Below are 56,393 nucleotides of genomic sequence, written 5' to 3'. Positions count from 1 at the left end.
GTCGGCGGCGGAGAGAAGCGGCGCGGATCGCCCGCTTATCGCGGCCACCACCGTCGTTGCCAGATGAGCGGCGAGCGCGCCCTGATCCGTCGTCACCGTCGTCAACGGCGGTACGGCCAAACGCGCCGCCGGAATGTCATCGACTCCGATCACGGCCAGATCCCGCGGCGCGGTGAGCCCCAGTCTGCGGGCCCCGGCAAGCACGGCCAGCGCGACCTCATCGTTGTACGCGCAGATCCCGGTCACACCCTCGGCGCACCACCGGTCCACAGCCACCGCGGCCGCCACCGGGTCGAGCGGAACCGTCCGCACCACCGGCTCCCCGCCCGCAGCCGCCCGCACGCCGGCGAGCCGGGGATCGGCAAAGATCCGCAACCGCGGATCGTCCGGGTACGCGTACCCAAGGCTCCGGTGCCCCGTCCCGGTCAGATGCTCGGCCTGGCGCCGACCGGTCAGCTGTTGCGGCAGCTCCAGCTCCAGCGCGTGCCGGCCGGCCCGGCCGAGCAGGGCGACGACCAGCGCGACCCCGGCCGCCTGCATGGCCTCGGTCTCGCCGTCGGAGAAGTCGGTGAAGGAGAGCACGGCGGCCGGGGTGATCGCCTTCCAGATCTCCGCGATCGGCCGGTCCTCACGGCTACCCGGGTGCGCGACGAAGGTGAGCCCCTCACGGGCCAGCGCGGTCGACAGGTTGCCCAGGAGATTGCCCACCTCGTTGCCGATCGGCCAGTCCGGGAGCAGGCAGAGCACCACGTCGGAGCGCCCGGTGCGCAGGGTGCGGGCGGCGGCGGACGGCGCGTAGCCGAGACCGGAGGCCGCCTCGAGGACCCGGTCCCGGGTGGCCGGGGAGATGCTCTGGCCGGGTGTGGCGTTCAGGACGTAGCTGACCGTGGCGCGGGAGACCCCGGCCCGGCGGGCGACATCGGCGCTGGTGATCCGGCGGAGCTCGGGCATGGGGTGACTTTACTACTTACACGTGTCAGTATGCGTTAAATACACTCGCCCGAGCCATCGAAGGACGGTATGGCATGTGTGCCACGCCACGTCCGGAGAATGGGAGCGTGCCCCCGATGCACAATGGCTGATCGCTCCCGGCCCGAGCGACAACAGAGCCATCCTGTGACCGGGCGGGGCGGCGCTGTGAGGCAACCGTCCTGCTTCACGGCGCCGCCCGCCCGATGACCGCCCCACCTCCCGGGCGCCGCCCGATGCTGCAGACCGGCCCCACCTCCCGGGCGCCGCCCGACGCCTCGGACCGCCCCGTCTCCGGGACCCGTCCGACGCCTTCAGCCGGGGGCGTTCCAGGTGGTCAGCACCGGCTCGACCGCATGCTCGAACCCGAGCACCGACAGCGTCGCGGTATCGAGCTTGAGCAGCCCGCCGCCGCTCGGCGGCAGCCCGATCCAGCGGGCGCCGGCCACCCGCAGGCTGTGCCCATGCCCGACCAGTGCCACGTCGCCGTCCGCGACCAGTTCCCGAGCCCGGGCCAGAACCCGGTCCAACCGGGACCCGACCTGCTCCGGCGCCTCGCCGCCCGGGCAGCCGTCCGCCCACAGCGACCAGTCCGGCCGATCCACCCGGATCTGTTTCGTGGTGAGCCCCTCGTACTCCCCGTAGTTCCACTCGGCCAGGTCGTCGACCACCTCGGTGACCGCCAGCCCGGCCAGCTCCGCGGTCCTGCGCGCCCGCCGCCGCGGGCTCGAGAGGACCGCGGCGAAGGTCCGTCCGCCGAGACGTTGCCCAGCTCGGCGCGCCTGCGCCTCACCCTCCGGGGTCAATTCCAGATCCGTGTACGACGTGTGCCGCCGGTTGGCGCTCCACTCCGTCTGCCCGTGTCGGATCACCACGATCTCCGCCATGCCCCACCCTTTCGTCGCCGGGATCAACCCTGCCATCCCGGGACGTTTCCCGCAGCCGACGTGGGGCGCGGGTGCTCAGGGGCGATAGTCCGGCGGGACCGACATCGGGTGACGTCGCTCGTCCCGGGCGGCGATCCGCTCCAGGGCGCGCACATACTGCCGCCGGGAGATCTCGCCACCCATGAGCTGGACGGTGAGCACACCCTCCAGACTGTCCGGCATCTTCTCCGGAACCACCGGCTCCGGGCGGCCGGCCTGCTCGGGCACCGCGGCGCGCCCTACCGCGGGCGCGCGGCCGGGCCACGGCCAGAACGCCAGGCCGAGCGCGACCACCAGGCCGATCAACGCAACAAACACGATCATCATCAGCGGCACCCCCGCGCCTCACGACAAGGTATCGGACATCTTCACCGAGGCACCGTGCGTGACTTCCGCCAATCTTCCGACACCAACCGTGTGACCTGCCAACACGATCCGTACCGAGCCATGCCCGTATATTCATATGAAGTAAATACGAAAGTTTCCCCCAAATCCACAACAACCATTCATTTTGGGTAGTCGCCTCGCTGCCGGAATCTGTCAGGCGGCGGGGGCGCGGCCGGTGCTCTCGCGCTGGCGGACGCTGATCAGCGGGCCCGGGTGCTCGCGGACGGGCTCACCGTCGACCAGGTCGAGAACGGCGCGCCCCAGGATCAGCCCGTGCTCGTGGACGTCGGTACTCAACGCCGACAGCGGCGGCACCGCAAGCTCGCACAACGGCGAATCGTCGCAGGCCAGCAGGCTGATCTGAGCCGGCACCGACACCCCGGAGCGGATCAGCTCCTGCTCGGCGGCGACCGCCATCACGTCGTTGTCGAAGACGATCGCGGTCGGCGCGGGCCGGCACGCCAGCAGCTCACGCAGGCCACGGACCCCGCTCTCCGCGCTGTAGTCGCCTTCCACTATCTCCACCCCGACGCCGCGCCGGGCGGCGGCCGTCCGCATCGCGGTGGTGCGCTCGGCGGTGTGCACCAGGTCGGCGGGGCCGCTGACCCGCCCGATCACCCGGTGACCCAGCCCGCTCAGGGCCTCGATCGCCGTGGTCATCGCCGCGGCGTCAGCCGTCACCACCTTGGCGAACGGTCCGGGATGCCGGCCGGCGAGGACCGCGGGCAGGCCGAGTCCGGCCACGTGCGCCGGGCGTACGTCGTCGTGGACCAGGTTGACCACCACCACCGCCGCCACGGTGTGATCGCCGGCCCACCGCCGATAGGTGGCCAGCTCGGCGGCGAGGTCCGGCACCACCAGCAGCAGCACCGTCGCCCCGGCCGGGGCGAGCGCCTCCTCCATGCCCGCGATCAGCTCCATGAAGAACGGCTCCACCCCGACCCGGGCGGCGCTGCCGGTCAGCACCAGCCCGATCAGCCCGCCGGCCACCGCACTCAGTCCTCAGCCGCGTCAGCGAGGCCCTCAGCGGCGAGATCCTCGGCGGCGAGCGTGTTCGCCGAACACACCACCCCCGGCTCCAGGAACCCTCCGGAATCGGTCCACACGGTACGGACGTGGAACGTGTGGCTCTCCCCCGCCAGCAGATCGACGAGCATGTCGTCGACCACGGCCGAAGGATCGATCTTGTCGGCCAGCACGGCGACGTCGCGAACGAACGAGGTGGCGGTCACGGTGATGGAGTATCCGCCCTCGGCGGGGCTGATGTCCGCACTGAGCGCGTCCGGATCGTACGCGAGATCGAAATCCTCGGCGAAGAGCCGAGTGGCCCGCAGCCCGTCCGCATCCGCGACCAGCACCTCCCGGGTCCCGTCCGCGGGTGTGGTCAGCTCCGCGGCCAGCGCCGAGATCCGCACCGACCGGGCCGGAACGTCCAGCTCCACCTCGGACGAGGCCAGCACCGCGCCGTCGAATCCGGCCCGGCGCAGCCGGACGGTCCCGCGCCACGCGGCGGCGGTGTCGTTGACCGCGACCAGCCCGCCGTCCCGGAAGGACAGCAGGCGCGGCGCATACGACCTGCGCAGCGCGTACCACGCCGGCTTGCGCCGCCCGGCGCCGTCGACGACGGCCCAGGAGGTGACCGGCCAGCAGTCGTTGAGCTGCCAGAGGATGCTGCCCATGGTGCGCGGCGCGTGGCCGCGCAGATGCTCGATCGCGTACGACGTCGCCCGCACCTGGTTGAGCTGCGCCGCCCAGTGCCACGCCTGGAACTCCACGGGCACCGGCAGGTGGCGGGCGATCCCCCGGTTCAGCTTGTCGTTGCCGCCCGCCGCCTTCTGGTGCAGCAGGAAAGCGGGCGACTCCTGGTCGAAGTCCTCCGGGGCGAGCGACTCCCGCAGCGTCGACCAGGTCGGCGGCGCCTGCCAGCCGAACTCGGAGCAGAACCGGGGCAGGAAGTTCGCGTGGTACGTGTAGTCCTGCCGGTTCCACGCCTCCCACTCGTGCCGGGTGCCGTACCGGTCGTCGTTGGGGTGGATCACCTCGGGGTCGTGTCCCGGGCTGGACGGGCTGCCCGGGTGGTACGGCCGGGTCGGGTCGAGCTCGGCGAGCAGCGCCGGGAAGTCCTCGTAGTAGTACCGCGCGCCCCAGCTCAGCCCGTTGAGCGCGGGTTTCCAGTCCCAGTCCTCGTGTCCCCAGATGTTCTCGTTGCCGCCGTTCCAGAGGGCGAGCGACGGGTGCGGGGTGAGCCGGGCGACGTTCTCCCGCGCCTCGGCGAGGATCTCCGAGCGGAGCGGCTCCTCCTCCGCGTAGGCCGCGCAGGCGAGCGGGAAGTCCTGCCAGACCAGGATGCCGCGCTCGTCGCAGACGTCGTAGAAGTCGTCGCTCTCGTAGATGCCGCCGCCCCAGATCCGCAGCAGGTTCGCGCCGGCTTCGACGGCGCGCTCGATCGCGGCCCGGTAGGTCTCCCGGTTCAGGCGGGTGAGCAGGTGGTCCTCGGGGATCCAGTTGAGCCCCAGGACGAAGATCGGCTGCCCGTTGACGACGAACGTGAAGGGGCTCCCGATCTCGTCGGGGGTCTCGTCCACGGTGATCGTCCGGAAGCCGACCCGGCCGGCCCAGGCATCGAGCTGCTCCGCTTCATCCCACAGCGTCACCTGCACCTCGACCAGCGGCTGGTCGCCGTAGCCGACCGGCCACCACACCGGAGCGTCCGGGACCGCGATCCCGGTCGTGCCGGACGTCTCACCGGCCCGCAGCGGGATCCGCGCGACGTGGGAGCCCACCCGGACCTCCGCGACGACCGGACGATCCGCGCCGAGCCCGGCGTGCTCGACGTCGACGTGGACGGTGAGCCGGCCCGTGCCGTCCGGGTCCAGGATCGCGAGGGGCCGGACCGAGGCGAGCCGCGCCGTCCTCCACCGTTCCAGCCGCACCGGCTTCCAGATCCCCGCGGTCTGCAGATCGGGACCCCAGTCCCACCCGAAAGAGCAAGCCATCTTGCGTACGGCGTTGAACGGGTGCGGATACGGCCGGGGGCGCTCCCCGATCACCTTCTGCAACTGCTCCGCGTACTCCAGCGCCGAGTCGAACCGCACCGACAGCTCGGCTTCCCCGCCCCGCAACCGGTCACGGACGTCGAACCGGTAGCTCCGGTGCATGTTCGCGGTCCGGCCCACCTCGTCACCGTCGAGCGTGATCGTGGCGACCGTGTCGAGCCCCTCGAAGACCAGGTCGACCCGCTCGTCCCCGGCGGGCGGCCCCGCCTCGAACCGGGTGGAGTAGAGCCACGCCGCCCGGTGGAACCAGGCCAGCCGTGTCTCGTTCTCCCCCAGGTACGGGTCCGGGATCAGTTCGGCGTCGAGCAGGTCGGTGTGCACCGTGCCGGGCACGGTCGCGGCCACCGTCTCGGCGGCGATGTCCTCGGGCACCGGCCCGCCGGCGGCACGCACGGTCCAGCCCGAGTGCAGCTCGCTTCTGATCATCGAAGTTGGCTCCTGTCGTAGTGCCGCCGCAGGCGGGGCGGCTAACATTCTTAAGCAACTGAATGAAGTCCGTCAACGCTGGTGGGGAGTCGCCGATGGGGCCCGATCTGCTGCACCTGAGCGCCGCCGGGGTGAGCCTGGTGCTCGACTGCCGGGGCCCGGGCCTGCCGTCGGTGGCGCACTGGGGAGCCGTCCTCGACGACGCCGAGCTCAGCGCCGGCCTGTCGCCGGCCACCGACCCGCAGCCGATCGGCTTCTCGGTGGACGGCACGGTCCGCCCGTCGCTGATCCCGGAGCAGTCGTCGGGCTGGCTCGGCACCCCGGGGCTCGCCGGTCACCGCGACGGCCGGGCGTGGGCGACGGCGTTCCGGGTCACCGCGATCGACCGGGCGGACGACGCCGTACACATCAGGGCAAGCGATGCCGCCGCCGGCCTGGACCTCGCCATCGACCTGGAGTTGCATCCCGCCGGGGTGCTCCGGGCCCGCGCCGCGGTGACCTCCACCGCGCCCGGCACCTACTGGCTGGAGCACCTCACCCTCTTCCTCCCGGTCCCCGAGCGCACCGCCGAGCTGCTCGACTTCACCGGCCACCACCTGCGCGAACGCCACCCGCAGCGGACCGCCTTCACGCACGGCCTGCGGGTCCGGGAGAACCGCACCGGCCGCACCGGCTACGACTCCGCCTACCTGCTCTGCGCCGGCACCGAGGGGTTCGGCAACCGTACCGGCGAGGTCTGGGCGCTGCACACCGCGTTCTCCGGCGGCGCCCGCTCGATCGCCGAGCGCACCTACCACGGCTGGTCCGCGCTGGGCGGCGGCGAGCTGCTGCTGCCCGGCGAGGTCAGCCTCGCCTCCGGCGAGACCTATCAGACCCCTTGGGTGTACGCCGTGCACAGCCTGGACGGCCTCGACGGCGTCTCGTCGCGTTTCCATCGGCACCTCCGCGGCCGCCCCCACCACCCGTCGAAGCCACGCCCGGTCGTGGTGAACACCTGGGAAGCCGTCTACTTCGACCATGATCTTGCCCGGTTGAGCGAGTTGGCGAAGGCGGCCGCCGCGATCGGCGCGGAGCGTTTCGTGCTGGACGACGGCTGGTTCGGCTCCCGCCGCGACGACACCTCCGGGCTCGGTGACTGGTTCGTCTCGCCGGAGGTCTGGCCGGACGGCCTCGGCCCTCTGGTCGACCTGGTGCGCGGCCTGGGCCTGGAGTTCGGCCTCTGGGTCGAGCCGGAGATGATCAGCCCGGACTCGGACCTGGCCCGCGCCCACCCCGACTGGATCATGTCGACCGGCGACCGGCTCCCCCGCCCGGCCCGGCACCAGCAGGTCCTCGACCTGGCCAACCCCGCCGCCTTCGAGCACGTGCTCGGCCGTCTGGACGCGCTGCTGACCGAATATGACATCGCCTACCTGAAGTGGGACCACAACCGGGATCTCGTCGAGGCCGGTCACCCCGGCACCGGGCGCGCCGGCGTGCACGACCAGACCCACGCGCTCTACCGCCTGCTCGACGAGCTGCGCGCACGGCACCCCGGGGTGGAGATCGAGTCCTGCTCGTCCGGCGGCGGCCGGGTCGACCTGGAGATCCTGGAGCGCACCGACCGGGTGTGGGCGTCGGACTGCATCGACGCGCACGAGCGGGTCGCCATCCAGCGGTGGACCAGCCTGCTGCTCCCGCTGGAGCTGATCGGGTCGCACATCGGGGCGCCGGAGAGCCACACGACGCGCCGTTCGCTGCCGCTCGCCACGCGGGCCGGCACGGCCGTCTTCGGTCACCTGGGGATCGAGTGGGACCTGACCTCGGCTCCCCTGCCGGAGCTGGCGGAGTGGGTCGCGCTCTACAAGGAGCTGCGCGAGCTGCTGCACACCGGGACGCTGGTGCACGCGGATCTGACCGATCCCGCCTACTCGGTGACCGGCGTGGTCGCCGCCGACCGTTCGGACGCCCTGTTCGCGCTGATCGCCACCGCCACGAGCGCGTCCTATCCGCCCGGCACCGTCGGGCTGCCCGGGCTCGCGGAGGATCGGACCTATCACGTACGGCCGCAGCCGCCCGGTCACGTCGCCGACGGCAACGCCGCGGCCTGGGGCGCTGCGTTACCCTGGTGCACGCCCCAGGGGGTACGCCTGAACGGCCGCACGCTCGGCACCGTCGGACTCCGGCTCCCGGTGCTCTATCCGGATCGCGTCCTGCTCGTACGCGCCTCGGCCGATTCCGCCCCGGGGAGGGTGACCGAGTGAGAGAAGCGGTCGGCGCGCCCGCGCCTGCGGGCCGGCCGGGCCGGGGCCGTCGTCCCGGCGCCCGGGAGAGCATCCTCGACGCGATCCGCGCCGCCGAGCCGCTGAGCCGGGTCGAGCTCGCCAAGATCACCGGGCTCACCGAGGCCGCCGTGTCGATGACCGTGCGCCGCCTGCTGGAGGAGGGCCTGGTCGTCGAGACCGGGCGCACCCCGACCGGCGGCAAGCCCCGCACCCTGCTGCAGCTCGACCCGATCGCCCGCCTCGCGGTCGGCGTGCACCTGGACGAGGACGCCACGACGTACGTACTGACCGGCCAGACCGGCGGCGTCATCGCCCGGCTGGCCCGGCCCGCCTCGCTCGGCGACGACCGGGATTCGATCCTGCGCGCCCTCGCCGCCGACATCGACACCCTGCTCGCCGGCTCCGGCATCGACCCGGCCCGCTGCCTCGGCGTCGGCATCGTCTGGCCCGGCCCGCACAGCGGCGGCACCCCCGCCGACGACACCCTCCCGCACCTGCGCGGCCTGCGCGGCGAGGAGCTCGGCCGGCAGCTCTCCGAGACCACCGGCTGGCCGGTCCTGGTCGAGAACGACGCGACCGCGGCCGCGGTCGGCGAGTACTGGGTGGCCCGGGTCGGCCCGGACCAGACGTTCGCGGCGCTCTACATGGGCGGCGGGATCGGCGCCGGGATCGTCGTCGAGGGCCGGGCGATGCGCGGCGGCCACGCAAGCGCCGGCGAGTTCGGCCACCTCTGCCTGGAGGTCTTCGGCCCGGAATGCTGGTGCGGCAGCCGCGGTTGCCTGGAGATCCTGGCCGGCCCGCGCACGGTGGTCACCGCCGCCCGCGAGGACCGGATCGCCGCCGCCGAGGCCGGCCTCGACCCGGCCCAGCCGAGCCGCACCGTGACCGCGGACTTCGGCGCGATCGCCCGGGCCGCCCGGGCCGGCGCACCGCACTGCCGCGCCCTGCTGGAGTCCTCGGCACGGTACGTCGCGGCCGCCGCCGAGACGGTCGTCAACCTCCTCGACATCGACCTGGTCGTTCTGACCGGCCCCGGTTTCGCGGCCGCCTCGGCGATCTACGGGCCGGCCATCATGCGGCGCCTCGCCCCCGCCGACGCCAAGACCTGGCACCGCAACGTCACCGTCACCGTCTCCCTGGCCGCCGCGACGGCCTCGGCGACCGGCGCCGCGGCCCTGGTCCTGCAGTCCCACCTGCGCGCCTGACCCCACCGGCCGGTTTCTCGCCCCCGTCTCACACCGCCGCTCCGTCCATTACAGGCACCGCCCGCCGCCCGGCCCCTTCACACATCGCCCACCTCCCGGCCGTCACGTAAAACGCTCAGCTACCGCCGGGCACACCGGTAGCAAGTACCTCCCGGACGTGCTCCTGGAACGCCGCCGAGTCGTTGAGCCGCGGAAACGGCTCCGCCGGCACCGGATGACCGAGGAATTCGCAGAGCGGCTCCCACCCCTCGACCACGCGGTACTCGAGCAACCGCCCGGCCGCCACCGCCGCACGCACCGCGGCGCTGTGCCGGCGGAAGACCTCGATCGCGTACGCCCGGTCCCCGAACCGCCCGTCGAACGTCCCCATCCAGATCGCCGCGTCGCCAAGTTCACGAAAGGCCTCCATCCCCGGCACCGGCGGTAACCGCGTGGCCGCCCAGATGGTGCGTTCCACGCTCGCATACCACTCCTGCGGGTCGCGCACGGTCAGGATCACCTTGGCGTCCGGGTACCGCGCGATCAGGTGCCGCCAGAAGTGGACACCCGGCCAATCCGTCGTGGCCCGGTACCCGTCGAACGCCCTGTCCAGGCAGTTCAGCTCGCCGGCCGCGGCCCGGAGGAAAAGGCGGCACCGCTCGTCGTCACCGAGCAGCAGCCGCATGTGCGCGCACGGTCCCTCGCCGATCCGTTCGAGCGCGGCCTTGAGGCTGTATGTTCCGGTCCGGCCAAAGCCCACGCCTATGACGTTCATACGGCCCGCATACCCTTACCTCCCGGATCGAAGCCGCAAGGTTCAGCCGAGTTCGGCGGCCATTCCCATCAGGCGCTCGAGGATCCGGGCACCGGCCGCCCGCAGGCCGTCGTGCTGGTGGTCGGACGCCCAACCGGATCCAAAACAAACAGCCCGCACCCCGCCACCCAAACGGCAAACCCCTACAAGAAGACCACAACATCAGCAAAGGGGTAAAACACAGGTCCATAGGCCGTACCAATAAGGAATGGGTCTTGGCTCTATTTTCGGTCGTTATTGGACAGTGCTGTCGACGACTGCAGGCAGAGTGCTTGGAACGGTGTGAATCGATGCACTTCCTCTTGCTCGATGCGCGAGCCGCCGGGTTGGGTCGGCTCATGGCTCTGATCGCGTACGACCAGGCGGATGCGGCGGCGTTCCAGGCGACCCGGCACTTGCGCGACGACGAGCTGGCCACCTGGCGTGCCGCGATCGGCCGCTACTTCGAGCCTCGGCCGGGGATGCGCCTGCTCGACCTCGGATCCGGCACCGGCAGCTGGGCGCGGGCGTTCCGCACGTGGTGGCCCCGGCTCGAGGTGGTGGCGGTGGAGCCCGCCGCGGCGATGCGCGAACGTTCGGTGTTCCAGCCCGTCCTGGCCGGAGCCGCCGACGACATCCCGTGCGCGGACGCCGCCCTCGACGGGGTCTGGCTCTCCACCGTCATCCATCACGTCCCCGACCTCATCACGGCCGCCCGCGAACTCCGGCGGGTGCTGAAGCCGGGTGCGCCGGTGCTGATCCGCTCCGCGTTCGCCGGGCGGCACGAGGCGATCAGCCTGTTCCGCTGGTTCCCGGAGGCTGTCGCCGTGCTCGACGGTTACCCGAGCATCGCCGACGTCGAGGCGGCGTTCGCCACCGCCGGGTTCACGACCGCGGGATGCGAGCCGGTCCCGCAGGTGACCGCCGCCTCGCTCGCCGAGGCCGCCGCCGGACTCCGCCGGGCGGCGCACACCCCGCTGCAGCTGATCAGCGACGAGGCGTACGCGGCCGGCGTCGCCCGCCTCGACGAGGCCGCACGCACCCGGTCCGGCCCGGTCGTCGACGCCCTCGATCTGCTGGTCCTCCGATGAAACATAACGCGCTTGTATAAGTACGTGATATAAAACGGCCATGCCCACGGCCACCGACGTCAGCGTCGAGGGTGCCCTCGTCGCCTCCACATTCGAGCGGCTTTACGAGGCCCTGCGCCGCCTCACCCCGCGAGACGGCCTGAGCCTCACCGCCGCGTCGACGCTGCGCCGCCTGCAGCGACACGGCCCGCACCGGCTCTGCGCCCTGCACCTCGCCGAAGGGGTGACCCAGCCCGCGATGACGCAGCTCGTCACCCGGCTGGAGCGCGACGGACTCGCCACCCGGGGCCCCGACCCGGTCGACCGCCGGGTGGTGGTCGTGACGATCACCGAGGCGGGCCGGGCCCTGGTCGAGCAGCGCCGGGCCCGCTACACCACCGCGCTCGCGGACGTACTGGACGGCCTGGCCGCCCCCGATCGAGCGGCGATCATGGCCGCGCTGCAAGCGATGGAGCGACTGGCCGAGGTGATCACGGAGTGACGAGACCCCGACGGACCGGCGGCCGAGGCGTGCTCGCCGCGGACGATCCGCACTACAAGTGGGTCGCGCTGTCGAACACGACGCTCGGCACGCTGCTCGCCACGATCAACTCGTCCATCGTGCTGATCTCGCTCCCGGCGATCTTCAAGGGCGTCGAGCTCGATCCGCTGCAACCCGGCAACGTCTCCTACCTGCTGTGGATGCTCATGGGCTACATGCTCGTGACCGCTGTCCTCGTCGTCACCCTCGGTCGCCTCGGCGACATGTACGGCCGGGTGAAGATGTACAACGCCGGGTTCGCCGTGTTCACGCTGACCTCGATCGTGCTGGCGGTGGACCCGTTCACCGGCGGCGGGGGCGCACTGTGGCTGATCGGCTGGCGGGTGGTGCAGGCCGTCGGCGGCGCCCTGCTGATGGCCAACTCGGCGGCGATCATCACGGACGCGTTCGACGTCCGGCAGCGGGGCATGGCGCTGGGTGTCAACATCGTCTCCGCGCTCGCCGGTTCGTTCATCGGCCTGGTGGCGGGTGGTGTGCTCGCCGAGTGGGACTGGCGTTCGGTGTTCTGGGTCAACATCCCGCTCGGCGCGCTCGGCACGGTGTGGGCGTACCGCTCGCTGCACGACACCGAGACGCGGCGTGACGCGCGCATCGACTGGTGGGGCAACGCGACGTTCGCGGTCGGTCTGACCGCGGTGCTGGCCGCGATCACCTACGGCATCCAGCCGTACGGCGGTCACACCATGGGATGGACCAACCCGTGGGTGGTGGCCGGGCTCGCGGGCGGCGCGGTGGTGCTCATCGCCTTCGGGGTCATCGAGTCGCGGGTGGCCGAGCCGATGTTCCCCTTGGCGCTGTTCCGCAACACGGCGTTCACCAGCGGCAACGCCGCCGGCCTGTTGGCCGCGATCGCCCGCGGCGGTCTGCAGTTCATGCTCATCATCTGGCTGCAGGGCATCTGGCTGCCCCTGCACGGATACTCGTACGAGTCGACGCCGCTGTGGGCCGGCATCTACCTGCTGCCGATGACGGTCGGGTTCCTGCTGGCCGGACCGCTCTCCGGATACCTCTCCGACCGGTTCGGGCCACGTCCCTTCGCCGCGGGCGGCCTGCTGGTGATGGCGGGGTCCTTCGTGGGCCTGCTGCTGCTTCCCGGCGACTTCGACTACCGCGTCTTCGCCGTGCTGATCTTCGTGAACGGGCTGGGCGGCGGGCTGTTCTCCGCGCCGAACACCGCGCTGATCATGTCCAGCGTGCCCGCGGCCCTGCGCGGCGCCGCCTCCGGGATGCGGGCCACGTTCGTGAACGCGGGCCAGGTGCTCTCCATCGGGGTCTTCTTCTCGCTCATGGTCGCGGGCCTGGCGGACTCCCTGCCGGGCACGCTGGGCTCGGGTCTCACCGCCCAGGGCGTACCCGCCGTGACCGCGGACCGGGTCGCCCAGTTGCCCCCGGTGGGCACGCTGTTCGCGGCGTTCCTCGGCTACAACCCGATCGCGGAGTTGCTCGGTCCGCAGGTCCTCGGCGCCCTGCCGCCGGCGAACGCGGCCACCCTCACCGGCCTCACGTTCTTTCCGCGACTCATCGCGACACCGTTCCACCACGGCCTGCTGATCGTGTTCTGGCTGGCCGCCGGGATGTCGGCGGTCGGCGCGCTCGCCTCCCTCGCGCGCGGCCGGCGAAGTCGCGGGCGACCGGCCGAGGTCACGGGCGAGGACCGGAACCCGCTGGGATCAGGTCACTCGTCGGGGCAGTCGTACCCGCCGACGAAGTAGACGCATTCGGTCCGGTGGTTGCGGCGTTCTTCCTGGAGACGGTTGACGCCCGCACGGACCGTCGTCATCACCGGAAGCATGATCGCCAAGGTGAACAAACGAGGAGACGGGCGGTCCCGCTGGCTCCTTCGGCGCTCGAATGCCTTCCTCAGGCCACGTGACGGGCCGGACGCAGCAGGGTGAGCGCGCGCAGGGCCTCCGCCCGGGAGATCGGTTGATCGTCCTCGGCCTGGACGGCCAGTGCCATCTCGATCGCCTGCCGGATCCAGGTGGTCTTGGGCACCTCGGCGGATCTGGCGGCGGTCGCGACGGCCTGATCGAGTTCGAGCGGGAGTCGCAGCGAGCGGACGACCATGACGGCCGAGCCGGCCGGCGGCAACGAGTCCAGCAGCGCCGCCTCCTCCTGCGGGGTGGCCGTGGGCTCGAAGCTGAGCTCGTCCATGAATGCGGCGAGTTCCTCGGGAGTACGTGGCATCTCGGAGTTCCCGCTCATCGTGTCTCCTCCCACCGGCTGAACTCGATCAGCTCATCGTCGTTCATGTCCCGCGCCCCGATGATCTTCCAGGTGAAATCGGTGGCCTGGTAGACCGCGACCACGAGAGGCCGGCCAGTCGACGTACGCCCCCAGACGGTGAGAACGGCGATGCCGGTAGCGCTCATCGCCCGCCTGGGCCAGCGTCGTCTGGCCTCGAGCGTCTGCCGCACCTCATACGCCTCGATTCCGGCGAGGGCGGCCAACGCCCAATCCTCCCACTCGTACGGCACACTCAAAAGCGTACTACGCATGTAGTACGCGGCCCTGGCCCGGACGATTCAGCCGGCGTCGGCTCCGCCGGCGGCCAGCAACTCCCGGACGTGCTCCTGGAAGGTCGCCGAGTCGTTCAGCCGCGGGAACGGCTCCGCCGGCACCGGGTGCCCGAGGAAGTCGCAGAGCGGCCCCCACCCGTCGGCCACGCGGTACTCGAGCAGCCGCCCGGCCGGCACCGCCGCTCGCACGGCGGCGTTGTGACGATCGAAGACCTCGATCGCGTACGCCCGGTCCCCGAACCGCCCGTCGAACGTCCCCGTCCAGACCACCGCCTCGCCCATCCGGCGGAAGACCGCGAACTCCGGCGGGGCCGGCCCGCGCCCGGCCGCCCAGATGGTGCGTTCCACGCTGGCATACCACTCCCGCGGGTCGCGCACGGTCAGGATCACCCTGGCGTCCGGGTGCCGCGCGATCAGGTGCCGCCAGAAGTAGGCGCCCGGCCAGTCCACCGTGGCGCGATACCCGTCGAACGCCCTGTCCAGGCAGTCCAGCTCGCCGGCGGCGGCCCGGATGAACAGCCGGCACCGCTCGTCGTCGCCGATCAGCGGCAGCATGTGGGCGCACGGACCCTCGCCCAGCCGTTCGAGCGCGGTCTTGAGGCTCAAGGTCCCGGTCCGGCCGAATCCCGCGCCGATGATGTTCACGGGACCTTAATACCCGTACTTATCTCATCAAATCCGGACTTAAGCGGAGGCCGGCGACCATCGTCCTCAGGCGTTCGAGGATCCGGTCACCGGCCACCCGCAGGCCGTCGTGCTGGTGGTCGCCGGTGACCCAGGTGTGCTGGTTGCGTGCACCCGGCTCAGCGATAGTGGCCGTGGTGCCGGTAGTGCCCGTGGTGGCGGTAGTGGCCGTGGTACGCCGGCCCGGCGTGGTACTGCGGGCCGTAGTGCGGGTAGCCGGGCTGCTGGTACGCCCCGTAGGGATAGCCGCCGTGCCGGCCGAGCTTCCGGTTCACCTCGCGGAGCAGGTGGTGCACCACCGGGTTGCGGCTGTGGTGTGCCCGGCGTTCGAGCTTCGACGCGACCGCGGACAGGACCATTCGTTTGAAGAAGCCCACCGAAACTCTCCCTACCTGCTGGAACGTTGGAGACAACGGTAGCCCGGCCGGTCCAGCGGTTCACCCGCTCGAGAGCCCGGCGGGGTGGTACCACCCCGCCGTCCCGAGAAGAGTCCGTGCGACGGCCGGGCCGGGCCGCCGCACGGACGCCGATCCCCTACCGCGAGGGGGAGCGCAGCTCGCCGATTCTCCGCTCCGGGTTCGGAGCCGCCTCGGCCAGGGTCTTCGTGTACTCGTGCCGCGGGTTCAGGATGACGTCGTCGGCGGGCCCCCGTTCGACGATCGAGCCCTTGTACATCACCAGGATCTCGTCGGAGAAGTGCCGGGCGGTGGCGAGGTCGTGGGTGATGTAGAGGACGCCGAGATCCTCCTCCCGCTGCAGCGTCGCCAGCAGGTTCAGCACTCCGAGCCGGATCGAGACGTCCAGCATCGACACCGGCTCGTCCGCGATCAGCACGCCGGGCTCGGGCGCCAGCGCGCGGGCGATGGCGACGCGTTGCCGCTGACCACCGGAGAGCTCGTGCGGGCGGCGGCGCGCGACGTTCTCCGCCGGGGTCAGACGGACGCGTTCCAGCAGCTCCAGGACGCGTTTCTGGACCTCCGCGCCGGGCATGCCCGGGTTGTGCAGCCGGATCGGGCGGGCCAGGTGGTGCCCGATCGTGTGATAGGGATTGAGCGACGCGAAAGGATCCTGAAAGACCATCTGGACGGTACGGCGATAGGCCGCCAGCCCCGCGCCCCGCCGCGCCACGGGTTCGCCGTCGAGCCGGATCTCCCCCCGGGTCGGCAGCTCCAACTGCAGCAGCAGCTTGGCCACGGTGGACTTGCCGCTGCCGCTCTGCCCGACCAGCGCCGTGGTCCGGCCGTGCTCGAGGGTGAAGCTGACGTCGTCGACGGCCCGCAGGGTGCTGGTCCGCCACCCGTCCCGCAGCCGGTAGTCCTTGCCCAGCCCGCGCACTTCGAGGGTGGTCACTGTGCCTCCATTGTCACGCTCTCCTGGCCCTCGCCCGCGAGGCCGCGACGCGGTTCCGGTGGCTGCCGCCCGGTGCAGTCGATCATGACGGGGCCTCCACCTCGACCGCGTCCAGCGCCAGCAGCCGGTCGTCCATCGCGCCGCGGACGAACGAGCCTCGATCGCCGGTCAGGCTCGGGAACGAGGCCAGCAGCTGCTTGGTGTACTCGTGCCTGGGGTTGGTGTAGAGCTCGGCCGCATCACCGAGTTCCACGATCTCGCCGCCGCGCATCACCGCGATCCGGTCGCTGATCTCCAGCAGCAGCGGCAGGTCGTGGGTGATGAAGATGACCGCGAAGCCGAGCTCGTCACGCAGCCGGGTGATCTCCCGGAGGATCTCCCGCTGCACCACGACGTCGAGCGCGGTGGTCGGCTCATCCATGATCATGACCGGTGGTTCCAGGGCCATCGCCATCGCGATCATGACGCGCTGGCGCATGCCGCCGGAGAGCTCGTGCGGGTAGGAGCTCAGCCGCCCCGGATCGACGCCGACGCGTTCGAGCAGCTCGGCGCAGCGGTCGCGGCGCTGCTTGCGGCTCATCTTCGGGCGGTGGGTGGCGAAGACGTCCTCGAACTGGTCACGGATGGAGATCACCGGGTTGAGCGAGTTCATCGCGCCCTGGAAGACCATGGAGATCTTCTCCCAGCGGTTGGCGCGCAGCTCCTCCGCGTGCAACTCGTTCCAGTCGATCTCGAGGCCGTCCCGGGAGTGGAACACCGCCCGCCCGGAAGTGATCATCGCCGGCGGTTTCAGGAGCCGGACTATCCCGTACGCGAGAGTGCTCTTGCCGCAGCCGCTCTCCCCCGCCAGGCCCAGCACCTCGCCGCGCCTCAGTTCGAACGAGACGTTCCGGACCGCGTGCACCACGGGCTCGACCAGGTAGTCGACGCTGAGGTTCTCGATGCTCAGCACGGACGGGTTCACAGCGTGGCCTCTTTCGCCTTGGACAGCTGCTCACGCGACATCCGCCAGCCCTTGCGGGCGGCCCGGGTCTGATTGCGCAGCTTCGGGTTGATGATCTCGTCGATCGAGAAGTTGATCAGCGAGAGGGCGGCGCCGAAGAGGGCCAGCATCAGGCCCGGCGGCACGAACCACCACCACGCGCCGAGCCGCAGGGCGAGGCCGTTCTGCGCGTAGTACAGCATGGTGCCCCAGGTGAACGAGCCGCTCGCGCCGAGGCCGAGGTAGGAGAGGCCGGCCTCGCCGAGGATGGCGAAGATGACCGCGAACACGACCTGGGAGGCGAGCAGCGGGATCAGGTTCGGCAGGATCTCCACGGCCAGGATCCGCCGGCGCTTCTCACCGGCCACCCGGGCGGCCAGCACGTAGTCACGGTCGCGCAGGCTGAGCGTGTAGCCGCGCAGCACCCGGGCGGAACCGGCCCAGCTGGTGATCGCCAGGACGATGGAGACCAGCCAGATGTTCTTGTCCGGGACGTAACTGGAGATCACGATCACCAGCGGCAGGCCGGGGATGACCAGCATGACGTTGGTGAAGAGGGAGAACATCTCGTCGAACCAGCCGCCGGCGTAGGCGCCGACGACCCCGAAGAACGTCGACAGGATCAGGGTCAGTACGCCCACGATCGCGCCGACGGCCAGCGAGCCGCGCGTGCCATAGGCGAGCTGGGCCAGGACGTCCTGGCCGGTCTGCGTGGTGCCGAGCCAGTGGTCGGCGCTCGGCGGGGTCAGGCCGATGTCGTTCACCAGGGCCGGGTCCTGGGTGAGCAGGGGGCCGAAGACGCCGAAGAGCACGATCGCGCCGCCGATGATCAGGCCGGCGAGGAGCTTCTTGTTGCGCGCCAATCGCCGTACCTTGATCGTCGATTTTGGATTTTGTCTGCTTGTCGTCCCGGACCGCTCGGTGGTCATGGTCATGATCGCTCCCCGCTCAGGCCCGCGACCGGGTGCGCGGGTCGATGATCGAGTACAGAAGGTCGACCAGCAGGTTCGCGGCGAGCACGGAGAGCGTGATGACCAGGAAGATGCCCTGCATGAGGGCGTAGTCGTTGCCGCTGACGGCCTGTAGCAGCGCGGAACCGATGCCGGGATAGGAGAAGACCGCCTCGGTGACGATCGAGCCGGAGACGACGAAGCCGAGCGAGATCGCGAAGCCGGAGACCGACGGCAGGATCGCGTTGCGAGCCGCGTAACGCCGCATCATCCGGCCCGGGCGCAGACCCTTCGCCTCCGCGGTGACCATGTAGTCCTCGGAGAGGGTCGACACCATCATGTTGCGCATGCCGAGCATCCAGCCGCCGACCGACGACAGGACGATGGTGATCGCCGGCAGCGCGCCGTAGTAGAGGACCGAGCCGATGAACGGGCCGTTCCAGCCCGGGGTCACGTTGTAGACGTCGTATCCGCCGTTCAGCGGAAAGAGCGGCCAGACGCTGCCGAACGCGAAGAGCAGGATCAGAGCCAGCCAGAAGTACGGCACGGACTGGAACATCGTGGTGACCGGGATGAGATTGTCCAGCCAGGAGCCTCGTTTCCAGCCGGCGACGGTGCCGAGGCCGACGCCGGCCAGAAACGAGATGATCGTGGCGAGGCCGATCAGGCCGATCGTCCAGGGCAGGGTCTGTCCGATGATCGAGCTGACCGGCGCGGGGAAGAACGTCACCGAGACGCCCAGGTCCCCGTGTGCCAGGTTCCCCAGATAGTCCAGGTACTGGTGCCACAGCGGCTCGCCGCTCTCCGCACCCAGCAGGGCCTCGACCGAGGCCCGCATCTCCGGGGTGACCGGCCCGCGCTGACCCAGCTTCGCGAGCAGGATCAGAACCGGGTCACCGGGCATCAGGCGCGGGACGAAGAAGTTCACCGTCAGCGCCGCCCAGAGGGCGACCAGGTAGAACCCGAACTTGCGAAGCAGGTAGCGCACGGTCCGTGGATCCTTACTTCGCGGGCTTCAGGTTGGTCAGCACGATGCCGTTGTCCCACTGCTTCCAGGAGGCGGGCAGGGCGTACTTGTTGTCGTTCGACGGCCAGCCGGTGGCGTTGCCGGTGTTGAACTCGGTGAGCATCGAGTTCACGTAGATCGGGATGTACGGCAGGTCCCGCACGATCTCGTCCTGGATGATCGCGTACTGCGCCTTCTGCGCGGCCTCGTCGTTGGTCGCGGCCGCCGCGGCGACCGCCGCGTCCACCTTGCCGTTGGAGTAACGTGCGTAGTTGCCGCTCGGCGGTGCGGCCTCGCCGACCTTGGCGGTGGTGATCGACGAATACTTCAGATAGGTGGCGTACGGGTTGGGCGACGCGCCCAGCCCGATCGAGTCCAGCGAGAGCTGGTACTTGCCCTGCGTCTGGTTGTTGTTCCACTCGTTCCAGGACAGCTGGGTCGGCTTGAGCTCGATGCCGATCTCCTTGAGCTGCTGGGTCATCGCGTCGTTCAGCGAGATGAAGTCGCTCCAGCCGGTCACCGTCTGGATGGTCAGGGACAGCTTCTCGCCGTTCTTGGTACGGATGCCGTCCCCGCCCTTGACCCAGCCGCCCGCGTCCAGGATCTGGTTGGCCTTGGCGACGTCCGGCCCGCCCGGGGTGTTGAGGTTGTTCGGGTTGGCGATCCAGCCCTGATCCCGCTTGGGCAGCAGCAGGGTCGGCGAGGCGGTCTCCGCGAAGCCGCCACCGGCCAGCTTGTTCAGCTGGTCGCGGTTGAGCGCCCAGTAGATCGCCTGGCGGACGGCCCGGTCGGTCTGCGGGCCCTTGCAGCCCAGTTCGGCACCGGAGCACGTGAAGATCGACGCGGTCAGGGCCGGGGTGTTGACGTACGTCAGATTCTTCTGGTTCTTGATCAGCTGTTCCAGGCCGGGCAGGAACGCGCTCATCCAGTCCACCTGGCCGGCGGTCAGCGCGGCACTCGCGGCGTCGGCGGTGGCCAGGGCGATGTAGCGGACATTCTGGATCTGCGGCTTGCCGGGCTGCCAGTAGTTCGCGTTCTTCTCCATCACGTAGCTCTGCGCGGAGAACGTCTTCAGCTTGTACGGCCCGGTGCCGACCGGATTCTGGTTCACGGTCTTCGCCGGGTCGGAGATCTTGCTCCACACGTGCTCGGCGATGATCGGGGTGTTGGCGATGACCGCCGCCTCGTCGGTGAACGACGGCTTCGTGAACGTCAGGACCGCGGTCTTGTCATCCTTGGCCTCGACCGAGGCGAGGCTGATGCCGGTCGAGTTGAGCGCCTTGTTCTTCCGGATCAGCTCGAAGGTGAACGCCACGTCCTTCGCGGAGAACGGCTGCCCGTCCGACCACTTCACCCCCTCGCGGGTGGTGATGGTCAGGACCTTGCCGGCGCCGTCCCAGGCGTACCCGGTGGCCAGCATCGGGGTCGGCTTCGACTCGGCGGCGAAGTTGTACCAGTACAGCGGCTCGTAGATGAGACCGTTGGTGGGCTGCAGGAACGTCGGGGTGAACGGGTTCCAGTTCTCGACGATCGTCCCGGTGGCTCCATTGAAGATGGTGATGGAGCTGTTCGCGGCCCCCTTGTTCGCATCGGTGCCACCACCGCCGCCGTCCGAACAGCCGGCGACGGCCAGGGCTAGCGCGGCGGACGCGGCCACCGCGGCGCCGAGGCGGCGGCCCCGGCGGGTCAGAAGATTCAACATCTGCAGATCCTTCGATCTTCAACGCCGCCGTGTTCCAGGCAGCGGGTTACCGGCCCGGGTCACCCGCGCGCGCCCAGCCCGGCGCGAGATTCACCTTTGACCGGGACATTATTAAGTGGCTTAAGTTTGCAATGTCAAGAGTGGACACCAGGTCGTCGCTCGGTGTGCCATTTCCTGGCGCTTCCGGAAACCTTCATTGATGGAATGGGGTGGTCTGTTCGGATTCCTGGGACCGGGAGCGCTTCCATGGCAGGTGGTTGGGCTGGGTGAATCAGGGTGATTGTCCGGAGTGGCGATTCTTGAACGAGTTCGCCGTCATGATTACTCTCCGTTTGAACTCATCATCCTCGATACTCGTACTCCTGAGCACCAAACCCGGGGGACGGGAAGAGGAAAGACCTGATGAGCGATCGTCCGCGTATCGACCTGGACATCCTTCGCATGATCACTGAGCGGCTACGCCGCGCTAATGAGGCAGCACGCCGTGTCACTACGCCGGAGCTTTCGTTGCCGGCCGTGACCGGGGGCGAGCCCGCAGGACCGCTGGCGCGGCGGATCCGGCGGCCCCGATGAACCTCTCCAGTGGTCGGTGGCCGTTTCCGGCGGCGCCGAGCCTGACGCTCCCGGCGGCCTCGAACCTCACCAACGAACGCCGACCGCTCCCGGTGGCCTCGAACCCCACCAACAAACGCCGACCGCGTTTGGCGGCCCCGAACCCCACCAACAAACTCCCGTTGGCCTCGAACCTCCCCAACGAACGCCGACCGCATCCAGCGGCCCCGAACCCCACCAACGAACGCCGACCGCTTTCGGCGGCCTCGAACTGCTTCGTGGATCGGAACGCGCGATGACCCTCTACTTCGATCTGCCGCGCACCACGCCGGTCTCCGCGGACCCGTCGCCGTGGCGGGACTACCAACCCTCCTCGCGGCTGGTGCACGCGGCCGTCGGTAGCGGCCTGCTGGCCATCCTGGTCCTGGCCGCCGGTGTGTGGTCGGTGATCCTCGGCGACTTCGCCGCCGCGCTGGCCTGCGGCGTCGCCGTGCTGGTTCTCGGCCACCTGTTCGGGCTCCTGCTGAACCTGTGGGTCCGCCCGCACAACACCGGCGACCGGATGCGGATCGCCGGGATCGACGACGGCAGCCCCGGGCTGACCTTCGCCTACTCCCGGCGGCTCTACTACTGGTACGGAAGTTTCCTCACCCTGCTCACCCTGGCCCAGATCGCCCTGGTGTTCAGCACCCCACCGCTGGCCGTGGGCGCCGTCCTCACCGGCGGCGCGCTGTTCCTGCTGCTCCGGCACGCTCCGGGCCGGCTGGCCCTCACCCCGGACGGCATCTACCACCACGGCATCTGGGCCCAGCAGTTCATCCCGTGGGAGGCCATCCGCGAGATCGCCGCCGGCGAACAGGCCCGCATCCCGATCATCGCGGTGCCTGCGGAGTTCGCCCCCCAGACCCGGATCCGGCGCTCCCTGTTCCGCGCCCCGGAATGCGTGATCATCCAGGTCCCGTGGCTGGCGTCAGACCCGGCGCTCGTCCTGCAGGCAATGCGCTGGTACCACGCCAATCCGACGCACCGGTTCGAACTCTCCTACCAGATCGCCGTCGACCGCACCCGCCAGCGCGCCTGGCACCTCCACTGACCCACTGCCCCACCAACACCCCGTCGCCTCGACCGACCGGCCACCCCGTCGGCACGCCCGGCAACCCTCCTGCCCCAGCCAGCAGGCCCAGCCCGCAGGCCCAGCCCGCACGGCCGCCAAGCCCGCACGGCCGCCAGCCAGCACGGCCGCCAAGCCAGCACGGCCACCGCGCGGTGGCTAAACCCGCGCGGTGGCTAAACCCACGCGGTCGCTAAACCCGCGCGGCCGCCCAGGCGGTGGCTAACCGGCGCGGTGACCCAAGCCGGTGCGGTAACCCAAGCCGAACAGCACACACGCCATCAACCGCAGTAGGGCACGCCAAGCTGGCTGCCACAGTCGTATCGAAATCCCCATCACCACAACCAGCACCAACCGGCCAAACCAGGCTGGCCCCCACAGCCGTATGGAAGCCCCCGTAACTACAACCAGCACCCGCCGGACAAGCCGAGCTGGCGGGCACAGCGGCAACACCAGTTCCTTGACCACCGTCAGCATCAGCCGAGGGGCGGGCTTCTATCCGGTATTTGGGAGACTCGCGGCCCGACACGGTGCCTGCAAGCGCAGCCCAGTGCCAGCAAGCGCAGCACAGTGCCAGCAAGCGCAGCACGGCGCCAGCAAGCGCAGCACGGCGCCAGCAAGCGCAGCACGGCGCCAGCAAGCGCAGCGCCGCGACCTGACATGGCTCCGGCGCGTCCAGACCTGTAGATCAACAACCTTGAGGCCGGAGACTGCGGGTCACTTTCCGCGGGCTCTACGTGTGGCGCAGGAGCGCCACCAGGAAGTCGGCGTCCGGGGTGAACGGGCGCAGATCCCAGGTGCTCAACAGTAGGTCGGGGGTCAGCCCGGCAGTGGTCACGTCGCCGAGAAACTCGTCGAACGAATAGTCCCGGCCGGCGCCGAAGCCGATAGCGGCGCGGCCGGTCGGCGCCAGATGGCCGGCGAAGCGGCGCAGGATCTCGACGCGGGTGTCCGGGGCGGCGAAGGTCATCACGTTGCCGGCACAGACAACGGCGTCGAACGGCGGCCCGGACAACGCCAACTCCGACAGGTCGCCGACCAGCCAGTGCGGGCCGGGATGGTCGTCGACGGCAGCGGCGATCAGTTCGGGGTCGATGTCGACGCCGGTCACCTCGTGACCGAGTCTGAACAGGTGCCCCCCGACCCGGCCGGGACCGCAGCCCGCGTCCAGGATTCGCGCGCCGCGCGGAACCATCGTGTCGACCAGCCGAGCCTCACCGACCAGGTCAGCGCCCTCGGCGGCCAGGTCCCGGAACCGCTTGATGTACCACTGCGAGTGCCCCGGGTCCTCGGCAACCCTACGCAGCCACCTGTTGTGTGCCGTCACTTCGCCTCGGCGACTTCCTCGATCCAGCCCACCGCGACCCTCGCGCCGGGAACTCCACGATCACCACCCTCACCGGCCGTGGCGGGCGACGACCCGGCCGTGGCGGGCGACGACCCGGCCGTGGCGGGCGACGACCCGGCCGTGGCGGGCGACGACCCGGCCGTGGCGGGCGACGACCCGGCCGTGGCGGGCGACGACCCGGCCGTGGCGGGCGACGACCCGGCCGTGGCGGGCGACGACCCGGCCGTGGCGGGCGACGACCATACCTTCACCGTACGGCGGATCAGGCTGGCGCGAAGCTGACCTCCGCTGTCTCCACCGTTCCGGCGGTGCGGCCGGGAGCAGCCTGCCAGCCCCAGTACAGGTTGAGGTGGGACACGACCTTGTCGGGGGTGGGCGCACCCCACTGCGACAGATCCTCCGTGGTGTGCGCGTCGCTGACCAGCGTCACGTCGTAGCCCCGGGTGAACCCGCCGTGGATCGTGGCGCGGATGCACGCGTCGGACTGCGCGCCGGTCACCACGAGACGGCCGACGCCCCGCTCGGCGAGACGCTCCTCGAGGTCGGTGGCCTCGAACGAGTCACCGTACTTCTTGTGCACCAGTGGCTCGCCGTCACCGCGGGGCAGCTCGGACACGTACTCCCACTGCGGGCTGTCCAGTGGCAGCTCCTCGGATGAGTGCTGCACCCAGATCACCGGCACGCTCTCGGCGCGAGCCTTACCGACCAGGGTGGCGATGTTCGCGATCACGGCGTCTCGGTTGTACGCCCCGGTCATGACGCCGTTCTGCACGTCGATGACCAGCAGCGCGGTGCCGGACCGGCCGGACAGGGTAGTCACGAGAATCCCCCAACGTCGAAGTCGGACCCCACCTTAGAACCACCCTCTGACATTTTTTGGCCGGGACGACGCCCATCGGAAACCAGGCTGGAGAAACGCCCCTCACGGCGAGCGCATCTCCGTGGCGAGCACAGCGCCGTGGCAAGCGTGGGTGACGGGATGGGCGCAGGAACCGGACCAGCGCGGGGACCGGACCAGCGCGGGGACGGGGTGGGCGGGTGACGGGGTGGGCGGGTGACGGGGTGGGCGGGTGACGGGGTGGGCGGGTGACTCTCGTTGACGGTTTACTGGGCGGATGCGAGAGATCCGGGCGGGGCTGGCCGATGTGGCCCGGCGTGCCGGGGTGTCGCCGGCCACCGCGTCCCGGGTGCTCTCCGGTTCCGGGCCGGCCTCGGCGGCCAGTCGCGCCGCTGTCCTGGCGGCCGCCGGGCAGCTCGGCTACCAGCCGCATCCGGTCGCCCGGCGACTGGCTCGCGGGACCGGGACCCGGGTGGTCTTCGCGGTGCGGGACGATCGGGCGGACATCCTGCTGGATCCGTTCGTGACACGGGCGACGGCGGCCATGGCGGCCGCTCTCGACCCGTACGACATCGGTGTCTCGCTGCGCCGGATCGGCCTCGAGTGCGCCGCTGACCTGGAGGATCTCGCGGCCGATCGCGGCCTGGCCGCAGTGGTCCTGGCCGGGCACGACAGGGCGCTGCTCAGCTGCCTGCCGTCCGGTCTGCGCGGCCGGACGGCCGCGATCGGCGCGGGCGGGGCCGACGTCGACAGCGCGGCGGGCGTGGGAGCACTGCTCACCCACCTCTACGCGGCCGGCCGGCGCCGGATCGCCCTGGTCGCGGGCCCGTCGTGGCTGGCCTCGTCCGCTCCACCGGTCGCGGTCTACACCGAGCTGACCCGTGCGGCGGAAATGCCCACTCGTGTCGTACGCGGGGACTTCACCAGCGACAAGGGCCGCACCGCCGCGCGGGCCATCCTGGATCGCTGGCCGGACACCGACGCGATAGCGTCGGTCAGCGACGCCACCGCCCTCGGCGTCCTGCAGACTCTCGCCGACGCTGGCGTGCGCGTCCCGGACGACGTCGCGGTGACCGGTTTCGACGACATCCCCCTGGCCGGCGCGGCGCATCCGGCCCTCTCCACGGCCACCCACCCGGTCGAGCAGATCGCCGCCGCGGCCGCCCGCGCCGCTCTCGGCGAGGCCGCACCGATCGCACTGTTCCCGAGCACACCGGTCTTCCGCGCGACAGCCTAGCCCGATGAGCGACGTCTGAAGGGGCGAGGCGGGGCTTGCGGTGGAAGCGCTTTCACGGCATAGCGTGCGCGGCGTGCTCGACATCCGCCCCTACCGCACGGCTGATCTCTGCGCCGTCTATGACATCTGTGTCCGTACCGCTGACGCCGGGTCGGACGCCCGTGGGCAGTACTCCACCGACGACCTGATGGGCGATCTGTTCGCCGGGCCGTACGTCCACCTGGAACCGGAACTCGCCTTTGTGCTCGACGACGGTGAGGCGGTCGGCTACGTGGTCGGGACCGCGGACACCGCCGGGTTCGTGAAGCGTTACCGCGACGAGTGGATTCCGCTGCTCGGCGACAAGTATCCGGTGCCGCCACCGCCACCGCGCACGCCGGAGCAGGACATGGTCGCGCTGCACCATCGGCCGGAGCGGATGATCGTGCCGGAGTTGGCGGCTATCCGGCCCACCTGCACATCGACCTGCTCCCGCTCTATCAGGGCCGGGGCTACGGCCGGAAGCTGATCGCCGCGTTCGAGAATGCGGCCGCCGGTGCCGGGGCGCCCGGGGTCCACCTCGGCATGGTCACCGCGAACCTCCGCGCGCGTGGCTTCTACGACCGACTGGGCTTCACCGAGCTGCCCGTCCCCGATCCGGGGCCCCTGACCTATCTCGGAAAGATCCTCTGACCGCCTCGCTCCCGACGCGATCTTGGCAATCTGTGGCTGACATCCGGGCACAGGGCGCCAGGATCGCACGAGGCCACCCGCTTAGCGATCATGCGCGGCCGCAACACCGCGCAGGAAACACGACCGACCGCCGCGACGCCGCGCGTGAGACACGGCCGATAACCGCGCAGCGGGCGTGCGCGGCCGCAACGCCGCGCACGACCCCCGCACGGGACGCGGCCTACGGACGCGACCCGATCCTTCGTACCGGAGAAATTGGTCTTTCTTACCGAGGAATATCGATCTCGACCTCGGGCGTCTCACGCAGATGCCGATTGCTGCGCGGCTCCCGCTTCGTCTTCGAGTCGTTGAGGCGGCGGCGCAGATCATCCCGCACATCCATGATCGCCGCGTGCAGATCCTCCTCCGACGACGTCGTGACGATCTTCTCCCGGCCGCCGATCCAGCACTCCAGGGTGACCTTCTGACCGCGCGCCTCGCGGTCTTTCACCGTGATCTCCATTTCCGTGGCGTCGGCGTGGAACGCGGCGAGCCGGGAGTCGAGCGGGCCGAACTGCTCAGCGATCCAGTTGCGGTCGCCTTGCGTGAAGCCGGTACCCACCCGCAGGCACTCCTCGACGGTGGCCGGGTTGGCGACTGCGCTCATCGGAACCTCCTGCATCCGGTGATGACCTATCAGGATCCATATACCCGGTTGATCAACCTTGAATCCGGTCGAGGAGGCGCAGCCCGGCGTCGACGACGTCGCGGGCGGTCCATTCGAGCGCAGGGGCGTGCACGACGACCTCGGTCATCGCCTGGCCCGGGGTCTCGGTGTCGCGCCAGCCCGCGACGAACCAGATCTTCTCCTGTTCGGCCAGGGCGAGCGCGGCCTCGTTGAGGCGCGCGGCGGGGTGCGGCAGCCAGAGGCGGAACTGGTTGGTGTGCGGCGGCCTCGGGAAGACGACGGCGCCGGGCAGTTCGGCGAGGGCGGCGGCGACGGTCCGGGCGTGGCGGACGTAGTCCGGGATCTTCGGCAGTTGGCGGTCCAGGCCGGTGAGCGCGCTCAGCACCGCGGGCCACTGCTGGTAGAGCTGGCCGCCGTAGCGGTGCCGCCAGTTCCGGGCGTACGCGGCGAGGGCGGTGGTGCCGGCGAGCGCCGCGCCGCTGAGGCCGCCGAGGGTCTTGTAGAAGGAGACGTACGTCGAGTCGGCCAGGCCGGCGATCTCGGCGAGCCCTCTTCCCAGGTACGGCGTGGACTCCCAGAGCCGGGCCCCGTCCAGGTGCGCGCGGGCGCCGACCGCGCGGGCGGCCGTGCACGCGTCGGCCAGTTCCGGCCAGGTGGGGAGCACGAAGCCGGCGTCGCGCAGCGGCAGTTCGAGGACGACGGTGCCGACCGGCTCGGCCAGCGCCATGATCTCGGCGGCGGTCGGGTTGCGCGGGGCGGCGGTCGGGTGGACGGCGCGCAGGCCGGTCAGGTCGGCGTAGGCGCGGCGCTCGTGCACCTCCTGGTGGCCGAGCGGGTGCAGGGCGACCGCGCGCCGGCCGGTGAGCTCGGCACCGTAGCGGATCGCGACCTGCTGGGCCATCGTCCCGGTCGGGAAGAAGACCGCGGCCTCGGTGCCGAGCAGTTCGGCTGTGCGCTTCTCCAGCACGGTGACCGGCCCGTCGCCGTAGACGTCCGGCATCAGGCCGGCGTCGGCGGTCTCGCTCAGCTCGGCCAGTTTCTCCCGCACGGTGACCGGTCGTGCTCCGGAGAGCATCTGGTCACAGCCCAGCATCGCGGCGATCCGCCGCGTCCGCCCATCGTCTGTCACGGCCGGATGATGCCAGATTCTTCACCCTCGCGGAGGCGGTCGGCGATCTTGTACGATTGTACTTGTACATTCGTACAAGATGAGGTGACGCAGTGCCCTACTTCCTCCTCGCCCTCGCCATCGCCGCCGAGCTCCTCGCGACCAGCATGATGAAAGCCACCGACGGCTTCACCCGGCTGTGGCCCACCCTCGCCGTCCTCGCCGGATACGCCATCTCGTTCATCGCCCTCGCCCAAGCCGTCAAGGGCGGCCTCCAGGTCGGCGTCGCCTACGCCATCTGGTCGGCGGTCGGCACCGCCGCCATCGTGGTCATCGCGGCGCTCTTTCTCGATGAACCGGTCACGCTCGCTAAGGTGGGCGGAATCGCCCTGATCATCGCGGGCGTCGTGATGCTCAACCTGACCGGCGCGCAAGCGCACTGACCTGCGGGAAACTCGATGCTCAAGCCGACCGGCGCGGAAACACCTTGACCGAGCGCCGTACCCAGCGCGCCCGTGACCCCGAGGCGCGCCGCGCCGCGCTCGCCGCGGCCACCATGGAGGTCATCGCCGAGGCCGGCGTCGGGCGGACCACGCACCGGGCGGTCGCCGCCCGGTCCGGCCTGCCGCTCGGCGCCACCACGTACTACTTCCCCACCCTGGACGACCTGATCGCGGCCGGGCTGCGCCACGCGACCGATCAGCTGCGCGCCGACCTGGACGAGTGGGCGCGCCGGCTGGCCGCCGCCCCGGACCTGCCGGCCGAGCTGACCGAGCTGACCCGGGAGTACCTGGCCGACCGGCGACAGGTGCGGATCGAGTACGAGCTGTGCATGGCCGCGGCACGCGACGCCGCGCTGCGACCGATCGCGGAGGTCTGGATGAACGAGCTCCCGGAGATCCTCGAACCCACGGTCGGCGCGGAGGCGGCGCGCGACATCTGCGCCCTCCTGGACGGCATCATCCTGCGCGCCCTGGTGATGGAGTCCGACCTGGACGCCCCCGGCCTGACCGCCGCACTACGTCGCCTGATCGCCTGACCGGACGCGCCCGGCCGGTCTAAGCTCATAGATCATGAGCGATCGACCGCCGCTGGCCGAGCGGCTCGGCATGGCGCCGCACCCGGAGGGTGGCTGGTTCCGGGAGACCTGGCGGTCTCCACACGAATTCCAGCCTTCGGGGTACGACGGATCCCGCGCCGCCGCGACCGCGATCTACTTCCTGCTCCACCCCGGCGAGCGATCCGAGTGGCACGTGGTGCGCTCGGACGAGCTGTGGTTCTGGCACTCCGGCGGGCCGCTCACCCTGACCCTCGGAGGCTCCGGCGAGCGGCCGGGCGCCGAGCGACCGCTGCTGCTCGGGCCGGACCTCGCGGCCGGCCAGCAGCCGCAACTGCTGGTCCCGGCCGGGTGCTGGCAGGCGGCCGCCCCGGCCGGCGACGATCCGGTCCTGGTCAGCTGCGTGGTCGCACCCGGCTTCGAGTACGCCGACTGGCGACTGCTCTGACCGCCGCCCTCAGCGCGCCATCCGCAGGTGGCCGGCCTGGTAGACGACCATCCCCGCCCCGTCCAGCTCGAACGTCGCCGCCGGCCAGTCCCCGGTGATCCGCAGCCGCTGCGGGCTGACCAGGTGGTACGTCACGGTCCCGGGCACCACGGCGAGGGACGGCACCTGCACCCGGACGACCGGCACGCTGACCGGCCCGGACTTCACGGTCAGGCCGAGATTGCGGACCGCCCAGGAGATGAAGATCGGCGAGTCGGCCAGGCGCAGCACCGCGCCCGGGTCGATCGCCTCCAACTGCTCGGTGCCCGCGAACGGCAGGTCGCCCGCGTCCCCGGCGTGCTCCGCGCGGCAGGTCCACCCGGTCGCCGCGCGCTCCATCCGCAGTTCCCGGTTCCAGCCGTCGCCCCGGCACGTGACGTGCAGCGACTTCACCTGCGAGGCCGGCGTCAACTCGGCCTGCCAGGTCAGCGAGTACGGCCGGGAACCGGCGACGATCGCCGAACCGCTGGGCCGCGAGCCCCGCGGGAAGACCAGTTCGGTCCCGACCGTGTCGGTCCGCTGCCAGGTCAGCGGGGTCACGGGCAGGTCGGCACGAGACCGTTCCGCCAAGGCCGGTCCCCGTGCGCCGGTCATGGTCATAGCGCCTCCATTGCCGCTGTCCGGTTCCTCATAGTTGCATTGTGCAAACGCCTGCGCCCGCGGTTCCACCGCTCCGGGACAGTCCCGGCACAACCTTCGGTTAACGGACGGTCTCCATCTGGTATGCCCCCGGGACCAGCCCACGCAAACGACACCGACGGTCCGGATCACCCGCTCCCGTCGGTGTGTCGCACACCATACGGCCGCGCTCCAGGGCCGGTTCGGCGGGGGTGACCTTCAAGATCATGTCTGGCCGTCGACCAGTCTGAGCAGCAGAACCGCCGCCTCGCAGCAGAGCAGCGCGAGCAGCACCACCGATGCCAGCACCGCGAGCACCGAGCGGGAGAAGCGCGGCGCGGGCCCCTCCTCCACCTCCGGCTCTCCGAGGGCGGGGCGGGTCCGGGGGATCGCGATCAGGTGGTGCCTCCGGACCGGCCGACCGCGCGGCAGGGCGATGAGATGACGCCGAGCTCCGGACGCGGACGGGCCGGGCGCGGAGGTAGCCACACGATCACCATGAACAACAGAACGCACTGCCGTCGATACCGTACGTATGCCAATCCCGGGCCCGGATGTCCCGGAGCCGCCGAGCCTCGTTGGCGCTGACGTGAAGCATCACCCCGGGCACACCGAGTCGGGTGCCGGACATCGACACCACGCGAACGGGTACTCCCGCTCGACGAGGGGGTGGCGTGAGACTAGTAGGCAGCACCACATCGAGTCGTGAACGTCGCTCAACCCGCGAGAACGGTCGCGATCACCACACCGGGGCAAATCCGCCACAACGTGTTATCGCGCCGCTACGCAGAGGACGGAAAATGGCTGACCGGATCCGTAAACTCATCCCGAGCGGAGTCGCCAAGAGGTTCAGGTCGGGAGGTGTATCGGTGGCAACCGCACACGACGTCGCCGCCTACATCCTGTCCGTACGCGGCCCGATGTCGGCGATGAAGCTGCAGAAGCTGCTGTACTACAGCCAGGCCTGGCATCTCGTCTGGGACGAGCATCCCCTCTTCGCCGAGCCCATCGAGGCGTGGGCGAACGGTCCGGTCGTGCCCGCGGTCTACGCCGAGCACCGCAGCCAGTTCATCGTCGCCGACTGGGCGCACGGCGATCCGGGCAGCCTCACCGCCGCCGAGCAGGAGACGGTCGACGTCGTCCTCGACTTCTACGGCGGTCTCGACGCCCGCAAGTTGAGCCACCTCACCCACGCCGAGGCTCCGTGGCAGGACGCCCGCGCCGGACTGCACCCGACCGAGCGCTCGACCAACGTCATCACGCACGCCGCGATGCACGAGTACTACGGCTCGCTCGACGCCGCCGAGGAGGCCGTCCCGGTGGACCAGCTCACCTGGGACGGATGGGGAGCGCCGGCGACCGCCTGAGACCTCGCGATGTCCCCCAGAAAAGCCCGGACCGGCTCCCCCAAACAGCTCACCTCCGGCGCGAAGGTTCCGAAGGTCGACGAGCGTGTCGTCCACGGCCCGGATGCCGGCGAGCACAAGGTCACCTTCTCGTTCCACTACGCCGACCACGGCTATCAGGGGTCCTGGTCGTGGCCGACGGCAGCCGACGCGGACGAACTGCTGCAGTTCCTCTGCAACGTGAGCCGGTCGAGCTGGCACGAGATCCGGGCGCAGCTCGCCGGCTCGAAGGGTGGAGCCCACCGGAAGCATCACTATCAGGAGGTGGGCACGCTCAGTCAGCCGGCTCAGGAGCGCCTCGCGCAGCTGCGGCTGGTGGAGGTGTTCGGCGGTGACATCTTCCGGTTCCGGGTGGGGAACCGGAAACGGCTGTGGGGCTTCATCGCGGCCGGGGTGTTCTACGTGCTGTGGTGGGACGCCGACCACGCGGTCTACCCACTGGAGGATCGCTCCGCCTGATTTCCGGTGACGATCACCGGACGGTCCTCCAGTCCCCTTTCGGGTGTTCGTGCCATGTCGTCCCGTCGATCGCTGTGCCATCGTGGTCGCACGTTTCGTCGTGTTACCCGGGGGTGGGAATGGCTCGGCTGGTGGTGGCGGTGGATCCGGCGGTCGGCGTGGAGCCGGCCGAGTTGGTGAAGGCATGGGCCGATGACGAGGAGGCCGCCGCGCTGGGCGAAGCCACGCTGCAGCCGTCGGCACCGGGGAGTTTCTTTCCCGGGCTGGCGGAGCTGATCTGGGTTCCGCTGGCGGTGAATCTCGTCAGCAGTGTGCTGTACGACCTGCTGAGGCGCCTGGTGGTGAAACAACGTCCGACGGTGGACGTGACGGAGCTGGAGCTGGCCGAAACCGTCTCTGGTGATGATCGGGTGGTGGTGGTCCGGATCCGGCGGAGCATCAGGTGACCACCGGCGCGGGCCCGGCACAGGCCACTGTGATCGGTGTGTCCGAGCAGTCCTGCGGGCCGGATGGATCGTTCGTCGTACGGGTGTCCTTTCCCGACGCGACGGAATTTGAGGTCACTGTCTCCGACCCGGCGGTTCCGGGTGACGAGGAGCGGCTGGCCTGGTATTTCGAGGAGCATCTGCGCTTCCCGTTCCTCGATCAGGACTGGCACGACGACGCGGTCCAGCGGTTGCGCGCATACGGGCAGCGGCTGTTCGAGCAGGTCTTCGGTGGACAGTCGGCGGGTGATTACCGGTCGCTGGCCCGGCGCGGGTTCGACGGCTGCCGTCTGCAGGTGCGAGGCACGGCGGCCTTCCATCGGTTGCACTGGGAGGCGCTGTTCGATCCGGAGTTGCCGGTGCCGGCGGTGCTGCGGCTGCCGGTGACCCGCCGGGTCGACCTGCCCGCGCGCGGATTCGAGTTGCCGCCTGAACGGCCGACGCTGAACATCCTGGTCGTGACCGCTCGCCCGGGCGGGCGCGCGGACGTCGGTTACCGCACGATCTCCCGGCCGCTGCTGGACGGACTGCGCACGGCGGACCGCCCGGTGGTGGTCGATCTGGTGCGCCCCGGGACCTGGCCGGCGCTCGTGCGGCAGTTGCGGGACACGACGCGGCTGCACGGTTCGGGCTACTACCAGGTGATCCACTTCGATGTGCACGGTGCGGTGGCCGGGTTCGACGAACTGCGGGCCGGCCGCGCCGCCGAGCAGTACCTGTTCGGCTCCAAGCCGGTGGCGTTCGAGGGTGAGCGGGCGTTCCTGTTCTTCGAGACCGCGGTGGAGGGGAAAGCGGAACCGGTGTCGGCGCAGCAGGTCGCCGATCTGCTCGCGGAACATCGGGTGCCGGTCGCGGTGCTGAACGCGTGCCAGTCGGCGAAGGAACCGGCCAGCGAGGCGAGTCTGGCCCAGCGGTTGGTCGCCGCGGGGGTGCCGGTGACGGTCGGTATGGCGTATTCGGTGACGGTGTCGGCGGCACAGCAGGCCATGCCCTTGCTGTACAGCGGGCTGGCCCGGGGAGACGACCCGGTGACGGCGACACAGACCGCGCGGCGATCGCTGTTCGACGACAAGGCTCGGCGGGCGTACTTCGACCAGAGCCTGGATCTGGAGGACTGGGTCCTGCCGGTCGTGTTCGCGCAACGCGACATCCGGCTGAGGTTGTCGGACATGTCGATCGAACAGCAGGCCCGCTACTACGAGCGGGAGGCCCTGGTCGGCGACGAACCACACACGGAGTACGGGTTCGTCGGCCGCGACCTGGACATTCAGGCGATCGAGCGGCGACTGCTGATCGACGAGGACCGCACCATGCTGCTCGTCAAGGGCATGGCGGGCGCCGGGAAATCGACCCTGTTGCAGCATCTGGGCTGGTGGTGGCAGCGCACCGGCCTGGTCGAGATGGTATTCCGGTTCAGCTACGAGGACCGGGCCTGGACCCTCGACCAGATGATCCACGGCATCGCCTCGGTGCTGCTGGACAAAGTGGAGCACGCGAAACTGGAGATGCTGCCCGCCGCGGCCCAGCCGGAACGGCTCGCGCAGCTTCTCCGGGCTCGCAGGTACCTGCTGATCCTGGACAACACCGAGTCGATCACCGCGACCCCGGCGGCGATCCCGCACGCCCTGCCCGAACCGGAACGCGAACGCCTCGCCGGGTTCCTGGCACGTCTACGGGGCGGGAAGACCCTCGTGCTGTTCGGCTCGCGCGAGGACGAACAGTGGATCGGCCCGCGCACCTTCGCCGACAGCGTCTACGACCTGCCCGGCCTGGACGCTCAGGCCGCGTCGACGCTGATCGAGGCGATCCTGACCCGCCACGGCGGCACCCGTCACCTCACGGACTCGGACCAACGCGCGGCACTGGACGAGCTGACCACTCTGCTCGGCGGCTATCCACTTCCGCTCACCGTGGTCCTGCCCGCTCTGCGCACCGCCACCCCGGCGCAGATTCTCGCCGAGCTGCAGCAGGGTGGCAGCGACGCCGACCCGGTCGGGTTGATCAGCCGGGCCATCGAGTACAGCCACGGCAAACTCGACCCCACCACCCAGAACTCCCTGCTGTTGCTGGCCCCGTTCACCGCCAGCATCCCCACCGCCGCCCTCGAGCCCTACCAACAGTTCCTCGCCGAACACCATGCCGTCACCGAGCTCGGTGGGATCGATCTGTCGGCCGCGGTCGCCGAACTGGTCCGGGTCGGCCTGGCCACACCCCACCCCCAGCTCGAAGACTGGGTACAGATCCTCCCGGTGCTGCCGTATTTCCTGCGGACCCGGATCCAGCAGCGGCCCGACCTGCAAACCGCCGCCCAGCAGGCCCACTATCTGCTGTACACCGGTCTCGGGCGGCTGATCGGAACGATGCTCACCTCGAACGAGCCGCAGCAGCGCATGGCGGGTGAGGCCGCGGTCCGTACGGAATACGCGAACCTGACCACGGCCCTCGAACACGGTCTGCAGACCCAGCAACCCATCAGCCCGATCATCAGCACGCTCGAGGAACACCTGGACCAGACGAAACAACAGGACAGCCGCAGGCACCTCCTCGACACGGCGATCGCCGCCGACCGGGCACCGGACCGCAGAGAGCTGCACCATGAACTGGCAGAGCTGCAGCATCTGGCGGGCGTGGCCGCGCAGGATCAGCGACGATTCGCGGAAGCCGAGGCCCACTACCAGCAAGCCCTCAAAAGCTCCCTGGAGTTCGGCGACCGATACAGCGCCGCCAGCACCTACCACCAACTCGGCATGGTCGCGCAGGATCAGCGACGTCTCAAGCAGGCCGAAACCCACTACCAGCAGGCTCTCGAACTCCTCCTGGAGTTCGGCGACCGGCACAGCGCCGCCAGCACCTACCACCAACTCGGCATGGTCGCGCAGCAACAGCAACGGCCCGAACAGGCCGAAGCCCACTACCAGCAGGCTCTCGAGATCAAACTGGAGTTCAAGGACCGGCACAGCTCCGCCAGCACCTACCACCAACTCGGCATGGTCGCGCAGCAACAGCAACGTTTCGAGGAAGCCGAGGCCCACTACCAGCAAGCCCTCAAGATCTTCCTGACGTTCGGCGACCGGCACAGCGCCGCCCTGACCTACCACCAGCTCGGCATGGCCGCGCAGGATCAGCAGCGTTTCGTGGAAGCCGAGGCCCACTGCCGGAAAGCCCTGGAGCTCCTCCTGGACTTCGGCGACCGGTATGGCACCGCTCGCGTCTACCACCAACTCGGCACGGTCGCGCAGCAACAGCACCGTTTCGAGCAGGCCGAGGCCCACTACCAGCAGACCCTCGAAATCTTCCTGGAGTACGGCGACCGGCACAACGCCGCCCTGACCTACCACCAACTCGGCACCAGCGCGCACGGGCACCAGAACTACGACGACGCGGCCACGGCACTGACCCGAGCCGCCGCCCTGTGGCACGAGCTGTACGACGCCTGGCCCATCGAATCGTTGATCGTTCTGCGTGGCGTCCGGCAGAAGCTGAACGTGGCGGACTTCGAGCAGATCCTTCAGGCCAACGTGCGCCCAGATCTCATCGGCGCCCTGAACGCCGCGCTCGACGACAGCGACGAATAGGCGGAGGCCGCTACCTGGCGGGAGCGGCCTCCGTCGTACCGGCGAAAGGGTTCAGAGTCCTTTCAGCATGTCCTCGAAGGACTCGGTGAGAGCGAAGGGGTCGGTGACCGTGGCCGGCTCGCGGCGTTCGATTTCGTGGGCCAGTTCGGCCGCTGCGCGGTCGACGCGACCGCGCAGCGGACCCTCCACCGAGTTGGCGCCCCAGTCGTCGCTGGCCGCGAAGACGGCGGTCGGGACCGGCACCGCGCGCAGGTAGGCGAAGAGCGGGCGCAGCGCGTGCTCCAGCACCAGCGAGTGCCGGGCGGTCCCGGCCGTCGCCGCGAGCAGGATCGGCTTGTCAGCGAGGGTGTCCTGCTCCAGTACGTCGAAGAACGACTTGAAAAGGCCGCTGTAGCTGGCGCTGAAGACGGGCGTCACCACGACGAGCGCGTCGGCGGCCGCGACCGAGTCCTGGGCCTTGCGCAGCGCGGCCGGGGCGAAGCCGGTCAGCATGTGGTCGGTGATCTCGTGGGCCAGGTCGCGCAGTTCGACGACCTCGACGTCGAGGGTGACGCCGAGCTTGCCGGCGGCCGCGCCCACCGCCGCGGAGAGCTGGTCCGCGAGCAGGCGGGTGGACGAGGGCTGACTCAGGCCCGCGCTGATCACGACGAGGTTGCGCTGCTTCATGCCTGGACCTCATCCTTCTTGTCGTTCTCCGCGAGCTTCGCGGCGAGGCGGGCGGCGTGCGTGGGGGCGTCCGGAACGTGCGCCGGCTTCAGGCCGGCGAACTCCTTGCGGAGCACCGGGACGACCTGTTCGCCGAGCAGGTCGAGCTGCTCCAGGACGGTCTTCAGCGGCTGCCCCGCGTGGTCCATCAGGAAGAGCTGACGCTGGTAGTCACCGACGTAGTCGCGGAACGACAGGGTGCGGTCGATGACCTGCTGCGGGCTGCCGACGGTCAGCGGCGTCTCCCGGGAGAAGTCCTCGAGCGACGGGCCGTGGCCGTAGACGGGGGCGTTGTCGAAGTACGGCCGGAACTCGTTGACCGCGTCCTGGCTGTTCTTGCGCATGAAGACCTGGCCGCCGAGGCCGACAATGGCCTGGTCCGCCGAGCCGTGGCCGTAGTGCTCGAAGCGCTCGCGGTACAGCCCGACCATCCGCTGGGTGTGCGAGGCCGGCCAGAAGATGTGGTTGGCGAAGAAGCCGTCGCCGTAGTAGGCGGCCTGCTCGGCGATCTGCGGGCTGCGGATCGAGCCGTGCCAGACGAACGGCGGGACGTCGTCGAGCGGGCGCGGCGTCGAGGTGAACGACTGCAGCGGGGTGCGGAACTTGCCCTCCCAGTCGACGACGTGCTCGTGCCACAGCTTGTGCAGCAGGCCGTAGTTCTCGATGGCGAGCGGGATCCCGGCGCGGATGTCCTTGCCGAACCACGGGTAGACCGGGCCGGTGTTGCCGCGCCCGAGCATCAGGTCGACGCGGCCGTCCGCGAGGTGCTGCAGCATCGCGAAGTCCTCGGCGATCTTCACCGGGTCGTTCGTGGTGATCAGCGTGGTCGCGGTGCTCAGCTGCAGCGTCCTGGTCTGCGCGGCGATGTACGCGAGCGTGGTGGTCGGCGAGGACGAGAAGAACGGCTCGTTGTGGTGCTCGCCGAGCGCGAAGACGTCGAGGCCGACCTGCTCCGCGTGCTTCGCGATGGTGACGATGTCCTTGATCCGCTGGGCCTCGGTCGGAGTCTTTCCGGTGGTCGGGTCGGTGGTGATGTCGCTGACGCTGAAGATGCCGAATTGCATGACCCGCTCCTGAGACCTCCGGCCGGGGCACTGGCGTCCCGGACTACCCCACACAACCTTGTTGACGGGGAAACTATTTCAGATTCAAACAACTTGTGCTGCGGCGGGGGTCACACCGGCGTCGTCTGCGGTCAGGTCAGGTAGAACCACAGCGCGGCCGTGAGCCAGAGGCCGGCCAGGGCGGTGAAGACCAGCCCGCCGACCAGCGGCAACACCCAGGCCCGGGTCGTCGCGGGCCGGCTGAGGATCAGCATCTTGGCGACGAAGGCCCCGTAGAAGAGGCAGCCGAGCAGGGAGTGAACCAGCACGCGAGGGCTGTCGAACTCCAGGCCGAACACGTAGAGACAGTGCACGGCGACCGGCAGGGAGAGCAGCACGGCGAGGCGGCCGCTCCAGCGATGCACGGCCGGGGTCCACGATCGGAACGGCAGGCGGCCGTAGAGGGCGAGCGCGGAGCTCACCTGAACCAGAGCGAGAACCACGACGGCGCTGGTCAGCGCGGCTTTGACGGCGATCGGCCGCCCGAGGCCGGTGAGGAACGAGATGTCGGTCGGGGTGTGCAGGCGGCCGTAGACGCCGAGCCCGACCGCGACGCCCACCCCGGCCACCGCGGGCAGCCAGAGCAGCGGGCGGCGCACCTCAGAACCCCGTCCCGCTGTCGACATCGATCGCGGTCACCTCCACTGAGGTGCCGTCGACCGTGGTGGTGCGGCCGGCGACGTCGAGCCGGGGTGCGGGACCGGTCGTGCCACCCTCGGTGAGCACGCCGACCTGCCGGCCGTCCGGCAGCACGATCCAGGCGCCGTCCACCCGGGCGTTCCGCACCTTGGCGGTGGTCCGGTAGAGCCCGGACGGCTTCTTCACGGTCTTCAACGTGAAGCCGTGGGTCTTGCCGATCACGGTGATCCGGCCCTCGGCACTGTCGGCGTCGAACGTTCCAGTGATCTTGGCGCCGCCCTTGCCGGAGAGCTTCAGCTCGCCGTTCTCGGCGGTGCCCTTCAGCCAGGCCTCGACCCTGTTGCCGTCGCACACGTAGGCGATCGCCTGCTGATCCCGGATCGAGACGGCGAGGGTGCCGGCGTCGTCCTCGACCTGACCGGCGAGGGTGATCCGGACCGGAGCCACGGCCGCACTGGTGGTCGCGGCAGTCCGGACCGGATCGGTGGGCGGCAGCGTGACGCCCTGACCTGCGTTCTCGGAGGCCGGCGGGGCGCTGGTCGCACCGATCACCGCGACCGGCCGGGATGGCCGCTCACCGGCGACCTCGGCGAGGTTGACGCCGATCAGGGCCGCGGCGACGGCGGCGACCACGCCGAGGGTGACGAGGGGCCCGCGGCGCCACCGGGGCGACTCACCGCCGGCCCGCGGCGCTTTCGGCGGTACGACGGGAGGGGTCACGCCCGGGCGCAAGCGGGTCTCGCGCACCACGGCCGCCGCCTGCTCGCCGGCGCTGGGTGTCCCGGCGAGCTGCCCCGCCCAATGTCCCAGGTGATCGGGCTCGTCCGAGCCGGTTCCGGCCAGCCGCGCGGCCGGGAACGCCCCGGCCCACGGCCCGGTCTCGGCGCCGCGGCCGGCCCCCGCTCCAGCTCCAGCCGAGGGTCCGGGTCCGCGCAGCGTGGTCTGCTGGGACACGGAGACCTGCTCGGGAACTGCCTGCGCCGCAGCTCCGGAGACAGCAGCGGCTCCGGAGACAACAGCCCCGGTGGCAGCGGCCCCTGATCCACCCGTCCCGGAGACAGCGGCCCCGGGTCCAGCCGCCCCGGTCCCCGTCTGTGACGGCGCGCCGTCGTCGAGCACCCGGGACGCGACGAGGTCGCGTAGATAGGAGGCCAGCCGCCGCGCCGTCGGCCGCTGCCGTGGATCGGCCAGCAAACACGACCGGGCCGGGCCGGCCAACTCCGCGGGCAGCGCGTCCGGGCTCCCCTGCAGGTCGCCGGTGACCAGCTCGACCAGCAGGACGCCGATCGAGTACACATCGGCCGCCGTGGTCGGCGGGGCCCCGTGCCAGATCTCAGGTGCGGTGTAGCCGGGCGTTCCCCCGGCCACGCCCCGGTCGGCGTCCAGCAGCAGCACCGCCACCCCGAAGTCGGTCACCCGGGCGATCGGCGGCTCACTGCCACGTACCAGGAGGAGGTTTTCGGGTTTGAGGTCCAAATGGACGACGCCCTGGGCATGCGCGGCGGCGAGCGCGGCCGCCACCTGCGCGGCGATCGCCGCGGTCTCCGCCGCGCCGAGCCGGCCGCCGCGCTGGGCGAGGTGGCGGCGCAGGTCGGGACCGTCCACGAAATCCATCAGCAGGGCCACGGAGCCGCCCTCGACGACCAGGTCGCGCAGGCCGACGATGTTGGGATGGTCGAGGTCGCGCAGCGCGGCCTCCTCGCGCAGGAAGAGCTCGCGGATCCGGCGGTCCCCGGCCAGTTCGGGCCGCAGCAGTTTGGCCGCGAGTGGTGGCCCGCCGGAGCGCCGCGTGGCCCGCCGGACGACCGCGAGCGCGCCGCGTCCGATCTCCTCGTGCAGCAGGTATTCCCGGCCGAGCGCCTCCTGATCGCCCATCCCGATACCCTTTCCGAAATTGATCAGATCGGCAAAGGCGACCGATTATGATCTGCCGCTGGCGGTCCTGACGTTCTGCGCGATCTTCTGAGGCTGCTCGCGCAATTGATCTAATTCCTGCTTGGCCTTGTCGAGCGCGGCCTTCGTCTCCGGCCACGTCTCATCACGGAACCGCTAGGGCAGCAGACCGCCCCACGTGTCCGGGTTGGACACCGCGCTTCGAACTGCGAAATCTGGTCGGTGAGCCCACCGTTGATGATCGCCAGCCTGGCCTGATCAGTCGAGAGTACTCGTCCCGGCATCGGCCCACTCCCCCGAATCACGTTGATCGATTTTGGCTCCCCCTCCGGACTGCCATTGTCGTCACAGCACAGCTGCCACCGCAAACACCCCTCGCATTTCTGTGGATAACCTCCACGGACGACGAGCGGGGACGACGACGGTCGATCTGCGGGCAATTTCCGAGGATGTTCCGTTCGACGTGGCGGCGGACACCTGCAAGGGCCGGATCTCACGCACCACGAACGCCTTGAACGCCGCGCGAGGTCTACACGCGAGGGTTCGGCACCCGGGTGGTCCACGAACGAACCCTGGAAAATCCGTTTGTGAGCGGTGCCGCGTTCCCATAGGTTGCCCGTGCCCCTTCGTAGTGAGGACAGGACAAACCGCGTGACCCCGCCTGCTCTGTAGACCTGACGTTTCTCCATGCATCCGCAGGCCGACGCCCTCGTCGGTCCTGCCGGGCTGCCCGCGTGCGCCCGTCAATGCAGCGATTGAGGCCGCGCGCTATCGGCCTCGAGTCAGGTCTTCAGAAGGTTCATCATGTCTTCACAACCTCATATCGTGCTGCCCTGGATCGTCCGCAGGACCAGGCTGCCCCTGCTGTCGTGGCGGTGCCTGGACTGCCCATCGAAGTCGGCCACCACGGGCAAGGGCAGATTCCGCGCCAACGCCAACGGCAAACTGCTGGACGTGTGGCTTCTCGTCCGTTGCGTCTCCTGCGATCGGACGAGCAAGCTCCCCGTGCACGAGCGAGCAACGGTCAGATCCATCGATCCGGCGTTGCTCGATGGCTACCACGCCAACGATCCGAAGCTCGTGGCGGCCACACTGCTCGACCCGCTGTTCCTTCGGCGCCATGGGCTCGCGCTGGACTGGCAGGGGGCCTGGGAACTGGACCCGTTGCCCGTAGGGCTCGACGAGGCGTGGCCTTGGCAGGTGGCGGTCAACTTCGAGGATCCGGTGCCGGTTCGCCCGGACCGGCTCATCGCACAAGGCCTCGGCTGCAGCAGAAGCGAGGTGCCACGACGGATCAAGAGCGACATCTCCCTGCGCCGGCCCAGGACCCTCGGATTCACTTTCATCGCGATGGCGAGGGGTTCGGCAGGCTGATTCACATCTCTCGCGCTGAGAGTCACGGCCGCTGACGGCCGCGCACTCGAACGGCGAGAGTCCCGGGGGCGGAGGCCGGTTCGCCTGCGCCCCCGGGGTCCGGCTTTGACCGATCGTTCGGCACGCCGCGCTGACGGATCTGTCTCACCAGAGGTCGAGTTGTCCGGGTATCTCGTCGGTGACGCGGTCGGGGAGTTGCCACAGACGTACGGTGGCGTCCGGTCCTCTGGTGAGCCAACGGCCTTGGCCGTCGGTGGCGGCAATGGCGTTCTGGGTCATGTCGAGGTCGTAGTCGACGTCAGCCTGCCAACGCAGGCTGCGGGTGGAGAGCAGCAGGTGCCTCTCGAAGTCGCCGTCGTCGTCGGTGTTGACCGCCACGAGGACGAAGTCGTCGCTGACCAGTGCTGCCGCCTCCATCAGGCGGTGATCGCTGTCGCCGGTGCGGCCCTCGATCTCCGTGGAGCCGCGGGCGACGACGATCGCGCCGGTGGACACGGTCCGCATGGCGATCTCCGCCACGTCGCCGTGCGGCAGGGCCAGGTACCGATCGCCGGCGGAAGTGAACCCGTTGAGGAACGGGCCGGGAAGATCACGGCCGTGGATTCGCCCGCCGGCGAGCCAGGCCAGGTGACTCAGCGGGGCGTCCTGCCCCATGCCGACGTGCAGTCCGAGCCGTTCTCCGTCCGGGTGAGGGAAGAAATACGCCGCGCCTACCGAGGAATCCAGCCGGGCACGGTCAAGCTCGGCACCGGTTGCCGCGTCGTAGGCGACCAACTCGTCACCGGTCGGCAGGTAGACCCACAGCACACCCTGGGCGTCGAGATGGCAGTTCGGCGTGCAGGGCAGCCCGGCGCGCGGGATCGAATGCTCGCGGCGCCACAGAACCTGACCGAGGTGGTCACAGACGACGAGTTCGTCGAGGGTCACCGCCGCCAGGTGCCGCTGGCCGGCACTGGCCATGAACCTCTGCGCCCGCACCGGCGCATCGAAACGCGTGACGATGCGAAGGCCGGCGTCCAGAACCGTCGCTGAGGACTCCGCCGCGTGGGTGACCAACCACCCGACTCCGGCGGCCTGGCTGATCGAGCGGACGGGCGGGAGAGCGACGTCGGCGATCATGACGGGGCGCACCGCCGCAGCCTAATGCCGCCACAGATGATCCCGTGGTTGCCTGCTGGAGGTTGGCCCGCTTGGCCGGCGCCGGTTGTTTTGCATCCGGGCCGGGGCTGACTATGGTGGCCCGATGTCCGGACGGTGGGGATGGCTTGACGGACTACGCGCCGTAGCGGTCCTGCTCGTCGTCTACGCCCACCTGACCCGGTACGTGTTCACCGATCTACGCGCGGTGACCGGCGAGTGGCTGCACGCGGGCCCCGCCGGAGTCATGCTGTTCTTCCTGGTCAGCGGCTACATCATCCCGGCCTCGCTGGAACAGCACGGCGATCTGCGGGCGTTCTGGATCAGCCGGGCCCTCCGGCTCTACCCGATGTACCTGGTCGCGATCGCCGCCGTGGTCCTCCTGGGCGGCTACACGACATCACAGCCGGTGACCGCGGCGGCCGGGCACGCGACGATGCTGCCGTTCCTGCTGGACGTGCCGCTGGTGACCCCGGTGCTCTGGACACTCTCCTACGAGATGGTCTTCTACCTGCTGGTCACCGCGCTGTTCACGGTCCGGCTGCACCGGGCGAGCGGGCCGATCGCGGTGCTGCTCGCCGTGCTGGCGGTGGCGACCGCGCCGCTCGCCGGGCCGCGTCCCGGGCTGGTGCCGCTCGCCGCGGTCGTACTCATGATCGGTCTCGGTCTTGTCATCTCGGGGCGTCGGGCCGCGAGCGTCGCGGGCGGGCTGCTGCTCGGCGGGCTGGTCGTGGCGCTGCTCGCGATCGGTCAGGATCCGGCGCACCGGTGGGACGGTCTGCTGATCGTCGCGGTGATGTTCACCGGCACCGCGATCTATCGCGCGGACCGGGGGCAGACCGACTGGTGGCCGGCGATTCTGGCGATCACCGTGGTGGCCGGGGCGCTGCTGGCCAACTGGATCGCGGAACTGCACGCGCTCGGCGCGGTGACCCCGCGGTACGTCGCCCGGTCGGTGATCACCCTGCTGGTCTTCGGCGGGGCGTTCGCGATCGGGCGGCTCTGCCGCGAACGTCGTACGCCCAGGTGGTTGTCCTTGATCGGGGTTCTCAGCTACTCGATCTACCTGATCCACCACGTGCTGATCCAGATCGGGCACCGGTTCCTGGAGTCGGCGCTGCCCGGCCCGGTGATCGCTGGCTGTTACCTGAGCGCGGTGTTCGGGCTCTCCTGGCTGACTCACCGTTACGTGGAAACCCCCGCTCAGCTACTCGGCCGCCGGGCCCGGGCGCGACAGGATGGGGTCAGCGAGCCCACCAGGCTGAAGGAGACGCTGTGACGCCGCGCGATCAGCGCAGCCAGCGGTCCAGCCAGGTGAAGGCCGCCTCCTGCATCTCCTCGACGAAGACATGGCCGAGGCCGGGCCAGACCTGGGTCCGCAGCCGGTCCTGGGCGCGCTGCGCGGCCCAGACCAGACCCATCTTCCGGTACGCCACCTCGCGCCCCGCCGCGCTGAAGAGCGGATCCGTCTCCCCGTCCAGCACGAACATCGGGCGTGGCGCGGCGATCGAGGCCACGTCCGGGAGGTCGAGGTGGCGGAAGAGGCCCGGGTGCAGCATGTAGAACGCCGACTGTCCGCGCAGCGTGTTGTTGCCCGGGACCATCATCTCCTTCAGCCCGGTCATCCAGCAGGCCGAGACGGTCGCCGCGATGTGGCCGGAGAGGGCAGCCACCTGCCACGCCCGGTAGCCGCCCATGGAGAAGCCGACCGCCGCTATCCGGTGCTCGTCCACCTCGGGCAGGCCGGCGAGCAGCGCGGCCGCGCGCATGTCCTCGCGGGCCATCAGGCCGGCCGGTGAGGAGCCCAGGTTGAAGAGGTTCGCGGCCAGAGCCTGCTGTCCGTCGTAGCTGACGCCGCCCCGGTCGCCCCAGCCCAGAGCGTCGACGGCGAGGACGGCGTAGCCCCGGGCGGCCAGTTGGTCGCCGACGAACCGGCCGCTGAAGTACTTCGTGGCCCACGCCCGCGCGGAGGTGAGCCGGGTGTCGTCGTACCAGGGTTCGATCATCTTCTCCTTGCCGATGTCGAACTTCGCGCCGTGGTCGTGCAGCAGCAGCGCGGCCGGGAACGGCCCGGGCCCGTCGGGGACGAGCATGGTGGCCCGGACCCGGCTGTGCCGGGTCACGTTGAAGATCAGCTGTCGCCGGCGAAGGCCGTCCCCTTGCTGCTCGTCGACGATCTCGGCATCGAAGGGGGTGCGGTCCTCGGGCTGCCAGAGCAGCTCCTCGACCTGGGCGCGGGCGCGGCGCTTCCAGGAGCGGAAGTCCCGTTCGCGGCTGTTCGGCCAGGCGAGCGGGAAGTCGAGCTCGTCCTTGAGCCGCTCATAGAAGACCGGCAGGTTGCCGTCGAGGACGGCCGGGCTCTCGAAACCGGCGGCCGCGGCAGCGTCGCCGGCCGGGTCGGGGTCGGTCAGGGCGGGGGTGGCGGCGAGGGTCGCGGCCGGGAGCGAGATCAGGGTGCGCCGTCTCATTGATTCCTCACAATCGATGGAATCCCGACGCTAGAAAGCCCTTTCCCGCATGTCAACAGCCACCAGGCCGCCGCTGGAGTTCTCCCTCAGCCCGACTCGGCAGTCCTGTGGCAAGATCGGCTGATGCTGCGACTCACCGATTTCATCATCGACTGCCCGGACACGATGAAGCTGGCGGCCTTCTACGCCGAGGTGACAGGTCGCCAGGTCAAGGCGGGCAGCGACGAGAACTGGGCCGGCATCCGGTTCAGCGAGATCGAGCTGGCCTTCATCAGGGTGGATGACTACCGCGCCCCGCAGTGGCCCGACCGGGAGCACCCCAAGCAGTTCCATCTCGACTTCGAGGTGGACGACATCGAAGCTGAGCAGAACCGCGTCCTGGCCCTCGGCGCGACTCTGCGACAGGACTCCATCGGCCCCGACGGGTTCGGCTGGCGGGTCTACACCGACCCCGTCGGTCACCCCTTCTGTCTCTGCCGCAACAAGGGTGTCACCTGGACCGAGCAGGGCCCCACCTGGTCCAAGAGCGACTAGGTTCGACCGCTGGGCCCGACTGATCGGCGGAGATCGATAGGCTCGCCGTATGCCGGACACCACTGCGACCTGGCGCACCGTCGATGACGATGTCGTGCGGGGGCAGCAACGCCTGATCTTCGTCCGCGAACGGGACCACCATGTTCTGACCACCCTCCGCGTCTACGCCGACGGTGTCGTCATCTGGCAGTGGACGTCGTCCGACTTCGACGGCCTCCGTGCCGCGTTCGACGACGGCACCCTGACCCTGGCGCCTCCCGAGGACTCGGAGATCATCGTCTCCGGCACCGCAGCCGGCCCGGCGTCGCTGGAGTCCTGGCTGGCACCCGAACAGGTGATCGCCGACCTCGCCGACGAGGTGGACCGGCTCAATGATCGACCGGACTCCTCCGGGCGCTGCCGGGACGCGCTGATCGCGTACGCCGCCGAGCCGAGCCGCAGCAACCTGGAGATCGTCCGCGAGCGGTACCACGCGGTGCCCGAGCACCAGCGGATCTACATGCTCGGCGACATGGACCGGAATGACGTACCCGTGCGGATCCTGCTCGCCGAGCCGGGTGAGACGATCCCGGCCCGGCGCCCGGATCGCACGCTCACCGTGACGCCCAGGGCGCGGGAGCAGGCGCTGGAGTACTTCCGCCGGCGCGAGCGCGGTGTCGCCGAGTCGCGGGAGCGGGACACGGCGGACGGGCCGGAGACGGCGATCGCGGTTCCGCTTCAGGTGGGCGGGCACGTCTACCCGCAGGGCTGGCCGGACCCGCCGGGTCTGGAGGTGCTGCAGATCGACTATCCGGCGCCGGTCGTGCACGGCGGGCGGGAGTACCCCACCGTCATGCATGCCTACTGGGCGCTGTCCACTGACGACGCGGACTGGCGCGACCGGATCGCCGCCGCTGTGCGCGGCTTCGACGCCCGGGTCACCGCCGAGAAGGCGCCCCGGCGCGACAACTGGCCGGCGGTCCGGCTCGGGGTGATGGCCGCGCTCCTGCGGGACAAGTTCGACCGGCATCCGGCGATGGCACGGCGGTTGCAAGAGACCGGCGACGCCCGGCTGATCTACACCGACGGGGGCCCGCGGTACTGGAGTTCGCGCGGCACCAACTGGCTGGGGCGACTGCTGGAGCTGGTGCGTTCGGAGCTCGCTGGGCGGTGAACGAGAATCACCGGCCCGGAGAGATCCGGGCCGGTGATTCGAGCCGCTCGGTCAGCGGCCCTGGAGGGCCTTCACGTTGTCACCGAAGGTCCAGCCCTTCGAGCCGTCCCAGTTGATCGACCAGGTCATCAGACCCTTGATCCCGGGAACGCTGTTGTACGCCTGGGAGACCAACGCCGGAGTCATGTAGCCGCCACCCGCGCCGGACTGCGCGGGCAGACCCGGGACCTGCTTGTCGTACGGGATCCGGATGGTGGTGCCCTGGATGGTCAGGCCGTTGTTGAGGCACTGGGTCTGCACGGTGAAACCCTGCACCGTGCCGGCCGAGTACGAGTCACCGGAGCAGCCGTACATCGAGCCGTTGTAGTACTGCATGTTCAGCCACCACAAGCGGCCGTTGTCCAGATACTTCTTGATGATCGGCAGGTACGAGCCCCAGATCGACCCGTAGGTCACGCTGCCACCGGTCACGTACGCCGTCTCCGGCGCCATGGTCAGCCCGAAGTTGGCCGGCATCGCGGCGAGCACCCCGTCGATGATCCGGATCAGGTTGGCCTGCGAGGCGGAGAGCGTGCCGATGCTGCCGCTGCCGGAGAGCCCGGTCTCGATGTCGATGTCGATGCCGTCGAAGTTGTTCGCCTTCAGGATCGGCACGATCGTCGACACGAACCTGTCGGCGACGGCGCTGGAGCTCAGGTCGATGCCGGCGGCCGCGCCACCGATCGACATCAGGACCGTGGCGCCCTGCGCCTTGGCCGCGCAGATCTCCGCGGCGGTGGGCACCTTCACGCCGGCGTCCATGCCGTTCTCCCACAGCACCGTGCCGTCGGAACGGATCACCGGGAACGCGGCCATCAGCACGTTGTAGCCGTGCTGGGTGATCCGGGTGTCGTTGACCGGGATCCAGCCGAGGCCGGGGTGCACGCCGTTGGAGGCGCCGTCCCAGTTCTCCCAGTAGCCCTGCAGGACCTTGCCGGCCGGGCGGCCCTTGGTCCCGCAGCCCCCGGTCGAGGTGGGCGTGGGCGTGGGCGAGGACGTCGGCGAGACCGTCGGCGTGGGGGTCGGGGACGCGGTGGTGGAGGTGGGGGTCGGCGTCGGGGTGCTGCCGCCGGTGCACGCGCCGAGGTCGGTCCAGAGTGACGGGGTGGCGGCCGGGTTCCAGCCGGCCCCGACATACGCCGTGTGGGTGACCAGCGCCTTGTACAGCTTGGACTGGTAGGTCACCTGCTGGCCCGCGGTGTAGGTGTTGCCCTCCGCCCAGACGACCGAGGAGCAGGCGACGGCGGCCTGGCCTGTCGACGAGAACGCCACGACCGATCCGAGAGCCACCCCCACCCCGGTGACCAGCGCTAACACCTGGCGTCGAACACCCATGGCAACTCCTCGACAGCGAACGTGACGTGTGCCACCACATCGTGGCTTTCACGTTCACAAATATCAAGGGTTCTTAACAGTCAGTTCGAGCAAACGGCGGCAAGTTCAAGATCTCCGATTCCCTGTACGACCGATGGAGCCCCGTGGGCAGGCTTTACGCCAAGCGGCCGTGCCGGTCTCGCGCGAAACTCGCTCCACACCGGACCACTGCCGCGCCTCCGAGGCCCGGCGGGTCATTCGAGTTTCTTGACGGTGACCGGCAGGCCGACGAAAGCCCCGTACGGCTGCAACGCCTCCTCGGCCGCCGCCCAGTCCTCCGCCGTGAACTCCACCAGCGGCGACACGGCGATCGACACGGCCTTCTTCCCCAGCGTCCGTTTCCAGACGGCCATCACCTTCCCGTCGCGCACCAGGGTCGACTGGAAGACGCCGTTGCCGCCCGGGATGATGCGCTTCAACATCTCCGGGGTGGCCATCATGGACCGGTCCTTGTAGCCCAGCAGGTACTCGTCGAAGCCCGGCAGCGCGTGCCAGCCGCGCACCGGCCCGGCCTCCAGGACCGCCGGCTCGGCCCACATCTCGGTGCCCTCGACGTCGACCGGGGTCAGGCCGGCGGCGGCGATCCCGGCCCGGGCGTCCTTCATCGGGAGCATGGTCCAGCCGGCGAAGTCCTTGGCCGTGGTGGGCCCGTGGCTGCGGAAATAGCGGTGGGCGAGGATCCCCAGGGCCTCCTCACGGGACGGACTGTTCCGCGCCGGCGCCCACTCGTCGAGCAGCACGAACGTCTGCTCCGAGCCCTCGTTCGGGGCGATCGCCGTCACGCCGCGCTGGCTCGCGTACCAGAGCAGGTGGTAACCCAGCTGGCCGGCGACCGCGACGCCGCCCTCGTTGATCGCGGCCACGCAGGCCGATCGCGTCAACCGGCCGCCGCCCGCCAGCGCGGCGCCGAGGATCTCCGCGGCCTTGTCCGCGTCCGCCTCGGAGAGGCCCAGGAACTCGCGGCGTTTCGCCGCGCCGGCAAGCGCGCGCACGCCGGTGAGCTCGAGCATCCAGTGCGCGTCGGCCGAGGGGATCAGGTGGACGGTGCCCCGCATCGGCCAGGTGCGCACCACGTGACGCTGCTCGGTCTCGGCGATGATCGCCGGCAGCGGGCGGCCGGGCAGGCGCGTGCCGAGCGACCAGAGCACGCTGTTGAGATCCTGCGCCTGCATCGCCCCGAACCACTCGGTGACCCCGAGGACCGTCTGATAGCGGTGCCCGCCCAGAAGAAGGCTGTTCATGCGAAGGCTCAGTGCCGTGTTCAGATCCACGGCACTGAGCCTAGAAGCAGGGTCTGACAGAAATCAGCGGCCGCGCGCGGCCCGGTACCTCTTGATCAGCGTGTTCGTGGACGAGTCCGCGTCGTCGGCCGGCGCGGAGGCGGAGGTCAGCTTCGGTGCCAGCTGGTTCGCCATCACCTTGCCCAGCTCGACACCCCACTGGTCGAACGAGTTGATCTCCCAGATCACGCCCTGGGTGAACGTGATGTGCTCGTAGAGCGCGACGAGTTGGCCGAAGGTCGCCGGGGTCAGCTTGTCGGCGAGGATCGTCGTCGTCGGGTGGTTGCCCTGCATCACCCGGTGCGGCGCGACCGACGGCTTCGTGCCCTCGGCCCGGACCTCCTCGAGGGTGCGGCCGAAGGCCAGCGCGCCGGTCTGGGCCAGGAAGTTCGACATGAACAGGTCGTGCATCTCGCCGATGTCGTGGTTCGGCCGGCTGAAGCCGATGAAGTCCGCCGGGATCAGCTTGGTGCCCTGGTGGATCAGCTGGTAGAAGGCGTGCTGGCCGTTGGTGCCGGGCTCGCCCCAGAAGACCTCACCGGTCTGGTAGGTCGCCGGCTCGCCGTCCAGGCGCACCGACTTGCCGTTGCTCTCCATGGTCAGCTGCTGCAGGTAGGCGGCGAAGCGGTGCAGGTACTGCGCGTACGGCAGGACCGCGTGCGACTGCGCGCCGAGGAACGTGTCGTACCAGACGTTGATCAGGCCGAGCAGCGCCGGAACGTTCCGCTCGACCGGGGTGGTCCGGAAGTGCTCGTCGACGGCGTGGTAGCCGGCGAGCAACTCGGCGAAGCGCTCCTTGCCGATCGCGATCAGCACCGAGAGGCCGACCGCCGAGGGCAGCGAGTAGCGGCCGCCCACCCAGTCCCAGAAGCCGAACATGTTGGCGGTGTCGATCCCGAAGGCGGCGACCTTCTCCGCGTTGGTGCTGACGGCGACGAAGTGCTTGGCGACGGCCGCGTCGTCCTTGAGGGCGGCCAGCAGCCACTTGCGCGCCTCGGTGGCGTTGGTCAGCGTCTCCTGCGTGGTGAACGTCTTGGAGACGATGATGAACAGCGTCGACGCCGGGTCCAGGTCCCGGGTCTTCTCGTAGAGATCCGTCGGGTCGATGTTCGACACGAACCGGCACTCGAGGTCGCGCTGCGAGTAGTCCTTCAGCGCCTCGTACGCCATCACCGGGCCGAGGTCGGAGCCGCCGATCCCGATGTTCACGATCGTCTTGATCCGCTGCCCGGTGTGCCCGGTCCACTGCCCGGAGCGCACCTTGTCGGCGAACGCTCCCATCCGGTCGAGCACCTCGTGCACGTCGGCCACCACGTCCTGCCCGTCGACGACGAGCGAGGCGTCCCGCGGCAGGCGCAGCGCGGTGTGCAGCACGGCGCGGTCCTCGGTGACGTTGATGTGCTCGCCGGCGAACATCGCGGTGATCCGCTCGGTCAGCTTCGCGCGGCCGGCCAGCGCGAACAGGGCTTCCAGCACCTCGTCGGTGATCAGGTTCTTGCTGTAGTCGACGTACAGATCGGCGACCTCGGCGGCGTAGCGCTCGCCGCGCCGCGGTTCGCTGTCGAACAGGTCACGCAGGTGGACCGCCGAGAACTTCTCCGCGTGGCCCTGAAGAGCCTGCCACTCGGCGCTGCCGGAAACGTGTTCGCTCATATCTCCTCCGGACCTGGACAATCGCACACTTCGCCCATCGTGGCATGAACCACTGCCAGACGCGGCGAAGTGGGTCATAGACGGCTCACAGACTGATCACAGAGCCGTCCTAGCACCAACCGCGAGGTTAGTCCCCATGACGACGACCGCCCACCACCGGACCCGAAGCGTCCCGGAACGTGCCACTACAGCGGCATTACTGATCGCAACCGCCTTCCTGTACCTGTGGAACCTCAGCGCCTCCGGCTGGGGGAACAGCTTCTACGCGGCGGCGGCGCAGGCCGGCGCGCAGAGCTGGAAGGCGTGGCTGTTCGGCTCGCTGGACGCCGGCAACGCGATCACCGTGGACAAGCCGCCGGCCGCGATGTGGGTGATGGGCCTCTCCGCCCGGATCTTCGGGGTGAACAGCTGGGCGATCCTGGCGCCGCAGGCGCTGATGGGCGTGGCCAGCGTGTTCCTGCTCTACCTGACGGTACGGCGCTGGTTCGGGCACGGCGCCGGGCTGCTGGCCGGGGCGGCGCTGGCGGTCACCCCGGTCGCCGTCCTGATGTTCCGCTACGACAACCCGGACGCGCTGCTGGTGCTGCTGATGACCGCGGCGGCGTACACCACGGTCCGCGCCACCGAGACGGCGGGCGCGAAGTGGCTGGCCTGGACGGGCGTGCTGCTCGGCTTCGGCTTCCTCACCAAGATGATGCAGGCGTTCCTGGTGCTTCCCGCGTTCGCCCTGGTCTACCTGGTCGCCGCGCCGACCACGCTCGGCCGGCGGATCCGGCACCTGCTGCTCGCGGGCCTGGCCCTGGTCGCCTCGGCCGGCTGGTACGTGGCCCTGGTCTCGCTCTGGCCGGCGTCGTCCCGGCCGTACATCGCCGGATCGACGAACAACACGCTGTGGGAGCTCGCGCTCGGCTACAACGGCCTGGGCCGGATCCTGGGCGGCTCGGGCAACGGCGGCGGTGGAGGCGGCGGCGGGCAGAACACCGGCTTCGGCGGAGCCACCGGCATCGGCCGGCTGTTCGGCGAGTCGATGGGGACCGAGATCTCCTGGCTGCTGCCGGCGGCGCTGATCGCGCTCGTGGCGGTGCTCGCGGTGACCTGGGCGGCGCCGCGGACCGACCGGGCGCGGGCGGCGATGCTGCTCTGGGGCGGCTGGCTGCTGGTCACCGGGGTGACGTTCTCGTACATGAGCGGGACGATCCACCCGTACTACACGATCGCTCTCGCCCCGTCGATTGCGGCGCTGGTCGGGATCGGGGCCCGGGTGCTCTGGCTGTACCGGGAGCGGTCGTGGGGGCGGACGGTGCTCGCCGCCATGGTCCTCGCGACGGCCGGGTGGGGGTTCGTGCTGCTCGGGCGTACCGAATGGATGCCGGCGATCCGGTGGGCCGCGCTCGCGGCCGGAATCATCGCGGCGCTCGCGCTCCTGGCGCCCGTGGCGCGGCTTCGGCGGCTGGCCGTCGCCGGGATCGTCGCGGGGCTGCTCTCGACCGGGCTGGGCAGCGCGGCTTACGCGGCCGCCACGGTCACGGTCGCCCATACGGGCTCCATTCCGAGCTCCGGGCCGTCGGGAACGTCCGGGATGGGTGGTGGTCCGGGCGGCGGCGATCTCCCTCGTACGAACAATGACTCCCGCCCCGGCGGAAACGTCCCGCCGTCCGGCGGCGGCGCCCAGACAAGCGGCGACGGCGCCCGGATGGGCCGCGGGGGTGGCGGCAACAGCGAGCTGACCGCCCTGCTCAAGGCCGGCACGACCAAGTGGTCCGCCGCGGTCAGCGGCGCCACCTCGGCGGCCGACCTGGAGCTCGCCTCGGGCACCTCGGTCATCGCGCTGGGCGGCTGGAACGGCAGCGACCCCTCCCCCACCCTGGCCGAATTCCAGGCCCACGTCGCGGCCGGCCAGATCCACTACTACATCTCGGGCGGCGGGATGGGCGGCGGCCGGATGGGCGGCGGCACCACACAGTCCTCCGAGATCGCCACCTGGGTCTCCGCGAACTTCACGGCCACCACCGTGGGCGGCACCACGATCTACGACCTGACCACCACCAGGTAGACGATCGTCCGGGAACATGGGCCCCGCGGCCGGAAAGCCGCGGGGCTCACTCTCTGCTGCGGACCACCGGGTGGGTGCTCGGCAAGGACGCCGTGACCGGCGACGGCCTGCGCCACGAGATCGTCGCCGCCGCGATCCGGTACTACGCCGCCCATCCCCGCGAGCGGGCCGGGATCGGAAGCACGGAGGGACACCAGCGGATGCTCGCCGCGATCGGCGTCGAGCCGCCGGCCGCGCCGGGAGATCGGCCGACGACAGGACGTCGACTCGCCCTCCTCGTCGGGGCAACCGTGCTCGCGATCCCCTGCCTCACCTTGATCGAGGTCGGCGGGGACGATCTGTTCGGCGCCGACTCCGCCGCCGGGATGGCTGTCCACCTCGTGGTGGTCATGGTCGTCTCGATCATCGCGGCCCTGCTGCGGGACGGGATCGGACGCTATCGCCAAGGGCGGCGCCGGTAGTCACGCAATTCGCGGTCACCGCGGCGCGCGAAATTGTCGTACCCACGTTCTAGGTTCTCGCGCATGGTTACCGCGGCTTACTCCTACCTCGGTTCGTCGACTCTGGACGACGGCCTGACCTTGCAGACCTCCGGCGGTGCGGCTGCGCACCCCCGTTTCTTCACCGGCTTCCTCACCTCGCCCGGTGCCGCGGCGACCGGCCTGCTGGCCGTGGCCGAGGTGGCCCGCACCCGGTATTTCCGGCCCCTGCCCCCGGCCAGCCTCGACCCGGTGGTGACCGCCGGCTCCGACCGGCTGCGGTTCGAGTCGTTCTCCGGCTGCTGCGGCGTCTACGCGCGGATGGACGTGCTCCCCGGCGGGCTGGACGGCGAGATCCTCGCGCACGGCACCACCAATGTGGATGTCAACCTGCCGCTGCAGCGGGCCCTCACCCGGGTCGGCCGCTCCGACCCGATGCACGTCGCAGTCGGCCCGGACGACCTGACCGTGACCACCTTCGACGGTCCGCTGGTCGAGCGGAAGGTGCCGCTGCCGTCCCGCTGGCTGCGCGGCTTCGCCGAGGCACAGGTGCTGACCGCCCGGTTCGACCCACGCGCCGAGATCGGTGTCGCCGAGGCGCGGGCGCTGTTCAACCGGCTCCCGGCCGGCGACAGGTCGGTGCTCTGGGCGGTCCCGGCCGGCCGTTCGCTCCGCTTCACCTCCCGGCCCGCTCCGGGCGCGGTCTGCCTGCCCGGCGCCGGGCGGCTGGCGGCCCTCAAACCCTTCCTGCGGTACGCCACCGCGCTGCGCGTCTACGGTCCGGCCGTCGCGGCGGGCAGCCAGCCGGTGGCCAGCACATGGGAGCTGAGCATGCCGGGCCTGCGGCTGTCGGTGACCCTGTCCCCGGAGCCGCACCGCGGGTTCTCCGGCGAGGGCGCGGTGCTCGAGTCGCTCGCCACCGACGAGGTGGCCGACGACGCCGACCTGATCAGCGCGCTGCTTTCCTGGGACCCGACGATCGACGTGGACGAGCTGGCCACCGCCTCCGGGCTGGAGGCGGCCCGGGTCCGCGACGCGCTGACCCAGCTCGGCACGGCCGGCCGGGTGGGTTACGACGTGGCCGAGGCGGGCTACTTCCACCGCACCCTGCCGTACGCCGCCGAGGCCGTGGAGCGGATGAACCCCCGCCTGGCCGGTGCCCGCGCGCTGATCACAGCCGGTGGGGTGACCCTCTGCGACGAGGTGTCCCTGGTGGTCAGCGGCGCCGAGACCTACCACGTGCGGAACGAGTCGCAGTCCTGCACCTGCCCATGGTGGGCGAAGTACCGGGGCGGGCGCGGCCCGTGCAAGCACGTCCTCGCGGTCCGGATGGCCGCCGCCGGCGAGACCGCCGAGACGATCGCGAAGGCCGAGGCCGCGGCATGAAGCTGACCTGGGAGGCCCTGCAGCAGCGGGCCGGACGCGGCGATGTGGGCAGCGTCGTCCTGCTGCTCTCCTTCGTGGGCGAGCCGGAGCGCCTCGCGGCCGCCAAGGAGGTCGAGGCCGGCATCAAGGGAACCTCCCGGGACGCCTGGTGGGGCGGCTCCGGCCGGTCCGGGTCCGCCAACCCGATCCCGGGTTACGCCCTGGCCGTGATCGGGTGCATGCCGACCGCCGCCCAGGCGGCCGCCCTGCTCAACCGCGCCAACATGCAGTCCTGGTCGCAGGTCGGGCCGGCCCGGGTCCTCGAGGTCGCCCGCTTCCGGCAGCCGTCATGGCAGGGCGAGCTGGGCCGGCGTCTCGCCGAGCGGCTCTCGGCCCGCGCCGGCGGCAACCTGTGGCCGGTCATCTCCGCGCTGCTCCACGCCGGCGAAACCGAGCCCCCGGTGACCGAGAACGTGGTCCGTGCCTGGCTGGCGGACCTGCTCAGCCCGCCCTGGGACCGGCGGCGCCGGCACACTCTGGCCCCGCTCGGCATCCGGCTGCGCACCGACCCGCATCTGGCGTTGCTGCTGCCCGGACTCTTCGAGTTCGACGGGCTCGGCGCCGACCTGGCCCGCGGCTACTGGGACGACGAGACCAAGGCGTGGGAGACCAGCTCCCGCATCCCGGCCCTCAT

Annotated in this window: 54 protein-coding genes and 1 pseudogene (2 of these 55 cut by a window edge); 25 read left to right on the top strand and 30 right to left on the bottom strand. The window is 70.4% G+C overall.

The window, feature by feature from the left end; all coding sequences use genetic code 11:
* From CHC09_RS20560 to CHC09_RS20540, 5 genes are all read right to left on the bottom strand, one after another.
* On the bottom strand, nucleotides 1-951 hold the 5' portion of the coding sequence (locus CHC09_RS20560) for a LacI family DNA-binding transcriptional regulator (protein ID WP_089294773.1). It extends 33 nt beyond the left edge of the window; the window shows 951 of its 984 coding nt (coding positions 1-951); it begins with the start codon at nucleotides 949-951; its stop codon lies beyond the left edge, outside the window.
* A 332-nt stretch (nucleotides 952-1,283) separates the two neighbouring features.
* A complete protein-coding gene (locus CHC09_RS20555; RefSeq protein WP_089294772.1) occupies nucleotides 1,284-1,856 on the bottom strand; it encodes a histidine phosphatase family protein in 573 nt (190 codons plus the stop codon).
* Between the two features lie 75 nt (nucleotides 1,857-1,931).
* The gene (locus tag CHC09_RS20550) at nucleotides 1,932-2,222 is read right to left on the bottom strand and encodes a hypothetical protein (RefSeq protein ID WP_143232436.1); all 291 of its coding nucleotides are present in this window, start codon (nucleotides 2,220-2,222) and stop codon (nucleotides 1,932-1,934) included.
* 213 nt (nucleotides 2,223-2,435) lie between these two features.
* On the bottom strand, nucleotides 2,436-3,272 hold the full coding sequence (locus CHC09_RS20545; RefSeq protein ID WP_089294770.1) for a LacI family DNA-binding transcriptional regulator: 837 nt from the start codon (nucleotides 3,270-3,272) through the stop codon (nucleotides 2,436-2,438).
* Nucleotides 3,273-3,277: 5 nt separating this feature from the next.
* Entirely contained in the window at nucleotides 3,278-5,764 is a 2,487-nt protein-coding gene (locus CHC09_RS20540; protein WP_089294769.1) for a glycoside hydrolase family 2 protein, read from the bottom strand.
* A 95-nt stretch (nucleotides 5,765-5,859) separates the two neighbouring features.
* Here CHC09_RS20540 and CHC09_RS20535 point away from each other — a divergent pair, with 95 nt between their 5' ends.
* Nucleotides 5,860-8,007: an alpha-galactosidase gene (locus CHC09_RS20535; protein ID WP_203833151.1), complete on the top strand. Its 2,148-nt coding sequence runs from the start codon at nucleotides 5,860-5,862 to the stop codon at nucleotides 8,005-8,007.
* Nucleotides 8,004-9,233, top strand: coding sequence for an ROK family transcriptional regulator (locus CHC09_RS20530; protein ID WP_089294767.1), 1,230 nt, complete (start codon nucleotides 8,004-8,006; stop codon nucleotides 9,231-9,233). The genes CHC09_RS20535 and CHC09_RS20530 overlap by 4 nt, the downstream gene beginning before the upstream one ends.
* A gap of 115 nt (nucleotides 9,234-9,348) precedes the next feature.
* On the opposite strand, the gene CHC09_RS20525 is transcribed toward CHC09_RS20530, so the two are convergent.
* Nucleotides 9,349-9,972, bottom strand: a complete 624-nt coding sequence (locus CHC09_RS20525; protein ID WP_239138372.1) for a sulfotransferase family protein — start codon at nucleotides 9,970-9,972, stop codon at nucleotides 9,349-9,351.
* 392 nt (nucleotides 9,973-10,364) lie between these two features.
* Here CHC09_RS20525 and CHC09_RS20520 point away from each other — a divergent pair, with 392 nt between their 5' ends.
* Genes CHC09_RS20520 through CHC09_RS20510 form a run of 3 tightly spaced genes read left to right on the top strand, consistent with a single transcriptional unit; the run spans nucleotide 10,365 to nucleotide 13,349 of the window.
* Nucleotides 10,365-11,096, top strand: a complete 732-nt coding sequence (locus tag CHC09_RS20520; RefSeq protein ID WP_089294765.1) for a class I SAM-dependent methyltransferase — start codon at nucleotides 10,365-10,367, stop codon at nucleotides 11,094-11,096.
* A 40-nt stretch (nucleotides 11,097-11,136) separates the two neighbouring features.
* Nucleotides 11,137-11,577 carry a MarR family winged helix-turn-helix transcriptional regulator gene (locus CHC09_RS20515; RefSeq protein ID WP_089294764.1) on the top strand — a complete coding sequence of 147 codons (441 nt, stop codon included), beginning with the start codon at nucleotides 11,137-11,139 and terminating at the stop codon, nucleotides 11,575-11,577.
* Nucleotides 11,574-13,349 carry an MFS transporter gene (locus CHC09_RS20510; protein ID WP_239138373.1) on the top strand — a complete coding sequence of 592 codons (1,776 nt, stop codon included), beginning with the start codon at nucleotides 11,574-11,576 and terminating at the stop codon, nucleotides 13,347-13,349. Before CHC09_RS20515 ends, CHC09_RS20510 begins: the two co-directional genes overlap by 4 nt.
* A 148-nt stretch (nucleotides 13,350-13,497) precedes the next feature.
* On the opposite strand, the gene CHC09_RS20505 is transcribed toward CHC09_RS20510, so the two are convergent.
* The 9 genes from CHC09_RS20505 to CHC09_RS20465 all read right to left on the bottom strand — a co-directional run bounded on the left by CHC09_RS20505 (nucleotide 13,498) and on the right by CHC09_RS20465 (nucleotide 20,830).
* Entirely contained in the window at nucleotides 13,498-13,842 is a 345-nt protein-coding gene (locus CHC09_RS20505; RefSeq protein WP_089294762.1) for a hypothetical protein, read from the bottom strand.
* On the bottom strand, nucleotides 13,839-14,114 hold the full coding sequence (locus tag CHC09_RS20500) for a hypothetical protein (RefSeq protein ID WP_089294946.1): 276 nt from the start codon (nucleotides 14,112-14,114) through the stop codon (nucleotides 13,839-13,841). Before CHC09_RS20500 ends, CHC09_RS20505 begins: the two co-directional genes overlap by 4 nt.
* Before the next feature lie 48 nt (nucleotides 14,115-14,162).
* Nucleotides 14,163-14,801 carry a sulfotransferase family protein gene (locus CHC09_RS20495; protein ID WP_089294761.1) on the bottom strand — a complete coding sequence of 213 codons (639 nt, stop codon included), beginning with the start codon at nucleotides 14,799-14,801 and terminating at the stop codon, nucleotides 14,163-14,165.
* Between the two features lie 158 nt (nucleotides 14,802-14,959).
* The gene (locus CHC09_RS20490; RefSeq protein ID WP_089294760.1) at nucleotides 14,960-15,217 is read right to left on the bottom strand and encodes a hypothetical protein; all 258 of its coding nucleotides are present in this window, start codon (nucleotides 15,215-15,217) and stop codon (nucleotides 14,960-14,962) included.
* A 157-nt stretch (nucleotides 15,218-15,374) separates the two neighbouring features.
* The gene (locus tag CHC09_RS20485; RefSeq protein WP_089294759.1) at nucleotides 15,375-16,190 is read right to left on the bottom strand and encodes an ABC transporter ATP-binding protein; all 816 of its coding nucleotides are present in this window, start codon (nucleotides 16,188-16,190) and stop codon (nucleotides 15,375-15,377) included.
* 82 nt (nucleotides 16,191-16,272) lie between these two features.
* Nucleotides 16,273-17,154, bottom strand: a complete 882-nt coding sequence (locus CHC09_RS20480; RefSeq protein WP_203833152.1) for an ABC transporter ATP-binding protein — start codon at nucleotides 17,152-17,154, stop codon at nucleotides 16,273-16,275.
* Complete coding sequence (locus tag CHC09_RS20475) at nucleotides 17,151-18,107, bottom strand: ABC transporter permease (RefSeq protein WP_089294758.1); 957 nt, start codon at nucleotides 18,105-18,107, stop codon at nucleotides 17,151-17,153. The genes CHC09_RS20480 and CHC09_RS20475 overlap by 4 nt, the downstream gene beginning before the upstream one ends.
* Before the next feature lie 13 nt (nucleotides 18,108-18,120).
* A complete protein-coding gene (locus tag CHC09_RS20470) occupies nucleotides 18,121-19,110 on the bottom strand; it encodes an ABC transporter permease (protein WP_089294757.1) in 990 nt (329 codons plus the stop codon).
* A 13-nt stretch (nucleotides 19,111-19,123) separates the two neighbouring features.
* Entirely contained in the window at nucleotides 19,124-20,830 is a 1,707-nt protein-coding gene (locus tag CHC09_RS20465) for an ABC transporter substrate-binding protein (protein WP_089294756.1), read from the bottom strand.
* An 847-nt stretch (nucleotides 20,831-21,677) separates the two neighbouring features.
* Between CHC09_RS20465 and CHC09_RS20455 the strand changes: the two genes are divergently transcribed.
* Nucleotides 21,678-22,475: a hypothetical protein gene (locus tag CHC09_RS20455; protein ID WP_089294754.1), complete on the top strand. Its 798-nt coding sequence runs from the start codon at nucleotides 21,678-21,680 to the stop codon at nucleotides 22,473-22,475.
* A gap of 751 nt (nucleotides 22,476-23,226) precedes the next feature.
* On the opposite strand, the gene CHC09_RS20450 is transcribed toward CHC09_RS20455, so the two are convergent.
* Complete coding sequence (locus tag CHC09_RS20450) at nucleotides 23,227-23,820, bottom strand: class I SAM-dependent methyltransferase (protein ID WP_089294753.1); 594 nt, start codon at nucleotides 23,818-23,820, stop codon at nucleotides 23,227-23,229.
* 78 nt (nucleotides 23,821-23,898) lie between these two features.
* On the opposite strand from CHC09_RS20450, the gene CHC09_RS20445 reads away from it, so the two are divergent.
* Entirely contained in the window at nucleotides 23,899-24,123 is a 225-nt protein-coding gene (locus tag CHC09_RS20445; RefSeq protein WP_089294752.1) for a hypothetical protein, read from the top strand.
* On the opposite strand, the gene CHC09_RS20440 is transcribed toward CHC09_RS20445, so the two are convergent.
* Nucleotides 24,104-24,661, bottom strand: coding sequence for a cysteine hydrolase family protein (locus CHC09_RS20440; protein WP_089294751.1), 558 nt, complete (start codon nucleotides 24,659-24,661; stop codon nucleotides 24,104-24,106). The genes CHC09_RS20445 and CHC09_RS20440 overlap by 20 nt on opposite strands.
* Nucleotides 24,662-24,956: 295 nt before the next feature.
* Here CHC09_RS20440 and CHC09_RS20435 point away from each other — a divergent pair, with 295 nt between their 5' ends.
* The 3 genes and pseudogenes from CHC09_RS20435 to CHC09_RS47695 all read left to right on the top strand — a co-directional run.
* Entirely contained in the window at nucleotides 24,957-25,916 is a 960-nt protein-coding gene (locus CHC09_RS20435; protein WP_179277201.1) for a LacI family DNA-binding transcriptional regulator, read from the top strand.
* A gap of 73 nt (nucleotides 25,917-25,989) precedes the next feature.
* Nucleotides 25,990-26,424: a hypothetical protein gene (locus CHC09_RS20430; protein ID WP_239138379.1), complete on the top strand. Its 435-nt coding sequence runs from the start codon at nucleotides 25,990-25,992 to the stop codon at nucleotides 26,422-26,424.
* A pseudogene (locus CHC09_RS47695) lies at nucleotides 26,376-26,480 on the top strand (GNAT family N-acetyltransferase); the annotation flags it as partial. The gene CHC09_RS20430 and the pseudogene CHC09_RS47695, both read left to right, overlap by 49 nt.
* Before the next feature lie 373 nt (nucleotides 26,481-26,853).
* Here CHC09_RS47695 and CHC09_RS20425 read toward each other — a convergent pair.
* Complete coding sequence (locus CHC09_RS20425) at nucleotides 26,854-27,234, bottom strand: HPF/RaiA family ribosome-associated protein (protein ID WP_089294943.1); 381 nt, start codon at nucleotides 27,232-27,234, stop codon at nucleotides 26,854-26,856.
* Between the two features lie 52 nt (nucleotides 27,235-27,286).
* Nucleotides 27,287-28,384 carry a threonine aldolase family protein gene (locus tag CHC09_RS20420; protein ID WP_239138374.1) on the bottom strand — a complete coding sequence of 366 codons (1,098 nt, stop codon included), beginning with the start codon at nucleotides 28,382-28,384 and terminating at the stop codon, nucleotides 27,287-27,289.
* 92 nt (nucleotides 28,385-28,476) lie between these two features.
* Between CHC09_RS20420 and CHC09_RS20415 the strand changes: the two genes are divergently transcribed.
* Genes CHC09_RS20415 through CHC09_RS20405 form a run of 3 tightly spaced genes read left to right on the top strand, consistent with a single transcriptional unit; the run spans nucleotide 28,477 to nucleotide 29,868 of the window.
* Nucleotides 28,477-28,806 carry a DMT family transporter gene (locus CHC09_RS20415; RefSeq protein ID WP_089294749.1) on the top strand — a complete coding sequence of 110 codons (330 nt, stop codon included), beginning with the start codon at nucleotides 28,477-28,479 and terminating at the stop codon, nucleotides 28,804-28,806.
* A 44-nt stretch (nucleotides 28,807-28,850) separates the two neighbouring features.
* Nucleotides 28,851-29,402, top strand: a complete 552-nt coding sequence (locus CHC09_RS20410) for a TetR/AcrR family transcriptional regulator (protein ID WP_089294748.1) — start codon at nucleotides 28,851-28,853, stop codon at nucleotides 29,400-29,402.
* 34 nt (nucleotides 29,403-29,436) lie between these two features.
* On the top strand, nucleotides 29,437-29,868 hold the full coding sequence (locus CHC09_RS20405; protein WP_089294747.1) for a cupin domain-containing protein: 432 nt from the start codon (nucleotides 29,437-29,439) through the stop codon (nucleotides 29,866-29,868).
* A gap of 9 nt (nucleotides 29,869-29,877) precedes the next feature.
* Here the strand turns inward: CHC09_RS20405 and CHC09_RS20400 are convergent, their stop codons facing one another.
* Nucleotides 29,878-30,507, bottom strand: coding sequence for a putative glycolipid-binding domain-containing protein (locus CHC09_RS20400; RefSeq protein ID WP_089294746.1), 630 nt, complete (start codon nucleotides 30,505-30,507; stop codon nucleotides 29,878-29,880).
* Nucleotides 30,508-30,750: 243 nt separating this feature from the next.
* Entirely contained in the window at nucleotides 30,751-31,014 is a 264-nt protein-coding gene (locus tag CHC09_RS20395) for a hypothetical protein (RefSeq protein WP_089294745.1), read from the bottom strand.
* Nucleotides 31,015-31,394: 380 nt separating this feature from the next.
* On the opposite strand from CHC09_RS20395, the gene CHC09_RS20390 reads away from it, so the two are divergent.
* From CHC09_RS20390 to CHC09_RS20375, 4 genes are all read left to right on the top strand, one after another.
* Nucleotides 31,395-31,892 (top strand): Panacea domain-containing protein, encoded by a 498-nt coding sequence (locus CHC09_RS20390; protein WP_089294744.1) that lies wholly within the window; start codon nucleotides 31,395-31,397, stop codon nucleotides 31,890-31,892.
* Nucleotides 31,893-31,901: 9 nt separating this feature from the next.
* Nucleotides 31,902-32,390, top strand: coding sequence for a hypothetical protein (locus CHC09_RS20385; RefSeq protein WP_089294743.1), 489 nt, complete (start codon nucleotides 31,902-31,904; stop codon nucleotides 32,388-32,390).
* A gap of 119 nt (nucleotides 32,391-32,509) precedes the next feature.
* Nucleotides 32,510-32,836 carry a hypothetical protein gene (locus tag CHC09_RS20380; RefSeq protein WP_089294742.1) on the top strand — a complete coding sequence of 109 codons (327 nt, stop codon included), beginning with the start codon at nucleotides 32,510-32,512 and terminating at the stop codon, nucleotides 32,834-32,836.
* A complete protein-coding gene (locus CHC09_RS20375) occupies nucleotides 32,833-36,450 on the top strand; it encodes a tetratricopeptide repeat protein (protein ID WP_089294741.1) in 3,618 nt (1,205 codons plus the stop codon). The genes CHC09_RS20380 and CHC09_RS20375 overlap by 4 nt, the downstream gene beginning before the upstream one ends.
* 51 nt (nucleotides 36,451-36,501) lie before the next feature.
* Here CHC09_RS20375 and CHC09_RS20370 read toward each other — a convergent pair whose 3' ends face one another.
* From CHC09_RS20370 to CHC09_RS20355, 4 genes are all read right to left on the bottom strand, one after another.
* Nucleotides 36,502-37,116 (bottom strand): CE1759 family FMN reductase, encoded by a 615-nt coding sequence (locus CHC09_RS20370; RefSeq protein ID WP_089294740.1) that lies wholly within the window; start codon nucleotides 37,114-37,116, stop codon nucleotides 36,502-36,504.
* Nucleotides 37,113-38,219 carry an LLM class flavin-dependent oxidoreductase gene (locus CHC09_RS20365; protein WP_089294739.1) on the bottom strand — a complete coding sequence of 369 codons (1,107 nt, stop codon included), beginning with the start codon at nucleotides 38,217-38,219 and terminating at the stop codon, nucleotides 37,113-37,115. Before CHC09_RS20365 ends, CHC09_RS20370 begins: the two co-directional genes overlap by 4 nt.
* 131 nt (nucleotides 38,220-38,350) lie before the next feature.
* Nucleotides 38,351-38,884 carry a DUF6529 family protein gene (locus CHC09_RS20360; RefSeq protein ID WP_089294738.1) on the bottom strand — a complete coding sequence of 178 codons (534 nt, stop codon included), beginning with the start codon at nucleotides 38,882-38,884 and terminating at the stop codon, nucleotides 38,351-38,353.
* A complete protein-coding gene (locus CHC09_RS20355) occupies nucleotides 38,859-40,772 on the bottom strand; it encodes a serine/threonine-protein kinase (protein ID WP_089294737.1) in 1,914 nt (637 codons plus the stop codon). Before CHC09_RS20355 ends, CHC09_RS20360 begins: the two co-directional genes overlap by 26 nt.
* A gap of 843 nt (nucleotides 40,773-41,615) precedes the next feature.
* Here CHC09_RS20355 and CHC09_RS20345 point away from each other — a divergent pair.
* Entirely contained in the window at nucleotides 41,616-42,164 is a 549-nt protein-coding gene (locus CHC09_RS20345; protein ID WP_239138375.1) for a DUF1062 domain-containing protein, read from the top strand.
* A gap of 144 nt (nucleotides 42,165-42,308) precedes the next feature.
* On the opposite strand, the gene CHC09_RS20340 is transcribed toward CHC09_RS20345, so the two are convergent.
* A complete protein-coding gene (locus tag CHC09_RS20340) occupies nucleotides 42,309-43,295 on the bottom strand; it encodes a hypothetical protein (RefSeq protein ID WP_089294735.1) in 987 nt (328 codons plus the stop codon).
* Between the two features lie 112 nt (nucleotides 43,296-43,407).
* On the opposite strand from CHC09_RS20340, the gene CHC09_RS20335 reads away from it, so the two are divergent.
* The gene (locus CHC09_RS20335) at nucleotides 43,408-44,580 is read left to right on the top strand and encodes an acyltransferase family protein (RefSeq protein WP_089294734.1); all 1,173 of its coding nucleotides are present in this window, start codon (nucleotides 43,408-43,410) and stop codon (nucleotides 44,578-44,580) included.
* Nucleotides 44,581-44,590: 10 nt separating this feature from the next.
* On the opposite strand, the gene CHC09_RS20330 is transcribed toward CHC09_RS20335, so the two are convergent.
* Nucleotides 44,591-45,769, bottom strand: a complete 1,179-nt coding sequence (locus CHC09_RS20330; RefSeq protein WP_089294733.1) for a dienelactone hydrolase family protein — start codon at nucleotides 45,767-45,769, stop codon at nucleotides 44,591-44,593.
* A gap of 123 nt (nucleotides 45,770-45,892) precedes the next feature.
* Between CHC09_RS20330 and CHC09_RS20325 the strand changes: the two genes are divergently transcribed.
* Nucleotides 45,893-46,303, top strand: coding sequence for a VOC family protein (locus CHC09_RS20325; RefSeq protein WP_089294732.1), 411 nt, complete (start codon nucleotides 45,893-45,895; stop codon nucleotides 46,301-46,303).
* 49 nt (nucleotides 46,304-46,352) lie between these two features.
* Nucleotides 46,353-47,456 (top strand): NADAR family protein, encoded by a 1,104-nt coding sequence (locus tag CHC09_RS20320; RefSeq protein WP_089294731.1) that lies wholly within the window; start codon nucleotides 46,353-46,355, stop codon nucleotides 47,454-47,456.
* Nucleotides 47,457-47,507: 51 nt separating this feature from the next.
* Here CHC09_RS20320 and CHC09_RS20315 read toward each other — a convergent pair whose 3' ends face one another.
* The 3 genes from CHC09_RS20315 to pgi form a co-directional block, all read right to left on the bottom strand.
* Complete coding sequence (locus tag CHC09_RS20315) at nucleotides 47,508-48,830, bottom strand: carbohydrate-binding protein (protein ID WP_089294730.1); 1,323 nt, start codon at nucleotides 48,828-48,830, stop codon at nucleotides 47,508-47,510.
* 233 nt (nucleotides 48,831-49,063) lie between these two features.
* Nucleotides 49,064-50,110, bottom strand: a complete 1,047-nt coding sequence (locus CHC09_RS20310) for a winged helix DNA-binding domain-containing protein (protein WP_089294942.1) — start codon at nucleotides 50,108-50,110, stop codon at nucleotides 49,064-49,066.
* A gap of 63 nt (nucleotides 50,111-50,173) precedes the next feature.
* The gene (pgi, locus tag CHC09_RS20305) at nucleotides 50,174-51,802 is read right to left on the bottom strand and encodes a glucose-6-phosphate isomerase (protein WP_089294729.1); all 1,629 of its coding nucleotides are present in this window, start codon (nucleotides 51,800-51,802) and stop codon (nucleotides 50,174-50,176) included.
* A gap of 136 nt (nucleotides 51,803-51,938) precedes the next feature.
* On the opposite strand from pgi, the gene CHC09_RS20300 reads away from it, so the two are divergent.
* The 4 genes from CHC09_RS20300 to CHC09_RS20285 form a co-directional block, all read left to right on the top strand.
* Entirely contained in the window at nucleotides 51,939-53,855 is a 1,917-nt protein-coding gene (locus tag CHC09_RS20300; protein WP_089294728.1) for a glycosyltransferase family 39 protein, read from the top strand.
* Nucleotides 53,856-53,929: 74 nt separating this feature from the next.
* The gene (locus CHC09_RS20295) at nucleotides 53,930-54,316 is read left to right on the top strand and encodes a hypothetical protein (protein ID WP_089294727.1); all 387 of its coding nucleotides are present in this window, start codon (nucleotides 53,930-53,932) and stop codon (nucleotides 54,314-54,316) included.
* Nucleotides 54,317-54,379: 63 nt separating this feature from the next.
* On the top strand, nucleotides 54,380-55,720 hold the full coding sequence (locus tag CHC09_RS20290; protein ID WP_089294726.1) for an SWIM zinc finger family protein: 1,341 nt from the start codon (nucleotides 54,380-54,382) through the stop codon (nucleotides 55,718-55,720).
* Nucleotides 55,717-56,393, top strand: the start of a protein-coding gene (locus CHC09_RS20285) for a DUF6493 family protein (RefSeq protein ID WP_089294725.1). Its footprint extends 2,020 nt past the window's final position; 677 of the gene's 2,697 nt are visible here — the first part of the coding sequence; the start codon lies at nucleotides 55,717-55,719; its stop codon lies off the right edge, out of view. The genes CHC09_RS20290 and CHC09_RS20285 overlap by 4 nt, the downstream gene beginning before the upstream one ends.

It is taken from the genome of Actinoplanes regularis, from assembly GCF_900188005.1.
Lineage (GTDB): Bacteria > Actinomycetota > Actinomycetes > Mycobacteriales > Micromonosporaceae > Actinoplanes > Actinoplanes regularis.
The sequence above is the reverse complement of the archived record's forward strand: the minus strand, read 5'-3'. Positions and strand labels throughout refer to the sequence as shown.

What these genes read in the sequence shown, in the direction of transcription:
- CHC09_RS20555 (WP_089294772.1), bottom strand. Translation starts at nt 1,856, where the DNA reads ATGGCGGAGATCGTGGTGATCCGACACGGGCAGACGGAGTGGAGCGCC.
- CHC09_RS20550 (WP_143232436.1), bottom strand. Translation starts at nt 2,222, where the DNA reads ATGATGATCGTGTTTGTTGCGTTGATCGGCCTGGTGGTCGCGCTCGGC.
- CHC09_RS20540 (WP_089294769.1), bottom strand. Translation starts at nt 5,764, where the DNA reads ATGATCAGAAGCGAGCTGCACTCGGGCTGGACCGTGCGTGCCGCCGGC.
- CHC09_RS20535 (WP_203833151.1), top strand. Translation starts at nt 5,860, where the DNA reads ATGGGGCCCGATCTGCTGCACCTGAGCGCCGCCGGGGTGAGCCTGGTG.
- CHC09_RS20520 (WP_089294765.1), top strand. Translation starts at nt 10,365, where the DNA reads ATGGCTCTGATCGCGTACGACCAGGCGGATGCGGCGGCGTTCCAGGCG.
- CHC09_RS20515 (WP_089294764.1), top strand. Translation starts at nt 11,137, where the DNA reads ATGCCCACGGCCACCGACGTCAGCGTCGAGGGTGCCCTCGTCGCCTCC.
- CHC09_RS20505 (WP_089294762.1), bottom strand. Translation starts at nt 13,842, where the DNA reads ATGAGCGGGAACTCCGAGATGCCACGTACTCCCGAGGAACTCGCCGCA.
- CHC09_RS20475 (WP_089294758.1), bottom strand. Translation starts at nt 18,107, where the DNA reads ATGACCATGACCACCGAGCGGTCCGGGACGACAAGCAGACAAAATCCA.
- CHC09_RS20465 (WP_089294756.1), bottom strand. Translation starts at nt 20,830, where the DNA reads ATGTTGAATCTTCTGACCCGCCGGGGCCGCCGCCTCGGCGCCGCGGTG.
- CHC09_RS20455 (WP_089294754.1), top strand. Translation starts at nt 21,678, where the DNA reads ATGACCCTCTACTTCGATCTGCCGCGCACCACGCCGGTCTCCGCGGAC.
- CHC09_RS20435 (WP_179277201.1), top strand. Translation starts at nt 24,957, where the DNA reads ATGCGAGAGATCCGGGCGGGGCTGGCCGATGTGGCCCGGCGTGCCGGG.
- CHC09_RS20425 (WP_089294943.1), bottom strand. Translation starts at nt 27,234, where the DNA reads ATGAGCGCAGTCGCCAACCCGGCCACCGTCGAGGAGTGCCTGCGGGTG.
- CHC09_RS20405 (WP_089294747.1), top strand. Translation starts at nt 29,437, where the DNA reads ATGAGCGATCGACCGCCGCTGGCCGAGCGGCTCGGCATGGCGCCGCAC.
- CHC09_RS20400 (WP_089294746.1), bottom strand. Translation starts at nt 30,507, where the DNA reads ATGACCATGACCGGCGCACGGGGACCGGCCTTGGCGGAACGGTCTCGT.
- CHC09_RS20385 (WP_089294743.1), top strand. Translation starts at nt 31,902, where the DNA reads ATGTCCCCCAGAAAAGCCCGGACCGGCTCCCCCAAACAGCTCACCTCC.
- CHC09_RS20380 (WP_089294742.1), top strand. Translation starts at nt 32,510, where the DNA reads ATGGCTCGGCTGGTGGTGGCGGTGGATCCGGCGGTCGGCGTGGAGCCG.
- CHC09_RS20370 (WP_089294740.1), bottom strand. Translation starts at nt 37,116, where the DNA reads ATGAAGCAGCGCAACCTCGTCGTGATCAGCGCGGGCCTGAGTCAGCCC.
- CHC09_RS20365 (WP_089294739.1), bottom strand. Translation starts at nt 38,219, where the DNA reads ATGCAATTCGGCATCTTCAGCGTCAGCGACATCACCACCGACCCGACC.
- CHC09_RS20360 (WP_089294738.1), bottom strand. Translation starts at nt 38,884, where the DNA reads ATGTCGACAGCGGGACGGGGTTCTGAGGTGCGCCGCCCGCTGCTCTGG.
- CHC09_RS20355 (WP_089294737.1), bottom strand. Translation starts at nt 40,772, where the DNA reads ATGGGCGATCAGGAGGCGCTCGGCCGGGAATACCTGCTGCACGAGGAG.
- CHC09_RS20335 (WP_089294734.1), top strand. Translation starts at nt 43,408, where the DNA reads ATGTCCGGACGGTGGGGATGGCTTGACGGACTACGCGCCGTAGCGGTC.
- CHC09_RS20330 (WP_089294733.1), bottom strand. Translation starts at nt 45,769, where the DNA reads ATGAGACGGCGCACCCTGATCTCGCTCCCGGCCGCGACCCTCGCCGCC.
- CHC09_RS20325 (WP_089294732.1), top strand. Translation starts at nt 45,893, where the DNA reads ATGCTGCGACTCACCGATTTCATCATCGACTGCCCGGACACGATGAAG.
- CHC09_RS20320 (WP_089294731.1), top strand. Translation starts at nt 46,353, where the DNA reads ATGCCGGACACCACTGCGACCTGGCGCACCGTCGATGACGATGTCGTG.
- CHC09_RS20315 (WP_089294730.1), bottom strand. Translation starts at nt 48,830, where the DNA reads ATGGGTGTTCGACGCCAGGTGTTAGCGCTGGTCACCGGGGTGGGGGTG.
- CHC09_RS20310 (WP_089294942.1), bottom strand. Translation starts at nt 50,110, where the DNA reads ATGAACAGCCTTCTTCTGGGCGGGCACCGCTATCAGACGGTCCTCGGG.
- pgi (WP_089294729.1), bottom strand. Translation starts at nt 51,802, where the DNA reads ATGAGCGAACACGTTTCCGGCAGCGCCGAGTGGCAGGCTCTTCAGGGC.
- CHC09_RS20300 (WP_089294728.1), top strand. Translation starts at nt 51,939, where the DNA reads ATGACGACGACCGCCCACCACCGGACCCGAAGCGTCCCGGAACGTGCC.
- CHC09_RS20290 (WP_089294726.1), top strand. Translation starts at nt 54,380, where the DNA reads ATGGTTACCGCGGCTTACTCCTACCTCGGTTCGTCGACTCTGGACGAC.